Here is a 56412-nt window from a genome sequence, read left to right on the forward strand (position 1 = left end):
TACGAGCAGCAATTCAACCCGTGGTGGCAGGGCTTGATAAGTTTCCACCTCTCGAACTGGTAGCTGGCAAAGAGTACCTATTGCCCGAACTTTCGTTGAAGCTTGTCGAGCAGGCCTACCAAAGAGTCGACATGGTCTCCAAGCGTGGAGAGTTTGCTGTGCGAGGTGGAATTCTTGACATCTTTCCAACCACCGCGGAGCACGCAGCACGACTGGAGTTTTTCGGTGACGAACTCGAGGAGATCCGGGAATTTTCAGTTTCGGACCAGAGATCCTCTGCGGTGAAACTCGATGCGGTTACTTTGTTTCCAGCTCGTGAGTTGGTGATCACACCAAATGTGGCTTCCAAGGCACGAGAGATGATGCACGAGTTTCCAAACCTGTCAGCGATGCTGGAGAAAATCTCGTTGGGTATTCCTGTTGAGGGAATGGAATCGCTAGCCCCAGCGCTAGCTGATGGCATGGTTTCAATCTTTGACTACCTTCCAAAGCTCTTGTCGGTTGTTGTGTTATCTCCCGAGAAGGCGGCAGCAAGAGCTGCCAGCCTGGTAGAGACCAACGAGGAGTTCTTGCACGCTGCCTGGGACGCGGCGATGGATGGCGCATCGGCACCAATAGATCTGTCAGGCGGTGGCTTCATTGACTTTGTTAGCTTCACTCAAAAGTTTTCCGAGTTTCAGGTAGTTACTATCTCGCCGTTCGGCCTTGATTCGGAAGAAGTTGTGAATCTTGGAATTCTAGAAGTTCCAAACTTTAAAGGGCTCGAAGCCTCAGCCCTTGAGTGGGTATTGGATCAACTTGGTCAGAAGCACCTTGTAGTGATCTCATCAGAAGGCTTGGGCACAAACGAAAGACTCAAAGAGTTACTGGTTCAAGCAGGCGCAAACGCCGTGCTTACAGACACTATTCCTGACGAACCAAAACCAAACACTGTTTACTTGATTCAGTCTCAAATCAGAAAGGGCCTGGTTTCAGAAGCCGCAAAGCTCACCGTTCTTACTCAACTGGAGTTTTACTCTAAGAGTTCATACTCTGCTCCCCAGGCCAGGAAACTTGCTGTCAAGAGAGGTCAAGCAGTTGATCCACTAACCCTCAAATCTGGCGACTACGTGGTTCACGAGATTCATGGCATCGGGAGATTCAAGGAGCTAATTCAGCGAACCAGCGGTGTTGGGGCCAGGGTTCACCAGCGAGAATACTTGCTGATCGAATATGCATCCTCAAAAAGGGGTTACCCAGAAGACACCCTGTTTGTTCCAACCGATCAGCTGGATATGCTCACCAGGTATGTCGGGGCGGAAGCGCCAGTTATTTCAAAGCTCGGCGGCTCTGATTGGGCGCGTGCCAAAGGTAACGCCAGAAAGGCAGTGCGAAAGATTGCAATAGATCTAGTGAAGCTTTATTCGGCCAGGATGAACTCTGTCGGATACGCTTTTGCGTCGGATACTCCTTGGCAGCATGAGCTCGAAGAAGCTTTCGCTTTTCAGGAGACTCCGGATCAGCTCACCACAATAGAAGAAGTCAAAGCGGATATGGAAAAACCAATTCCCATGGACCGCTTGCTAGCAGGTGATGTGGGGTACGGGAAAACAGAAGTTGCCATCAGAGCAGCCTTCAAGGCCATCCAAGATGGCAAGCAGGTTGCCATGCTGGTGCCAACAACCTTGCTGGCAAGACAACACACCGACACAGTCATGGATAGATTCTCTGGATTTCCGGTGAACGTGAAATCACTTTCTCGTTTTCAAACCGCCAAAGAAGTCCGCGAAACAATTGCTGGTCTAGCTACCGGTGAAGTAGACATGGTGATTGGAACCCATCGGTTGCTTTCTGACAGTGTGAAGTTTAGAAATCTTGGATTGATAATCATCGACGAAGAACAGCGCTTCGGAGTTGAACATAAAGAAAAACTCAAAGCTCTAAAAACAAATGTTGACATTCTCGCCATGAGTGCAACTCCTATTCCAAGAACTTTGGAAATGGCAATTACCGGAATAAGGGAAATGTCCACACTTGCAACCCCACCAGAAGATCGCCACCCTATTCTTACCTTCATTGGTGGCTATAGCGAGAAGCAGGTAGCGGCAGCGATTAGACGAGAGTTGATTCGCGAGGGTCAAGTGTTCTTTGTTCACAACAGGGTTGCGACAATCGAGAAAACCGCTAACGATCTTGCCAAGTTGGTTCCAGAAGCGAGAATTGCGGTGGCTCACGGACAGATGCCCGAGGCGGCTCTAGAACAAGTTGTCGTTGATTTCTGGGAGAAGAAGTTTGACATCCTGGTGTCAACCACCATCATCGAAACCGGAATCGATATTCCAAATGCCAACACTTTGATCATTGACCGCGCTGAGCACTTTGGGCTTTCGCAGCTCCATCAAATCAGAGGTCGCGTTGGGCGCTCCAGGGAGCGTGCCTACGCCTACTTCTTCTATGACCCGAGCAAGCCTCTTAGTGAAACCTCTCATGACCGACTAGCCACCATCGCTCAAAACAATGAGCTGGGCGCTGGAATCCAGGTGGCCTTAAAGGACCTTGAGATTCGTGGCGCTGGAAACCTACTGGGCGGGGAACAGTCCGGGCACATCGCTGGAGTGGGCTTTGATCTTTACCTTCGAATGATTGGTGAGGCGGTAGCTGACTTCAAGGGAATCAAGATTGATTCGCCTGCTGAGCTAAAGCTTGAAATCCCTATTGATGCGCACATCCCTCACACTTATCTAGACAGTGAGCGGCTAAGGCTAGAGGCCTATCACAAGCTCTCGGCAGCGTCCGGGGAAACAGGTACTAAGGAAACTCTTCAAGCAATTCTGGCCGAATTGGAAGACCGCTATGGTCCCGCCCCAGAGCAGGTGAAGAATCTACTCCTTGTCACCGAGCTAAGGCAAATTGCCAACCGGTTAGGCCTAAAAGATGTTAACTTGCTTTCAAACATGATGCGCATACAGCCTGTTGAAATGACCGAATCTATTCAGGTGAAGCTGTCGCGAAGCTATCAGGGGCTAAAGTATTTGCAATCGGCAAGAATTCTTCAGATTCCAATTCCTGCTGCGATAGAGGCTGGCACTTCAACCACCCAAGCCTTAATTGATTTCACACACAGGGTTTTCCAAGACATAACCGAAATTCAAAAGGAAGTAGAAGTAAATGACTAACCTCGATGAGCTAATAACAACAGCCAGCAAATTGCGAGCTCCAGGCGGCTGCCCTTGGGATGCAGAGCAAACTCATCAATCACTTACCAAGTACTTGATTGAAGAAAGCTATGAGCTGGTCGAGGCAATTGAATCAGGAAACCGCGAGCAAATTCTGGAAGAGCTAGGCGATGTTTTATACCAAGTGATTTTCCATTCCGACCTTGCCCAGTCTGGATCCTTAGGGGAGAGCTTTAGCATTCAAGACGTTGCAGAGTTATCTACAAAGAAAATGAAGGGACGTCACCCGCACGTCTTTGGAACCCCAGAAGAACTCGAACGCTACAAAGCCGACACTGGTGAAGAGGTTATGCAAAATTGGGACGCCCACAAACAGCGTGAGAAGCCTGAGCGAGAAAGCGTGCTAGATGGGATTCCTAAAGCTTTGCCTTCCTTGATTCTCGCCGACAAGGTAATCGGCAAAGCCCAATCGCTTGGTGTGCTGGGAACTGAGGAACCAGGCGCAATTGAGATAAGCGATGAAGATCAGCTTGGAGCCTTGCTTCTTGCCTTAGTCTTGGCCGCAAAATCTAAGGGTCTTGACGCTGAGCGAGCACTTCGCGAAAGCGTCAGGGAGTTAGAAGTTGAGATCAGACAGTTTGAACTAAGCGATGATTTTGACGCTGGAGTAATAGGTAAGTAGCCAAAGCACTAGCTTGCTAACGCAAGTTTTTTGCTCTGGTCTGCCAGACTGGAAATATGGCTCAGCAAATCAACCCACCTCGTGGCATGCGTGATTTTCTGCCGGTTGAAAAAGCCACCCGAGATCAGCTACTTGGAAAGATCTTGGCTAGCTATCGCTCGTTTGGTTTTCAGGAAATCGAAACTCCTGCCCTTGAAAACATTGAACGCCTCACAAGTAGTGATGGCGGGGATAACGAAAGCTTGGCATTTCGGGTCCTCAAAAGAGGCGAAGAGCTAGAGGGGGCACTGGGTAAAGGTGCTGACCAGCTTTCTGATCTTGGATTGAGGTATGACCTCACTGTTCCTTTGACCAGGTTCTACGCAACCAACCAGTCAAAGCTCCCTAAAATTTTGAAGGCAATTCAAACCGGCCCAGTATGGCGAGCGGAGCGTCCGCAAAAAGGTCGTTACCGACAGTTTGTTCAGTGCGATATCGACATCATTGGCGACGAGAGTTCTTTAGCTGAAATAGAAATCCTAAATGCGAGCTTGCACTCGCTAGAAAGCATTGGGATCTCAACTGCAACTATTCGAGTCAATCACCGTGAACTTCTCTCTCGCTCTATTCAAGAACTTGGCATTGCAGCCAAAGATCACTCTCGAGCGATGATCACTATCGACAAGCTAGACAAGATCGGCATCGATGGGGTTTGCCTTGAGCTCAAGGAAAGATTCAACGACGAAGTTGCAGCTAAAGCCAAAACTTGGCTTGAATCACTTGCTGGCAAGCAAGTGGTACCTGAGCAATTGGCAGCGGTTTTTGCAGGGCTTGAGCAGTTTCATCCAGGCAAGCTCCGATTTGACCCGACACTAGTTCGAGGCATGGGTTACTACACCGGAATCATCTTTGAAATTGAACACCCAGAATCTGGGAGCTCAATCGGTGGCGGCGGTCGCTACGACGGAATGGTTGGCAAGTGGCTAGGTGAAGATGTCGCGGCTGTTGGAATCTCGCTGGGCTTTGAAAGAGTTGCGGACCTTGTGGATGCAAAGTTGTCAGAAAACAAGAACCTAGTTTTGGTTTTCGAACAGTCGGATCTGCAGAAAGCCTTAGCTACTCAAGCTCAGGCGATTGAAGCTGGTTACCAGGTGAGGCTAGAGCCGAAACCAAAGAAGCTGAACAACTTGCTAGATAGCTTGAAGCTACAGGGTTTTTCTTCCTTTGCGAGCCTTGAGAAGCCCCATGAAGGCTTCAAGGGCTTATCAATCAAACCCATAGCCTAGGGCCAGTCAAACTAAACTAGTAGTGTGCCAACGGCGGCAACTGATAATCACATTGGAATTTGATTTCCACCAACTAAGGAGAAACCCCTTGTCACTTATCGAAGCCATCGGTGCTCGCGAAATCCTCGACTCGAGAGGTAACCCAACTATTGAAGTCGAGGTTTTACTAGATGACGACTCCTTTGGTCGTGCGGCTGTTCCGTCTGGCGCCTCTACCGGAGCTTTCGAAGCTCACGAATCAAGAGATGGCGACAAGTCCAGATTTCTAGGCAAGGGTGTCCAAAAAGCCGTTCTTCGAGTCATCGGAGAAATCGACGAGGCGCTGGTTGATTTTGATGCTACCGATCAGAGATTGGTTGATAACGCCCTAATCTCCCTTGATGGAACCGACAACAAATCAAACTTGGGTGCCAACGCAATTTTGGGTGTTTCTCTAGCGGTTGCTAAAGCTGCAGCTGACAGCAGCGGCTTGCCTCTTTATCGGTACCTCGGTGGACCAAACGCTCACACGCTTCCTGTTCCACTTATGAACATCTTGAACGGTGGCGCTCACGCTGACAACGGCGTGGATGTTCAAGAGTTCATGATTGTTCCAATTGGTGCCCCGACCTTCTCAGAAGCGCTTAGGTGGGGAACCGAGGTTTACCACTCTCTAAAGTCCTTGCTGCAGTCCAAGAACCTTTCAACCGGTCTAGGTGACGAGGGTGGATTCGCTCCAGATCTTCCAACTAACCGCGCAGCCCTGGAATTGATTTCAGAAGCCATTGAAAAAGCCGGTTACAAAGTCGGAACCGACATTGCCATGGCACTTGATGTTGCCGCCACCGAGTTCTACAAAGACGGTAAGTACCACTTCGAAGGCAAAGCTCACTCGGCCGAAGAAATGATCACTTACTACGAAGGCCTAGTAGCTGCCTTCCCATTAGTTTCCATCGAGGACCCACTAGACGAAAATGACTGGGATGGCTGGGCAGCAATGACCAAGCGCCTCGGAGACAAAGTCCAGCTAGTTGGCGATGACCTGTTTGTCACCAACCCAGCAAGACTCCAAACCGGAATCGATAAAGGAACTGCAAACAGCATTCTGGTAAAAGTAAACCAAATCGGCACCTTGACCGAGACGCTGGACGCAGTCGCTCTTGCTCAGCGCAACGGAATGACAGCAATCATTTCGCACCGGTCCGGTGAAACCGAAGACACTTTTATTGCAGATCTAGCAGTAGCTACCAATGCCGGTCAGATTAAAACAGGTGCTCCGGCTAGAAGCGAGCGAGTGGCTAAGTACAACCAACTGCTGCGCATTGAAGAAGAACTTGCCGACGCGGCTTACTACCCAGGAGCCAAGGCTTTCAAAAACTTTCGCTAGGAAACTAAATGAGAATCACCGGTCGGCTAAATAGCTACACGCTAGCGCTACTGGCGGTAATCCTTATTGGAATGTTTACGCTAGCTCCAGGCATACAGATCTGGTACGAACAACGAAGAGAGATTGCTGACTATCAAACGCTAGTTGAGCAGGCTAAGCAAAATCTAGAGGGTATGCAGCAGGAGCGTCTTCGTTGGGATGACGAGGTATACATCCGCGCACAAGCAAGAGATCGACTCTACTTTGTCATGCCAGGTGAAGTCAGCTTCCTAGTAATGGATGCTGAAGGAATTGACCTCTCTGATACTTCTGGAACAGTAGGTGCGATGCTAGCGGAGCAAAGAAAGAGCAGCGGATTTAGCCTTGAGGTTTTAGCCAGCGAAACGAACTGGGTGGAAGCACTTTTGGAATCAACTTTGCGAGCGGGCCTGGAAGAGCCTAATCAGGAACCAACCAGTGCCACTGAGTAGTGCAACAGATAAAGACCTCGAAGCTGTCACCAAGCAACTTGGAAGGCCCGTAAGGGACATTGTGGCTATTGCTGCAAGGTGTTGCTGTGGCAATCCGGTTGTGGTTCAAACCAAACCGAGGCTCGAAGATGGCACACCTTTTCCAACCGTTTATTACCTAACTTTGCCGGCTGCTACATCAGCGGTCTCAACTCTTGAAGCAGAGGGGCTCATGACAAAGCTTCAAGATCAACTTGGTGAAGATGAAGATCTTTCCAAGAATTACCAAAGCGCGCACCAAAGCTATCTTTCGGATCGAGCAGAGCTCGGTGTCGTCGAAGAAATCGAAGGTATTTCCGCTGGTGGAATGCCAACTCGCGTGAAGTGTCTGCACTCCCTTGTCGCTCATTCTTTAGCCAAGGGCCCTGGCGTAAACATCATCGGCGACCTCGCTCTAGAGGCCTGTAGTTGGTCACCAAGTAGGTGCGTATGCGAAAGCTAGTTGTTTTGGCAGCATCGGTGCTGTTAACTGTAGGCCCATCGAGCGCGGCAATGGCAGATTCGGTTCGCGACCAACAGTACTGGCTCGATGACTATGGTTTTACCAGCGCGTGGGATTCAAGTCAGGGTGAGGGCGTCAAAATAGCGATCATTGATACTGGCATTGACTCCACCCACCCGAGCTTGCAGGGCGCCGTGGTTGGCGGCACAGACATGTCGGGGCTTGGATCAAGTGATGGTCAAACACCAGTGGGAAGCAACAGTTATCACGGAACAATGGTGGCGTCCATTGCGGCTGGTCGCGGTGAGTCCGAAATAATCGGTGTTGCACCAAAGGCCGAATTGCTTTCGGTCTCTATCGCATTTGGAGTTGAAGGACTAGATACTGATTCCCAAATTGCTGATGGCATAATTTGGGCGGTAGATAACGGTGCGCAAGTCATAAATCTTTCACTTACTAGAAACTCTGTTTCCTGGCCCGAAAGTTGGGACCAGGCATTCCTATACGCATTTGAAAATGATGTTGTTGTTGTGGCGGCGGCAGGAAACAGGATAGATGGAACCGAGCAGGTATCGGCGCCCGCAAGCATACCTGGTGTTATTTCGGTTGCTGGACTAGATAGAAATGGCCTGCCCTCGGAAAAATTTTCAACAAATGGATTAACTATTGGTGTTACCGCACCAGCTGAAGAATTGATTGGCGCGTTTCCTGGTGGCGAGTACCGAATGTGGTCAGGTACCAGCGGGGCCACGCCAATTGTTTCTGGAATGGTAGCTCTAATCCGATCAATGTATCCGGACATGGATGCGGCCAATGTTGTCAATCGAGTTATCAGCTCGGCGAGTAAGAATGGTTTTGAGGGCTACTCAACAAGCTACGGTTACGGGGTAATTGACGCTAATCAGGCGCTACTAGCCGAGATTCCCCCAGTAACGGAAAATCCCCTCGGCTCTTTGGAGCAGTGGATCGAACTCTATAGAGCCAGTACCGACAAAGAAGCTGCCCCAGGAGATATTGTCAGCCCAATTCAGGCCCCGACTCCAATCACGTCTTTTGAAGAACCAATAACTGCTGCTCCCTGGTACTCGGATATCAGCAATTGGCTTCCACTTGCTGGCTATGCTGGTCTAGGGCTTCTTGCAACATTCTTGTATTTTGCCTTTCGGCCAGCTGGCCACAGCCCAAAAGAAGAAAAACGAAAGTAGTAAATTAGTTCAATGCCTAGAATCTTGATCGTTGGTGGCGGCTATGCCGGTTTCTACACCGCAAAGAAGCTTGAAAAGTACCTTGGTAAAAATGAAGCTGAGGTGACCCTTGTAGACCCCCTGCCTTATATGACCTACCAGCCCTTCTTGCCCGAAGTTGCCGCCGGATCCATTGAACCAAGGCACGTTTTGGTGTCCTATCGCAGGCACCTAAAGCGCACCCGCATTGTTGGCGGAAAAGTGAATTTCATCAATCACAAGGAAAAAAAGGTAACGGTTTCGAGCCCAAACCTAGATCCTTACGAGATTGAGTATGACCAGATTGTTGTGACCGCAGGAGCGGTATCCAGAACTTTCCCAATTCCTGGTGTTGCTGATTTGGCAATCGGCATGAAAACTATCGAAGAGGCAATGGAGGTCCGCAACCGCTTGCTAACCAACTTCGATCGAGCTGCCAGCTTGCCAGCTGGAGCGGAGCGTCAAAAACTGCTTACCTTCGTTGTAGTTGGTGGAGGTTTTGCGGGTATTGAGACTTTTGCTGAGATGCTGTCTTTGGCTACCTATCTATTGCGCTACTACAAGAACATCAAATTTGACGAGGTTCAGTTCCATCTCGTCGAAGCGATGAGCCGAGTCATGCCAGAGGTTTCTCTAAAGACCAGCCAGTGGGTTGTGAAGAACCTGCAAGATCGAAACGCCAAAGTTCACTTGGACACTCAGCTGCAGTCGGCTGAAGGTGGATTTATCGAGCTTTCCGATGGCCTCAAGATTGAAGCAGACATCATCGTTTGGACCGCTGGAGTTATGGCAAACCCTGCAGTTAAGAACACCGATTTGCCTCTCGACGAAAGAGGAAGAGTAACAGCAGACACTTCACTTCGAATTGTTGATGGCGAAAACATCATCGCTGATGCTTGGACCGCGGGAGACAACTCCGCCGTCCCAGATCTTTCTGGAGACGGGGTCGGGGGCTACTGCGTTCCAAACGCTCAGCACGCCGTTCGTCAAGGAAAGCTGCTCGCTAAAAACTTGGTGGCAAACTTGCGTGGCGAGGGAATCAAACCTTACTTCCACAGAAACATGGGAGCGGTTGCCGGCCTTGGAATTGGAGTCGGAGTGTTCCAGTACCGAAACCTTGCTATCACCGGGTTGCTTGCCTGGTTCATGCACCGCGGTTACCACGTGCTTGCAATGCCGATGTGGGAGCGCAAGTTTAGGGTTCTAGGCGGTTGGATTGCTAACTTCTTGCTAAGTCGCGATGTTGTGTCTATTGCAGCTAGCAAGGACCCTCGATTAGCCTTTGAAACCTGGGCCTCTAGACCAAAGAGCTAGAAGAACTTGGATTCCAAGGCCCCCGTAGCCCAATGGCAGAGGCAGACGACTTAAAATCGTCACAGTATGGGTTCGAGTCCCATCGGGGGCACACCTATTAGTTTTCTGTGAGATTAGCGCTAACAGCCAATTTTTGAGCTTTCTGACCTAACATTTTTGTAAGGAACACACTTCATAACCGATAGGAATTTTCGTGGATATTGCTCTTTTAGTACTGGTTGGTCTAGTTGTCCTAGTTGGAATCTGGCTCTGGTCTACCTATAACGCTCTAGTGGCACTCAATGTTCGAGTTGATGAGGCCTGGTCTGATATTACAGTCCAACTAAAGCGCAGAGCGGATCTTATTCCTAATCTGATCGAAACCGTAAAGGGTTACGCAGCTTACGAAGGCAAAGTCTTTGACGATGTCACCAAGGCCCGTGCGGCTACCGTTTCACCAGAAGCCCTTGCTCACCCGGAGCAGGCAGCCAAGGCAGAGAATATGCTGCAGGGCGCACTCAAGTCATTGTTTGCAGTTGCCGAGGCATACCCGCAGCTACAGGCAAGCCAGAACTTTTTGCAGCTTCAAGCAGAGCTAACCGACACCGAAGACAAGATCATGGCATCGAGGCGTTTCTATAACGGTGGAGTGAGAGAGCTCAACACCAAGGTGTTGCAGTTCCCACAAAACTTCTTTGCAAAGGGTCTTGGTTTCCCAGCTCGCGAGTTCTTTGAGGTGGCCGATGCTGCAAGCATCGCAGAGCCGCCAAAGGCTAGCTTCTAAACTCAAGAGAAAAGCAATATGTATTCAGCAATCGCTGCTAATAAGCGCAACACGATAATTATCATTGGCTTGTTCGTTGCGCTTTTGAGTGCGATTTCAATTTGGTGGGGCACAGCTTCCGGTAACGGATCATCTGCACTGTTCATCGTAGGCTTTGTTTTGGTTTACACAATTTTTCAGTACTACATGGCAGGAAAGATCGCCATTGGTATGACTGGAGCAGTTGAAATACAGAAGTCTGATAACCCTCGTCTTTGGCGCACCGTGGAGAATCTATCGATTGCCGAAGGTATCCCGATGCCAAAGGTTTACATCATCAACGATCCTGCCCCTAATGCGTTCGCAGCAGGACGAGATCCTGAGCACGCAATCGTGGCGGCAACCACTGGACTACTAGTGATCATGGACGATAACGAGCTCGAGGGAGTTATGGCCCACGAGCTAGCTCACATCAGAAATTACGACATTCGAGTAACAACCATCGTCTTTGGCTTGGTTAGTGCTGTTGGAATCTTGGCAGATTTTGCCATTAGAGCCGCTTTCTTTGCGGGAGGCAACAGATCTAGAGACAATGCTGGAGCAGTATTTCTTATGGTGGGAGTTGTGGCAAGCGTTATTGCATGGTTCATTGGACCCATTGTCACGGCTGCTGTTTCCCGTCAACGCGAGTTCCTAGCTGATGCAACCGGCGTTGAGATCACCCGCTACCCAGAAGGATTAGCCAGCGCACTCCAGAAGCTGGGCGAATATGGCCGCCCAATGCAGAAAGTGAGCGCATCCATGGCTCACATGTTCATGAATGATCCAATCAAGCCTGGGTTCACCGAGAGGCTATTTTCTACTCACCCTCCGATCCCTAAGAGAATCGAACGTATTCAGGAAATGGGCACTAAGTTCTAGCCGCAAATCTAACTAAACTTGGGTCTTAGGCAATTTTTCCCGAAAGGCACCAATGACTACTCAATCCCCAGTGGTAGTTCCTACGCTGTCTGATTTTGAGACCGTGCTTGCGAATGTGAGAAAAGTTGCCATTGAAACCCCAACTCTTCACTCAAATTTTCTTTCTGACCTAGTTGGTCAACAGGTTTACCTAAAGTGTGAAAACCTTCAGCGCACCGGAGCATACAAAGTACGAGGCGCGTACAACAGAATGAGCCACCTCAGCGCAGCAGAGAAGAAACAGGGCGTTATCGCAGCGTCGGCTGGAAATCATTCGCAGGGTGTTGCCTTGGCTGCAAAAAAGCTCGGAATCAAAGCCACTGTTTACATGCCAATCGGTGCATCCTTGCCTAAGGTCGAGGCCACCAGAAACTACGGAGCAAGGGTTGTTCAGCATGGCGCTACTTTTGCCGAGTGCCTAAAGGCTGCTCAGGAAGAAGCCAAGAACACTGGTGCAATCTTTATACCGCCATTTGATCACATCGATGTTGTCATGGGCCAAGGAACAGTTGGTTTAGAAATTCTCCAGCAACACCCAGATGTTTCAACAATTGTCGTTGCGATCGGTGGAGGGGGGCTGGCCGCCGGCGTCGCCGTGGCGGCCAAGCTTGCAGCTGCGGCTCAGGGCAGAAAGATTAAAGTAATCGGTGTGCAGTCAGAGCACTCAGCCGCCTACCCGGCATCTCTTAGGGCTGGTAAGGTTACCGAAATACAGACCACACCAACCATTGCCGATGGAATTGCTGTTTCCAAGCCGGGTCGTGTGCCATTCGAGCTCATCAAAAAGTACGTTGACAAAGTGGTAACCGTTTCGGAGAACGATATCGCCAAGGCCATCTTGGTTCTTCTGGAAAGAGCCAAGCAAGTTGTAGAGCCAGCTGGAGCGGTTGCAGTAGCGGCTCTAATGAGCGGGAAAGCCAAGGCTAAAGGCAAGACCGTTGCTATTTTGTCCGGTGGAAATATGGACCCGCTTTTGCTTCAAAGAGTTATCCGCCACGGTCTATCTACATCCGACCGTTACACCAACTTCTCAGTCATGCTTCCAGACCGTCCGGGTCAACTTGCTTTGACAGCTGAAGTGATCGCTGGAGCACACGCCAACGTAATCGAAGTCCTGCATACCCGTCACGGCAATGGCCTTCAGATTAGTGAAGTTGAGTTGAATCTTTCGGTTGAAACAAGTGGGCACAACCATCGCATGGAAGTTGTAAAGGCTTTGGAAAAAGCAGGACTTAGGCCAAAGCTGCAGCCGTCTCGAGAAGACTAGCTGTTAGTCACATCCAGAATCTTGACCTGGATAGTTTTACCATTTGGCAAGTAAACATCTAGCTGCTCGCCGATTTTCTTGCCCATGATGGCGCTTCCAATTGGAGAATCTGGGCTGTAAACCTCAATGTCTTCATCGTTGATCTCGGCGCTTCCCAGTAAGAACTTCTTTTCAGAACCATTTAGCTCAACGGAGATTACTAGCCCCTGCTGCACAATTCCGTGAGCTTTAGGAGCTTCACCAACCTGAGCGGTTGCCAAGATCTCTTCCAGGCGATTGATTCGAGATTCGATCTTGCCTTGCTCTTCCTTGGCAGCGTGGTAACCACCATTTTCTTTGAGGTCACCTTCTTCTCTAGCTTCTTGAATTCTTTTAGCTATGTCGGCGCGAGCAACCGTTAGCAGCTGTTCTAGTTCATTGGCAAGACGGTCGTAGGCTTCCTGAGTTAGCCAGGTGGCATCGTTAGTTTCAGACATAATCTCTCTAGCCTAATTCAGCGACAGCCATCAACCAAGCCCGATACGCCCAGTTCTGTGGTGCGAATGGAGCTAGAAATCACTGTAGAGCGACTCTCCGAAGCCGCCACATCCACTGTCAAGAACCCAACAATTGCAAAGGACTGATTTAACACCGTGAGGTCACAACTGACTGCTTGTCCTGGGTTTCTGGAAACCTCAAAGGTCACATTGGTTGAGTACTCGTCAATTACCTCGTAGGCGATGTCTCTGTGAGTTACCTGATTGGAGTTATCGATGCTTACGAAAATTGCCCAAATCAGAAAAGAAGTGAGCGCCACCGCTGCAATTGAAATAGCCAGAATCCGATCACGGTTTCGAAACCGATCTCGACCGTAGCGTTGCTGGAGAATGTTTTTGCTCACTAATCAAGGTTAACTGAAGATTGTGGCTCATACTTAAGGGTATGAATCAATTAGTAGTTTGGTTAGCCACCGAGGCCCCCAGTGACGTTGTTATTGATGACACCTGGTATAGCCCCGGAGTAGTGGGCTTCTTAGCCACTTTTGGAGTGGCTGGAGCAGCTATCTTCATTATTTTTGACATGACTAGAAGAGTCCGCAGAGTTCGCTATCGCGCAGAGATAGTTCAGAAGCTAGATCTTGAGGAACAGGGCGGAAACCCGCCAAGCTCTAACTAGTTAGGCGAATGAGCCTGGAACTGGGTTCAGGCAGATTATCAACACCGCGCTCCAGTGGCACAAAAATGCCAAAACTGTAAAGCTGTGAAAGATTTCATGAAAGCCGAAGTGTCCCGGGACTGGATTAGGTCTTTTCATAGCGTAGAAAACGGCTCCCAGCGTGTACATCAAACCACCGGCAAGAATTAGAACCATCATCGCCAAGTTAACGTTTATAAAATCTGGCAGGTAAACAACCGCAGCCCAACCCATGACGATGTAGATGATTACATACAACCATCTTGGAGCGCCAAGCCAGAAAATCCTAAAGCCAATGCCCAGCAGAGCCGTTGCCCAAATAGCAATAATCAGTAATAACCCCTTTTCCTGGGGGAGTGCAAGCAAAGTTATTGGCGTATAACTTCCTGCTATTAGCAAGAAGATGTTTGCGTGATCAAATCTCTTGAGGGCTTTCTTGGCCTTCGGTTTCCAGTTGAAACGGTGGTAGATAGCGCTAGTTCCAAACAGCAATATTGAGCTGGCAAAGAAAACTGCCGCCGCAACTTTTGCTGTCAACCCATCAGCCAAAACAACAAGCACCACACCGCCAGCGACGGCAATTGGCAAAACTCCAGTGTGGATCCAGCCGCGCCAGGATGGCTTTAAATCTTCTTCGCTCTTAGTCATTTCAGACAGCGGCAAGTGCATCGGCTCCCCGGGTGTTTGCTTTTTTACCATGGTTCAACTCTAGATGGGTTTCGAGGCGGTAGCCTTGGAATGTGCGAAATCCTGTTTATAGCATTTATGAAGCTCGCCTCGAGCGCCAGCTCGATAAAGACAACATCCCGAAACACATAGCGGTAATGCTTGATGGCAATAGAAGATGGGCCGATAAGAACAATGGCTCAAAAGCCAAATCAGGACACATTGCCGGAGCACAGAAGATATTTGAATTCCTTTCTTGGTGCGATGAGCTGGCTGTCCCAGTTATCACCCTTTACCTTCTTTCAACCGAGAATCTGAAGCAGCGAAACCAACAAGAGCTAGAGGACCTTTTTGTAATTCTGGATAAGTTAGCCAAGGAAATGGTCAACAGAGGCAATTGGAAGATTCGGGTCATGGGAGATCGAAACGCACTGTCTAAAGAATTCTTAGACTCTCTTGAAAAGTCAGAGAAAGCTAGCGCTAATACCAAGGGTGCAACGGTGAACCTGGCCATTGGTTATGGTGGCCGCCAGGAGATTACCGACGCCATGAGATCCATCGTGCAATCCTCGATTGCTTCTGGCGGCGACCTATCAAAACTTTCAGACTCGCTTACGCCCGAATTGATAGCTTCTCACCTTTACACCTCAGACCAACCTGACCCGGATCTAATCATTAGAACCTCGGGTGAGCAGCGCCTAAGCGGTTTTCTGCTCTGGCAATCAAGTAATTCTGAGCTGTACTTCGAGGAAGCACTCTGGCCAGACTTTAGAAAAGTTGACTTTCTGAGAGCTATTCGCGCCTTCACCAGAAGACATCGCCGCTTCGGAGCCTAAACCAACAATTCTTGCTTGGGGATAAGTTTTAACCCCAGCCTCGGTTTCAAAATACCCTGCTTGGGTGTTCGAAAATCTTGCCTCGATATTTTCAGCAGTCGGTCTTGGCTACTTGGCTCTCACTGCTTGGCCGCTAGCCAAGACCGATATTTTGCAACGTCGCCTGCCAAATAAATACGTCCTACCGGCTTTCCCCATCACGTTGATTGGGCAAGTGGCCGCTGGAATTGCCAGTGGCATTTGGTGGAACATGCTTTGGGCAACTGTGGCTATGCTCGCAACTTTTTTGGTTTCTTTGGGTCTAAACCGCTTGGGGTTACTTGGAATGGGAGATGTAAAGCTGATGGCCGCGATGTCTCTGACCCTTGGTTGGTACTCGGTTACCCTTCCGGTTCTCGCGCTACTAATTAGTTTTTTGGTAGCGGGAATCGTTGCCCTAATTCTTCTAGTGCTAGGAAAGATAAAGCTTGGCGGATCAATGCCGCTAGGGCCCTATTTGATAGCTGGTTTTTTTGGAGCGATTACTGTGGGGGCTTGGTCATAGACAGCACGTTTAGTGCTTTGTCCAGATCAGCTTCGCTAATTTCGCCTCGCTCAACAAAACCTAGGTCAATAACGGCTTCGCGAACGGTGATGGACTTTTCCACTGAATACTTGGCAATCTTGGCTGCGGCTTCGTAACCAATCACCTTGTTTAGGGGCGTTACGATTGCTGGACTTGATTCAGCCAAAGCCAAAGCACGGTCCGTGTTTACCTTCAGGCCTTCAATTGTTTTGTCTGCAAGAACTCTAGAAGAGTTTGCAAGTAGCCTGATCGATTCAAGCAGCGAATTTCCCATAACAGGAATTCCAACATTGAGCTCGAAGTTTCCGCTGGCTCCAGCCCACGCAACAGTCTGGTCGTTTCCAATAACCCTTGCACAAACCATCAAAACTGCTTCTGGAATGACAGGGTTTACCTTGCCGGGCATGATCGAGGAACCTGGCTGAAGATCTGGAATAACTAACTCTCCCAAGCCAGCGTTTGGACCAGAGCCCATCCAGCGCAAGTCGTTATTGATCTTGGTTAGGCTAACTGCCAAAACTCTAAGAGCTCCAGAAGCTTCTACCAGGGCATCTCTTGCCCCTTGAGACTCAAAGTGATCTCTAGCTTCGGTGATCGGTAAAGATGTGGCCTTAGCTAAGAGCTTGATTACTTCTTGTGGGAAACCTTTAGGGGTGTTGATTCCGGTCCCAACAGCTGTTCCACCCAGAGGAACCTCTGCAACACGAGGGATGGTTGCTTGGATTCTTTCAATGCCATATCTAATCTGAGCTGCGTAACCACCAAATTCTTGACCCAGAGTCACTGGGGTTGCGTCCATCAGGTGAGTGCGACCTGCCTTGACGACCTGGGACCAGTTCTTGGCCTTTACTTCCAATTTTCCAGCTAGGTAGTCAAGTGCTGGCAACAGGTCTGAAACGATGGCGGAGGTAACGGCTAGGTGGACCGAGGTTGGAAAGACGTCGTTAGAAGACTGTGAAGCGTTCACGTGATCGTTTGGGTGCACTGCTTCGCCCAGGTGTTTAGAAGCTAGAGAGGCAAGCACTTCGTTCATGTTCATGTTTGAACTGGTACCGGAGCCGGTTTGGTAAATATCTACTGGAAACTCACCATCGTGTTTTCCGGTAATTACCTCATCAGCACTTTTTGCAATGGCGTCAGCAATTTTCTGGTCCAGAACCCCCAGCTTGGCATTAGCAAGGGCTGCTGCTTTTTTGATTTGTGCAAGGGCCGCGATGTGGGCTTTCTCCAGTGTTGAGCCCGAGATTGGAAAGTTCTCAACAGCTCGTTGGGTCTGCGCGGAATAAAGAGCATCCTTAGGGACCTTGACTTCACCCATGGTGTCGTGTTCAATTCGAAATTCCATTGCCGTCCCGCCTAAAACTAGTACCTGAAAATAAGTGTGATATTTACTAAGTAATTTCTTACTTTCACAACCCCTAATTTACTCTCTTTAGCTGATAACTGGGCCCTAGTTTGTTTCAATCATCAAAGAAAGCTGAGTTGCGAAATCTTCCAACTGCTGCCTAGGCGCCACACCGTAAACCAAGACCGCATGATTCTGGTATTCCAGGAGCATCAAAAAGTCCTTTGACTTGGCTGGGGTGTTGGTCTTGGTGGATTCATAGATAGACCAGGTCTGTTCACCAAGAGTTATCTCACCGGTTGGCTTATTTGCCTCAAGCTGAATCTGAATCCAGGTTTGGTTTACATCAAAACCTTGTGTCAGAGCAATGAATTCATTATTTGGCCCGACAAATCCTGCATACCAGCTCGCAACTCCGTCTTGAGCCGCAGATCGATACCGGGCCGCGTTGGAATACCAGTCGACTGGAAGAGTTGGCACCAGCAATTTACCTGGTGCTTCACTTTCCGCCTGAGAAGCAATTTCTTGAAAATCAACCGCCTGAACTCTATTGGAGTCATCGCGCGGAACAGCAAGTATCAATACAAGCATCAGGCCAATGGTTGCCCCTAGAGACAAGAGCAGATTTATTAGCGTCTGCCGTGCACGACGCTTGGCCGCGGCATCGCTCACTCGGACCCAGTTTTCTTAGTCTTGGAAACCTTCTCTAGTTGGTCTCTTGCTCCAGAAAGCCACTTGTCGCAGCGATTAGCCAGCGCCTCGCCTCGTTCCCAAAGTTGCATTGACTTTTCTAGGGTGACTGAACCCGTCTCGAGCTCAGCAACTACTTTGATTAATTCGTCGCGAGCTTGCTCGTAGCTCATGGCCTCGATGTCTTTATTGGATTCACTCATTATGTCTCTAGCCTACTTTCAATCTGCCGTGACCCCGAGGTCGCCTCCGGAGAGCGTGACTCGCAGCTTTTCACCCTTGGAAACTTTCTTCGGGTCAGTGATTACTCCATCCTTGAGGTTTCTAACTACCGCATATCCTCTATCAAGAGTTAGCTTTGGGGACAGCGCTCGAACCTGACCGCGAAGGCCTGCAATTTGCAGCTGTTCTTTGTCCAGGAAGTTCTTTGTCTGGGACTGCAAAGTTGACAGTAACTGGCTGATGTTCAAGAATCTCTCATCGACTATTGTGAACGGGTTCGCAAAAACTGGCCTTGATCTAATGCCAGCTAGCAGCTCGAGTTGGTTTTGAACAAAACCCGAGACCCGTAGAGAAATTCTTTCTAACGCCATAGAAATTTTCTTACGCTCTTCAACTACATCTGGGACTACAGTTTTTGCAGCATCCGTCGGAGTTGATGCTCGGAAGTCGGCAACGTCATCGGTTAGTGGGCGATCATTTTCATGACCGATTGCACTAACAACAGGTGTCTTACAATTCGCCACCGCTCTAACAACTTGCTCGTCAGAGAAAACCAAAAGATCTTGAAATGAGCCTCCTCCGCGAGCGATGATGATTACGTCAACTTCACTATCGGCATCGAGAGCTTGGATAGCTTTAATTATTTCTGCAGCCGCTTTATCTCCTTGAACGGGAGTGTGTTGAATCTTGAATCGAACTTCTGGCCAACGCTGCTTGGCATTTTCCAGGACATCCTTTTCAGCATCGCTGTTAGCTCCGGTAATGAGTCCGATGAGGTTTGGAAGAAATGGCAGCGGTTGCTTTCTTTCGGCAAGAGTAAGACCTTCTTTGATTAGCTGTTGACGCAATCGCTCGATTCTCTCGAGTAGTTCGCCAAGCCCAACTTTTCTAATTGCCAAAACATCCATGCTGGTTTTTCCGGATCTCTCCCAGAAATCCGGATGGACCAAACACACGACACGGTCTCCAGCGGCTAGCTCAGAGATGGTGTTTAGAACATCGGGTCTTCTGGAGTGAATAGAGAAGCCCTTGTCAGCCACCAGGTCACGCAGTTCTCCGAAAAAGACGTCCTTTTTGGGGCTGATTTGAGAGATTTGGCCCTCAACCCAGACATTGCCAAGCTTTGTAATCCAGTCCTTTAAGGAGCTGGTGAAATTGGCCACACTCCAGGGAGTTAGCTCACTAGACACTCTAGATTCAGAGGATTGCTGCAGTTGATCCTCTGACATGAGCGTTCCTTTAGGTGGTTGAGTTATCTCTCGTAAGATTGAGCTGTGAACCAAATAAATATTACCCCTTCAAAGCGCGTGCTTTTGGCCGCCCCTAGGGGTTACTGCGCCGGTGTGGACCGTGCCGTTATAGCGGTTGAAAAAGCCTTGGATCACTATGGAGCCCCTGTTTATGTTCGCAAGGAAATCGTTCACAACAAGCACGTTGTTACCGGCCTGGAAAAGCGTGGAGCAATTTTTGTTGACGAGGTTGATGAAGTTCCAGAAGGTTCGACGCTAGTTTTCTCCGCTCACGGGGTATCCCCTGCTGTTGTAAAAGCTTCTGAGGCTCGCGGGCTAAACACAATTGATGCCACCTGTCCGTTGGTTACAAAGGTGCACCGCGAGGTCCAAAGATTTGCTGCTGAAGAGTATGACATTTTGTTGATTGGTCACGAAGGTCACGAAGAAGTAGAAGGTACCGCTGGCGAGGCACCAGATCATGTTCAGCTTGTCGACGGCAAAGCGGGAATTGAAAACGCCAAGGTAAAAGACCCTAAGAAAGTTATTTGGCTTTCACAAACCACCCTTTCAGTCGACGAGACAATGGAAACTGTGCTGAAACTTCGCGAGAAGTTTCCTACTCTTCAGAATCCACCAAGTGATGACATTTGCTACGCAACCCAGAATCGCCAAGTCGCAATCAAGAAGGTTGGATCCGAATCTGACCTAGTTTTGGTTATTGGTTCTGCAAATTCTTCCAACACCGTGCGCCTAGTAGAGGTTGCCTTGGAAGCCGGCGCAAAGGCCGCTTACCGAATCGATTACGCCAGTGAGATCAAAGAAGAATGGTTTGAGGGTGTCGAAACTGTCGGAGTGTCCTCAGGAGCCTCTGCACCCGAAGAACTTGTCGATGAGGTGCTTGAGTACCTGGAGAAGCGTCAATTTGGTAAGCCAACTGAGATCACTACCGCTGAAGAAGATGTTCAGTTCTCACTGCCAAAGGAATTACGTAAGGATTTAAAAGAAGCCGGTCAAGACACTAGTAACAAGGCAAAGCGCTCTTAGGAGCCAAAATCCGTTTCTTTGTGAGGATGACCAGACTGGTCGTAGTTAGCCCAAATTCCAATTTGTTTACCCGAATCAAAGCTCCCAGAACGCATCAGAGTTCCGTCTTTTCTAAAAAACTCCCAATAGCCGTGCATTTCTGACTGTTTGAACTTTCCTTTGTACCTAGGATTTCCGTTTTGGTAAAAAGGGGAGCGCTCGATCATTATGCAGTTGGGGATTTACCAGCTGAACCCAACTGGTTAGCGGCCTGGGCAACTCTGGCAGCCATTGAAGCTTCAGCTAGCTTGCCCCAAGCCCTAGGGTCGTAGGCCTTCTTATTTCCAACTTCGCCGTCCAACTTCAGAACACCGTCGTAGTTTGCAAACATGTGTCCAGCAACCGCGCGAGTGAAAGCGTATTGAGTATCAGTATCGATGTTCATCTTGATAACACCGAAGCTAACTGCGTCTGCGATTTCCTTATCGGTTGATCCGGAACCGCCGTGGAAAACAAGATCAAAAGGTAGGTCCTTGGAGTACTTGGCTCCCACTGCTTTTTGAATTTCATCTAGTAGCTCTGGCTTTAGCTTTACACTCCCAGGCTTATAGCTTCCATGTACATTTCCAAAGGTTAGAGCAGTTAGGTATCTTCCGTTCTCTCCAAGACCTAGTGCTTCGACGGTAGCCATACCGTCTTCTACTGTTGTGAAAAGATCTTTTCCAGATCCACCTTCAACACCGTCTTCTTCGCCACCGACAACTCCAACTTCAATCTCCAGAATTGATCCAACCGCAGTGGTCTTTGCCAGTAGCTCTTTTGCAATTTCTAAGTTCTCAGTAAGCGGAACTGCAGAGCCATCCCACATGTGGGAATTGAAAAGTGGATCAAGGCCGCTCTTCACACGCTCTGCAGAAACTTCCAACAACGGTCGAACGAAGCCGTCCAGATGTCCCTTGGGGCAGTGATCAGTGTGTAACGCAACGGTGATTCCATATCCCTTAGCTGCCTCTCGAATAAAAGCAGCCATTGCCTGAGCACCAATTGCCATGGACTTCACGGTTGAACCAGAGAAGTACTCTGCTCCACCTGTAGAGACCTGCAGGATTCCATCGGACCCGCATTCTTGAAGACCTTGCAAGGCAGCAATCGCGGTAGCGGAAGAGGAAATGTTGATAGCCGGGTAAGCAAACTTCTGGGACTTGGCCCGATCCAACATCGCTAGATAGGCATCAGGGGTTGCTACTGGCATGGCTACTTCTCCTTGTGAATTGCTGGCTCTTTGAGCGGTGCTGCCAGGTCTACATCCTCAGTCAAGAACACCTCAGGCAGATTGTCAATGTGATCCAGGCCACTGGTTGGCTGAGATACCTTCACTGCACCCCACTGAACCGCAGTCATGGCGCCAACCGGGACATTGAACTCCACTCCGAAATCTTTGTCATTTTCGGAAAGTGGGTTGTTTGTTATTGCTGCCAGAAATCCTGCGAGGGTGGCATCGCCTGCACCAACAGTGTTGATTACCTTTACCGGTGCTGTTCTAGTTGCCCAAGCGCGAGATTTAGTAACTGCCAACATGCCATCGGCACCCAATGATGCCAACACGCACTCAACACCGTGCGAGCAAAGTTCCCTTGCTGCATCAATTACGTCGCCGTTTGTCAGCAGGTCTCTGCCAACAGCAGAGGCAAGTTCTTCCGCATTTGGTTTTAGAATTGCAGCTTCACCTTGGCGGACCCAATAGGCAAGTGGGTCACCGCTGGTATCTAATACAACTCGAACACCCAATTTCTCCATTCGTTCAAAAATTGGATGCAGGTCAACAAAGGTTCCAGTTGATTCATCAATTGGCAGTGCGCCAGCAACAACCAACCACTTAGCTTCGTTTTCGATTACGGTTTTCTCGGTTAGCTCAATAACTTGCTGCCACTCTTTAGAACTCAGGGGCTTTGGAGCTTCGTTAACTTTGGTTGTAGTGCCACCGCGCTCAAGAATGGTTGTTGAAACCCGAATGGTGCCATCAATCCAAAGTGGGACAAGAAAATTCTTAGATCCGGTTCGCTCCAAAATTCCCTTTTCAGCGTTTCCAATTGGAACAACCGCAGGGGCCTGAATTCCGGCTAGGCGCAGAGCCCTTGCAACGTTGATACCTTTACCCGCAAGCTCTTCTCCAACAGAGTCAGCTCGGTTCACGGCACCGCTGACAAGGTCGGTAACTGTGTAAGTTCTGTCCAAAGTAGGAGCGGGCGTCAGGGTGACAATTGGTGATTTAGTTGCCATTCCAGACATGCAGTTTCTCCTTGCGGATTCAAATAGTCGAACTAGCTAAGAAGCTGTCGAGCAGGGATTTTGGAGCTGCAAACGTCTTTGTGAGCTTGATTTCGAGTATAGCCAAACCAAACAAAGGGGCCCTTAAGTCACAAATCCCCTTGAAAATCAGTCCTTCTGGAGCTCGCTAGCTGTAATTGAGGTGGGGCCAGCCTCGATGGGGGTCGGGGTAGAAATCTCCTCGGTTCCTAGCTGATTCTCGTCCAGATCGTTGAGTTTTCTTGCTGTCACGAGAACCCTGGTCTCGAGCGAAGACACAAACACGTTGTAGTCCTTCACCGTATTGGTAATCGAGCGACCCAACTTATCGGCGTGCTCGGCAATTTTCCCCACCCGCTCATAGAGCTCTTTTCCGAGCCGAATCATGTTTCTAACCGAACTCTCATCGGCATTTTGACGCCAGATGTAGTTGATGGTTTTTAGAACCGAGAACAAGCTAACCGGCGAGGCTAGCGCAACATTTTTCTTGAAGGCGTATTCCAATAGCGCGGGATCCGCATCCAATGCAGCAGAAAGCAGTGACTCGGAAGGCACAAAAGCAATAACGAAATCAGGGCTGGCGTCTAGTCCAGTCCAATATTCTTTACTTGAAAGTGCATCGATGTGAAGCTTCATGGCTTTTACGTGAGCGGTAATTAAATCCTGTCGCTTTTTGGCATCCTCACCTTCAGCGTGCTCTGAAATAGCAGATGCTTCTTGATAAGAATTAAATGGCACCTTGGAATCAATCGCTAACGATTTTCCACCGGGAAGATTAATTATTAGGTCAGCTCTTCCTGAACCGCTATCGGTCGAAAAAGTTGCTTGCTCGCTAAAGTCGGCGTGCTTGATAAGCCCTGCCAGCTCAACGAGTTTTCGAAGTTGAGTTTCTCCCCAAACGCCTCGAATCGAATTAGAAGAAAGGGCCTGTGATAGCGCCATTGTGGTCTTGCGAAGTTGCTCGTCGGAATTCACAGCGTTTTTTAGCTGTTCTTGAATTGTTCCAAACTGCTCGGTTCGCTCTTTTTCTAGCGAGGCAACCGATAGTTGCATTTGTTCCAGGCGATCTTTTACCGGAGCTAACTCCTTGATGAGTCGGTTTTCTTCGCGGTCTCGCTCATCTCTGGCTACTCGTTCGCGGTTGGCTGTTTCTAACTGGGCGGTGAGGCCGGAAACCGTGGCCTCAGCCGAGGCAAGCTTGATAGCTAGCGAACCGTCACTGCCTGACCCTTTCGAGCGAAGCATGGCAATAAGCACACCAATAACTAGCCCCACGGCCAAACCAATACCCAAGTAAATAAGTTCCATGCTTAGAACTATGCCATTAGCCAGGGACAATCCGGGCCACTAGAGCGCTCCAAGCCGAACCTTGGTTATCTCAAGTAGTGCTGGGAGATCTTCAACTCCGTGCCTCCCGGCAGCGTGAATGACAATTCGGGCACAAGCGTCACTATCGGCCAGCGCGTTATGGTGCTCAAACTCTTCGTGGCCTATGGCGTAAGCAACAGCATTTAGCCGGTAGCTTTCGAGGTTGTAGGTCTTTCTGGCAATCTTTAGTGAGCAGCCATAGCGAAGCTTCGGAAGCTCCTGATTGATTGCTTTTGCGCTAGCTACCAAAACCCCCATGTCAAATGAGGCGTTATGGGCAACTAGTAGATCCTCATCGATGAATTGCAGCATTTGCTCAATAACTTCTGAGTAGTTTGGAGCATCTTGGACCATCTCGGGGGTAATGCCGTGAACCCCAATGTTTCCTTCACTAAACCAGTCGTGGGGAACTGGGGGTCGAAACAGGAGCTCTAAAGTTTCTACCGGCTTAGAGTCACGAACTCGAATAAGCCCTACGGCACATGGACTCGCAGGCGAGCCGTTAGCGGTCTCAAAATCGATTGCTGTGAAATCTAGTGGCATAGAAGTAGTCTGTCACTTACTAACCACGGGTAGAGTGGTATCCCGTGGCTCTAACAATCGGAATCGTGGGACTACCCAATGTGGGCAAGTCGACTCTTTTCAACGCACTCACCAAAAACAACGTGCTGGCAGCCAACTACCCTTTTGCCACCATTGAACCTAACGTGGGAGTTGTAAACCTCCCAGACGAAAGACTTGCCAAACTAGCAGAGCTTTTTAGCAGTGAGAAGATTCTCTCGGCTCCAGTATCTTTTGTTGACATCGCAGGAATCGTAAAGGGAGCCTCCGTAGGTGAAGGTCTTGGAAACCAGTTCCTTGCCAACATTCGAGAAGCTGACGCCATTGCCCAGGTCGTTCGGGGATTTTCTGACTCAGATGTAATCCACGTCGATGGCAAGGTCGAGCCTTCAAGTGATATCGAAACCATCAACACCGAATTGATGCTCGCGGACCTGCAGACTCTAGAAAAGGCAAGACCGCGCATTGAAAAGGAAATCAAGGGAAAAAAAGCTGAGCCGGAAGCCTTGGTAGCAATCGATCAGGCGCTCGCCGAACTAAATGCCGGCAACCCGCTTTCCAAGACAAAAGTTGATCTCTCACCAATCAAGGAGCTGGGCTTACTAACCGCCAAGCCAACCATTTACGTCTTCAATGTTGATGAGGCTGTTCTTACCGATGCCGCGAAAAAAAAGGCAATGGCAGATCTTGTTGCACCAGCGGAGGCCGTTTTCCTAGATGCCAAAGTCGAGTCCGAGCTAATTGATTTGGAGAAATCTGAAGCAGCCGAGCTGCTTGCTTCTTTGGGTCAAGACGAGTCGGGTCTTGATCAGCTGGCTCGAATTGGATTTAGAACCCTTGGGCTTCAGACTTATCTGACGGCAGGACCAAAAGAAGCTAGAGCCTGGACTATCAAGCAGGGCTGGAGTGCCCCGCAGGCTGCGGGAGTAATCCACACCGACTTCCAAAAAGGATTTATCAAGGCAGAAATCGTTTCATTCGATGACCTGGTTGCTAACGGATCCATGGCTGAGGCCAAAGCCAAAGGCAAGGTCCGCATGGAGGGTAAGGAATACATCATGCAAGACGGTGATGTGGTGGAGTTTAGATTCAACGTCTAATGAAAACTCCGCTCTATTTCGTCGAACGTGAATATCCAGTAGATCTGGCAAGGCTTTGGAAAGCCTGGGTAGAAGCTGATCAGTTGCAGCAGTGGTACAGCCCACAAGTTCTAGAAGTCGTGCCTGAGTCTGCAACAAGCGAAGCTGTAGTCGGCGGAACATGGGCTATCGCAATAGATGTATCTGTGAATGGATTCAATGCTTACTTTTGGGGCAAGTACACAGAAGTGAAGTTTCAAGAAAAACTTGTCCACACCATGTTTTACTCCCAAGACGAGCTTGAGTTTAACTTGCGCGGTGACGACCAGCCCCACCACGTAGTCGAAATTGATTTTGAAGCTAGAGGCAATAAGTCTTGGGTTAGATTTTCTCAGTTTGGCCAAATGGGTGCCGAAGAAGCAGAAGCTGCCAAAGATGGAATGGAAAGCTACCTAGATAACCTAAAAGATCACTTAACTTCTTTTAGATAACGTATTCGTCGGACACCCAGTGTCCTGAGATGGCTTCTTTCTTACTTAGAACCCTGCCAGTTTCCCCAACAACAGTTGAAACAGCTGGGACATTTTTAGTCACGACCGTATTGGCTCCGATGTAGGAGTTGTCACCAACTGTGATGCGTCCAATAACTTTGGCTCCCGCACCGATAACAACATGTGAGCCAATAATTGGGTGGCGATCAACGGCTGAGTTTTCCTTACCGCCAAGGGTTACCCCGTGGTAAATCAGGACATCGTCGCCAATAATCGAGGTTTCCCCAATTACGACACCCATACCGTGATCAATCACGAATCTGCGGCCAATTGTGGCGCCTGGGTGGATCTCAATCCCGGTAAGGAACTTGGCCCAGTTGGAGAACATCCTGGCTGGGATTCGAAGCTTTAGTTTCCAGATCTTGTTGGCGACGCGGTGCATCCAAATGGCGTGCAAACCAGGAGAGGTTAGAAAAAGCTCTAACTTACTCGAGGTTGCCGGATCGCGATCGATACCTGCTTGCAGATCTTCTTTAATGGACAAGTTTTACTTTTCTTCCTTTAGATCGGCATACAAGACAGTAGATAGGTAGCGCTCACCGAAGGAAGGAATGATAACTACAACTTTCTTACCCTTGAACTCCGCGCGCTTAGCGACCTGAGCTGCTGCCCAAAGTGCTGCTCCAGAGGAGATTCCAGCAAGAATTCCTTCCTCTGTTCCAGCACGCCTTGCATACTTGATGGCTTCTTCACTTGGCACATCAATCACTTCGTCGTATACATTGCGGTCAAGAATCGGTGGAATGAAGTTTGCTCCGATTCCCTGCAGGGGATGCGATCCAGCAACACCGCCGGTTAGAAGTGGGGATGCGGCAGGCTCAACCGCGAAAACTTTGATGTTTGGGTTTAGTTCTTTTAGCCTTTGACCGGTTCCAGTAATTGTTCCACCGGTTCCAACTCCAGAAACCAGGGCGGCAACTTCACCGTCGGTGTCATTCCAGATTTCCATCGCGGTAGTCTTGCGGTGAATTTCTGGATTTGCTTCGTTTTCAAACTGCCGAACTAGAACAGCTCCGGTTTCTTTACCGATCTCTTCTGATTTACTAACCGCACCAGTCATACCTTCGGTTGCAGGGGTAAGTATCAAGGTTGCACCAAAAGCGCGAAGAAGAGTTCTTCGCTCTAGGCTCACAGATTCTGGCATGGTCAAAATGGCTTTGTAACCTCGGGCTGCGGCAACCATCGCAATCGCAATTCCAGTGTTACCACTCGTTGCCTCAACAATGGTGTCACCTGGCTTTAGTTGACCTGAGCGCTCAGCGGCATCAATGATCGCGATACCTAGGCGGTCCTTCACGGTGGAGGTTGGGTTGTAAAACTCAAGCTTCGCTAGGACTTCGGCTCCTGCGCCATCCATGATTTTGTTGAGGCGAACCAAGGGAGTGTTTCCAAATACCTGGGTTATGTCGTCATAGATCTTCAAGAGCCTTACCTTTCGTTTGTCTTATTGGCAACAGACAGGGTCAACCAGCAAAGCCGGCAACTTATGCCCAGTAATGGCAGAAATTTTCCCGCCAGATCATGGGAATTTTAGCCTTGCAAAGCCTAGCTGCTTCGCTCTAGCTCTTGATCAATAGTGTTTTGCCTTGCTATGACCCGCCCGGCCAAAATGGCTGGAATGGCGGTCAGGAATAGAAACCAAAGCGAGCTGGTCCAATTGCCAGTTAGCTCGTGCAGCACACCAAGAACCAGAGGCCCAAGGGCTGCAGCTAGGTAGCCAAAACCTTGGGCAAACCCCGAGATTCTAAGAAGCGTCTCTTGGGATCTGGATCGAATGTTGAAAAGGGCCAAGTTCAAAGGAAACAGAATCGGCCCAAGACCAATTAGCACTACCCAAATCCAAGACAGGTTTCCCGGTAAGAAAATCAGCCCTGCGTAACCGGTAAAAAACAAGACTCCACTCAGGTAAATAAGCGGTGCTTGATTTGGAAATCTAACCGCAAGCCGTGGCATCAAGAGTGCAGCGGGCATTCCCATACCGGCATAGACCGACAAAAGTATTCCAGCCTCTAGTGGAGTGGAGCCAGACTCGTCAATAAGAACCTGCGGAAGCCAAGCAAAGGCGGCGTAGCCATTTAGGGAAGACACCGCGAAGATTATGACCATTGAAACAGCCGTTGGAGATTTCCAAATCTTTATGTGTCGAACGCTAACCGGAATAGAAAGTGTCTGGGTAACTACCGGCTCTTCAATTTTGTTGGAGCGCAAAGCAAAGATCCAAGGGACCATGGCTATCGCTCCAACGATTGCCCACTGACCCAAAGACAACCTCCAACCAAACTCCTGCGCTACCGGAACAGCAATGAGTGGTGGGGTAAGAGCGCTAATGGAAACAATAGTTAGATAAAGAGCGGTCATCGAACCGATTCGATCAGGGAAGTACTTTCTCACCACAACCGGCAATAAAACATTTCCCATGCCCATTCCAACAATGGCAACAAATGTTCCAACGCTAAGAAGCGACCAGTCCCCAGAAATAGCCCGAACCAGGTTTCCAAGAACAATTACTAGAAGAAGCACGACCAAAGCAGCTTCCAAGCCAATTCGCCTAGTAAGCATTGGTGCCAATAGGCCACTTAGCGCAAAGCCAAGTGGCGGGAGCATTCCCAAAAACGACACCGCCAAGGTCGAAAGCTCAAGGTCCTCGCGAATGAAGGGGATTATCGGAGACAGCGAGGAAACCACGGTGCGAAGGTTTAGCGCGACAAGTAGAAGGCCCACAAGGGCAAGGACCCTGCCGTGCAGAGGCTTAATTTTGGGCAAGAGGCTTACTTCTCCAGATAGGGGTGAATTACTAACTTAGCGAAGTCATTAGCCTTCGAAGAGAATCCACTCGGCTGGCGCCTTGCGGGCCAAGTGCTTCTTCGGCAACTGCTTCATCAAGGGCGCAATCAGGGGAGTCAATCAGGTGAGTACACCCTCTTGGACAGGAGGCAATAGTTTCCCAAAGATCCTCGAATGACCGAAGTAAGTTTTTGGGGTCGATATGCCCAAGTCCAAAAGATCGAATTCCCGGGGTGTCAATAATCCAGCCATCTTCAAGCGCCAATGCTCGAACCGAAGTCGAAGTTTGGCGACCGCGACCGGTAACAGCGTTGACAACTCCAACTGCGCGATTTGCATCAGGAGAAAGTACGTTTACCAAAGTTGATTTACCAACACCGGAGTGCCCCACCAGCACAGTTGTTTCGCTTGCTAATAGGTCAGCTATTTCGCTTAATTGAAAGCTGTCTGATCGGGTTCTAATAATTGGAATGCTTAGCCCTTGGAAGTTTTCTAGAAATTCAGTTGGATCAGCAAGGTCAGTTTTTGTGACACAAATTATTGGCTTCAGCCCAGCATCATATGCAGCCGCCAGATAACGATCTACCAATCTGGTTCTTGGCTCTGGATTGGCAGCAGCAATGACAATCATCAGCTGAGTCGCATTGGCGACAATTACCCTTTCAACCTGATCCGAATCATCGGCACTTCTTCTAAGCAAAGTTGTTCTGGGTTCTATTCGAACAATTCTAGAAAGAGCACCGTCGTCTGATGAAGTATCTCCCGCGAGGGAAACGATGTCTCCTACTGCCGGTCCGTTGTTTCTAAGTTCCTTGGCCAGGGTCGCGTTCACCTGGTAGTTACCTTCTTGGAGTAGCACCTGATAGCGATTTTTATCAATCCCAATTAGCATCCCCAGGGCTGCACCGGAGTGATCGGGTCTTATCTTGGTTCTTGGCTTGTTGCCTTTGGGGTTAGGTCGGGCCTTGAAATCAGACTCGTCTAAGTCGTGAGCCCCTGGCTCGGGTTCATAAAGCCAACTCAACTGGCCGCTCCCAGCATCTTTCCCCAAAGTGATTCAAAACCAGGCATGGTTTTGGAAGTTACCGAGATGTCCTCAATTTCAATCCCTGGAACTCGAAGCCCAATGATGGCGCCGGCGGTTGCCATCCGGTGATCGCCGTAAGTTCTCCAAAGTCCACCTCGAAGCCCCGAAGGCTCAATTGTTAGCCCGTCTTCAGTTTCTATTGCTTGGCCCCCAATGGAGTTAATCTCATCGACAAGTGCCTTGAGCCGATTGGATTCGTGACCTCGAAGGTGAGCTACACCAGTAATTACCGATTTAGATTTTGCGAGCGCTGCCAATGCTGCAATAACAGGAGTCAGCTCCCCTGCAGAAGATAAATCAATTTCAATGCCGCTAATTTGACCAGTTCCAGAAACGCTCATCCCGGTTCCTGTGCGAGAGACTTGTCCACCCATAAGAGTCAGCAATTGAATAAAGTCATTGCCAACCTGGGTTGTACTTTCTGGCCAGTTTTCTATTGCTACCGTTCCGCCGACTACTAGTGCAGCTGCCATAAAGGGACCAGCATTTGATAGGTCTGGTTCAATTTCAACAGTGCGGCCAGAGATTTCTCCTGGCTCAACGCGCCATGAAGAGTTGCTCAGTTTGGTAACTACAACTCCTCGCTTAGCAAGGGTGTCAATAGTCATTTCTATGTGCGGCATCGAAGGAAGTGTCTTTCCAACGTGATTCAAGGTAAGTCCATTTTTGAATCTGGTAGCTACCAGTAGCAGCCCTGAAACAAACTGCGAAGACTCTGAGGCGTCGAGAGACACTTCTCCACCCAATACTTCACCGGTGCCATGAATCGTAAATGGCAAACCAGATCCAGATACTTCAACACCTAGGGAACGTAGTGAGTCAACGGTAGTTCTCATTGGCCTTGATCTTGCGGCAAGATCTCCGTCAAAAGAAACCTCACCTTTTGCAAGGGCTGCAACCGGAGGAACAAAACGCATAACTGTTCCAGCCAACCCACAATCAATCTGCGCTGGGCCTGAAATTGGCTTTGGAGTGATTCGTAGCGAATTCGGGGTTGATTCAATTTCGGACCCCAGCTGCTTGAGAGCTTCGATCATGAGACTGGAGTCTCTTGATTCCAGGGGGTTCAGGATCTCGCTTGGGCCCGAGGCCAGGGCTGAAAGAACCAGCTCACGGTTATTTAGGGATTTAGAGCCTGGGATGCTGACCTTGGCCGAGATTGCTGATTTCGCCAATGGCGCGGCCCATGGGCGGGAATAGCTTTTGTCAGTCATTGGTTTTAAAAGTATCAGTTATGAACCGATAGGACCTAGGCCATGGTTACCACCAGCTTTTGCGAGGAGGCTCAATTGGTAGACTCTGAGGCTATGGCCAGCTCAAAAAACACAGACTCAGAGCTGAAAATCAAAGACTTTGAGCAGCAGGCCCTGCCTCTTATGGCCCAGCTATACGGTGCCGCCTTGCGCTGGACTAGAAACCCCTCCGACGCTGAAGATCTAGTTCAAGAGGCCATGGCCAAAGCTTTCGTTGCTTGGGGTCAGTATCAGCAAGGCACTAACTTAAAAGCTTGGCTTTATCGAATCATGACCAACACCCACATCAATCGATACAACAAGCAGCAAAAGGACCCCTCTCGCGGTGGCTTAGATGACTTGGAAGATTGGCAACTTGGAGACGCGGAATCAATAACCGCTACCACCACACGCTCGGCTGAACTGGAAGCACTAGATCACCTTCCAGCTGACATCATTCGAAACAGCCTGATGGCAATTCCAGAAGAGTTTCGCATGGTGGTTTACTACGCGGTTGTGGATGGCCTACCCTATTCCGAGATCGCGGAAATCATGGGCACTCCCGTCGGCACGGTAATGAGTCGACTGCACCGCGGCAAAAAACTTCTTCGTATACTTCTTGCCGAATACGCTATCGAGCAAGGATACTTATCACCAGACAAGCAAGCGCAAAAAACGGAGCAGAGCTAATGGCGGAATTTGACTGTGAAGAGACCAAAGCACTGGTCCATGAGTATCTGCACAACGAATTGCTGCCCGATCAGCAAAAAGACATAACAACTCACTTAGCGCTCTGCGATTCCTGCGAGGAAGAGTATGACCTTGAGGTTTACCTAAACCAAGTTATTCAGCGCTCATGCGATGAAGAGCCGCCAAAGAAACTTGCTGAAAAAGTCCTAGCGAGAATTAAGGATATTCAATCCCATTAGCTTTGGCTAAAGTGCGATATCTAACTGCTTAGCAATTTTCTTGCAGCGATTCTGGATAGATTTCGCACCAGTCTTATTCGCTTTTCTCAGACGCGGGATAAAGTCCTGCAGCAGAGTCTCGTCCAGTTCTGCAAAGTCGGCAGCTGTTTGAAGACAGTAATAGCCAACAATTTTGCTTTTATCGGTTTCCGCCCAGTCCATAAACACCTCATAGGTCTTTCTTCTTTGACCCTTAGTTAGCTGAATGTGTGTGAACAGTTGCGGGATGTGCCAACGAACTTCCTGCTGGGTGTAACGGCCCAAGTTACTAATCAGATCTTTGGCAAAGGGGGTAACTGACTCAGGGGATTGCTCTGCAACCCGCATTGCCACATAGCTTGCTCGCATGGCAACGACCGGATCGTCATCGAGAAAGAGGTCGTAAACCTCAGTCAGTCCCGATGGGGATTTCAAGATTGTTTTGATTACTTGGTCCGCTGAACCAATAGAGGTTCTTGTTCCACCAGTTAGCTTCTGTCGAATTACAGACATAAAAACCCTTTCAGTTTCCTAGAAACTAAATTAGTTTTATTCTTCACCCTCTTCAAGACCTAACCACTGGTACCAGCCGCGGTTCAAAACTAGCCAAGCCATTAATCCATAGCCTGTTTGCCCAGGCATGTTTCTAGCTGATGCTTCCAGTTCTAGGTTGTAGCCCTCGTGATCTACCAGTGGGTGAAAAAAGTCAACGAATGTGACACCTCTTCTGCTGCAGACGTCTTCATAGCCGGTGGCCAGATGCTCAATCTCATAATTCAGCGCTTTGTTGAAACTTGGGGGAGGGCCAACTACAAAAACCGAAATCTCGCTTCTGCGAGCTTCATCAACCACTGTCGCAAGATTCAGTCTCGATCTAGAAACCGAAATCCCTTCGCTGGCGTCGGAATTACCAAGAGCTATCACCAAGCGGTTGTCGGTTTCTGGTCTGAAGCGACGTTGAACCTCTTGACTCCAGCGCTCCACCAATGATGCGCTGGTTTCACCAGGTGAAGGCACGTTATAGATGTCAATAATTGGGTCTTCTACCGGCGTCCTGGCAATAACCCTGCCAACCCAACCCATGGCTTTGACGTCTCCGATTGCGGTTGTCGTCTCATCGCCAAGAATGACGATGCGAGTGTCTAACCGCTCGGTGTTTTCCATTTTCTAGAAAGCTAGAGCCCTGGTTATTAGATCTGCTTGCTCAACGGCATGACGCTTGGCTGAACCGGTGGCAGGAGAAGCGCTGGCTGGACGAGACACAAGGGTTGCGACCTGCCCGTTCATATACTTCGGTAAGAACAGACCCACGTAGGTCCAAGGTCCCTGGTTAGCTGGCTCGTCCTGGACCCAGAACAATTCAGCATTTGGATACTGAGCGTAAGTTGCTTTAATCTCGTCTACCGGAGTTGGGTAGAGCTGCTCGATACGGACAACGGCAATTTTCTTCTCGCCTCGCTTTTCGATCTCAGCCATGAGGTCCCAGTACACCTTGCCGGAACAAAGAATAACTCTGCGAACTGCAGCGTTATCTAGACCCTGCTGGTCTGGAATAACTGGCTGGAAAGTTCCTTGAGTAAATTCCTGCACCGAAGACGATGCCGACTTCAATCGCAACATGGACTTAGGTGTGAAAACAACCAGAGGTCTTCTAGGCCTGGTGTAAGCCTGACGGCGAAGCAGGTGGAAGTGCGACGCTGGAGTGCTCGGTTGAGCAACAGTCATATTGTTCTCCGCACAAAGCTGCAAGAATCTTTCAATGCGAGCAGAGGAGTGATCTGGCCCCTGCCCTTCGTAGCCATGCGGCAACAAGAGAACCAAGCTTGACTGTTGGTTCCATTTTTGCTCAGCAGAAGAAATGAATTCATCCACGATAGTTTGAGCTCCGTTTACAAAGTCACCAAACTGGGCCTCCCAAAGAACAAGGGCATCCTTGTTTTCAATCGAGTAACCATATTCAAAGCCCATCGCAGCGTATTCGCTCAACAAGGAGTCGTAAATCCAAAACTTAGCTTGACCTTGACGTAGGTTGCGAAGTGGAATCCATTCCTGTCCATTTACGCGGTCGTGGAACACCGCGTGACGCTGAACGAAAGTTCCTCGCCTGGTGTCTTGACCCGCCATTCGTACCGGCACGCCATCCATAACCAGGGAACCCAGGGCAAGCAATTCTCCAAAGCCCCAGTCGATACCACCTTCGCGGCTCATTTCTACTCGCTTGGTCAAAAGCTGCTGAAGCTTGGGGTGAACGGTAAAGCCCGGAGGAGTGTTGTTATGAGCGTCTCCGATGACTTGGATGACATCCTGGGACACGGCGGTTGGCCGCAGTAACTCCGGAGCATCGCTGGCGGTAGTTCCGATACCAACTCTTCGTGGGATCAGTTCAATTGGAGCAGCCATAGCTTCGTGAACATCAACGAAAGCCTTTTCTAGGCGCTGCTGGAAGTCAGAGTTGGCAGCCTCAAATTCGCCTTGAGTTAGGTCCCCCCGACCAACAAGAGATTCTAGATATAGCGTTCTAACAGATCGCTTGGCCTCAATCAGGTTGTACATCAGAGGCTGGGTCATCGAAGGATCGTCTCCCTCGTTGTGTCCCCTGCGGCGGTAGCAGATGAGGTCAATAACGACATCGTTTTTGAACTCCATGCGGAACTCGAATGCTAGTTTCGCTACGCGAACCACTGCCTCTGGATCGTCACCGTTTACGTGGAAAATCGGAGCTTGGATAGCTTTGGCAGAGTCGGTGGAGTAAACAGTTGAGCGAGACTCCGAAGGAGGAGTGGTGAAACCAACTTGGTTATTAATCACCAAGTGAATGGTTCCACCGGTTTTGTATCCGCGAAGCTGTGCCATGTTCAAAGTTTCTGGAACCACACCTTGGCCCGCAAATGCCGCGTCACCATGAATCAAAACTGGAATGACAGGAAACTCTCCCTTTTGAATAGTGTTTAGTCGATCCAGCTTCGCTCGAACCACACCTTCAAGAACTGGGTTGACGGCTTCAAGGTGAGATGGGTTTGCAGCAAGGGATACTTTTACCTTGTTGCCTTCGAGGCTTTCGAAAACACCCTCAGTGCCTAAGTGGTACTTCACATCTCCCGAACCCTGAACGGTTTTGGTGTCGGTGTTTCCTTCAAACTCTTTGAAAACTTGACCGTAAGTTTTTCCAGCGATGTTGGTTAGCACGTTCAGACGACCACGGTGCGCCATTCCAATGCAGACCTCATCGATGGCAGCATTTGCAGCTGACTGGAGAATTTCATCTAACGCAGCGATGGTGCTTTCGCCACCTTCAAGGCTGAAGCGCTTTTGTCCCACGAACTTGGTTTGCAAGAATGTCTCAAAAGCTTCTGCTTCGTTTAGCTTGCTAAGAATTCGAAGCTGCTCTTCACGGGTTGGCTTGGCGTAGGAAGTTTCCAATTTCTCTTGGAACCATTTGCGCTGAGCTGGGTCTTGGATGTGCATGTATTCCACACCAACTGTTCGACAGTAGGAATCGCGAAGGATCTTGAGAATGTCCCTAAATGGAGCCTTCTGATTGCCACTGAATCCACCGGTTCGGAAAGTGCGGTCTAGATCCCAGAGGCTTAGCCCGTGGTTTAGAACATCTAGGTCAGGGTGGGTGCGCTGGCGGTATTCCAGTGGGTCGGTGTCAGCCATCAGGTGACCGCGAACTCGGTAAGCGTTGATTAGCTCCTGGATTCTGGTGGACTTCTCACGATCATCTAGCCCATCACGATCAAAATCTGGAACCCAACGCACTGGCTCATATGGAATACGAAGGTCAGCAAAAATCTGATCGTAGAAACCTTCCTCGCCCAACAACAAGCCGTGAACAATCTTGAGGAACTCTCCGCTACCAGCGCCTTGAATTACGCGGTGATCATAAGTGGAAGTAAGAGTGATGGTTTTGCTGATTCCAATTTTTGCAAGCTGAGCATCACTCATTCCTTGGAATTCAGCTGGGTAATCGAGTGCACCAGCACCAACAATGCAACCTTGATTCTTGGTGAGCCTTGGGACCGAATGTACAGTTCCAATACCACCTGGATTGGTAAGCGAAATAGTGGTTCCCTGGAAATCTCCCGCAGTCAAGGTGTTCAATCTCGCGCGGGTAACTAGGTCTTCATATGCTGTGAGGAACTCAGCAAAGTTCAATCTCTGAGCACGTTTGATATTTGGAACTAGCAGCGCTCTGGTGCCATCAGGTTTTGGGATGTCGATTGCCAGACCAAAGTTTACGTTCGCTGGTTGAACGACAACAGGTTTCTCGTCAACGATGTCGTAGTAGACATTCTGGGAAGGGAATTTCTTTAGAGCCTGAATGATTGCAAAACCGATTATGTGGGTGAAGGAAATCTTTCCGCCCCTGGTGCGAGAAAGATGCGAATTGATAACAAGTCGATTGTCAATCATTAGCTTTGCAGGCAAAGTTCGAACGCTTGTTGCGGTTGGAACCTGAAGGGACAGATCCATATTGGTTGCAATGGTTTTTGCCATTCCCTTGAGTGGAGAAACCACATCTTGCTCTTGCTCGGCAGAATCTTGAGCGACGATGTTTATGGATTCGGTTACTGGCGCCTGGGCTGGGATTGGCTGTGGCTTCGCTTCGACAGCAGTTGTCTTTGCAACTACGGGAATTGAAGAGGTGGCGTTAGAGACTTGCGGGGGAGTTGCTGGCGCATAAGCCAATGGGGCTGCTGGTGATGCTTCGGAGGGCTTGTAGCTTTCAAGAATGGGCCACCATTCTTTGTCTACAGAGTCAGGATTTTGACGATATTTTTGATACATTTCGTCGACTAACCACGAGTTGGCTCCGTAGTCGTCTTGCAATCCTTCACCGGACACAGAAAGAACTCCCTAGTTTGTTGGGTTGAATGACACCTATATCTTACGCGCTCAAGAGCTCGAGAAACGAGGCGGGACAAGCGTTAGCTAGAGCCTAAGCGGGCCACTTACCTCTGGAGTACTGCTCAGGCCACTGGACTTCGGCTCCCAATTCGGCTGCTGCTCGAAGCGGCCAATAGGGATCTCTAAGAGAAGCCCTGGCAATCAAAACCACATCTACTTTTCCTGATTGCAAAATCTGTTCTGCTTGGTGAGCATCTGTAATCTGGCCAACTGCGCTTACAGGTTCAGAAATTCGATCCGCAACATACTCAGCAAGTGGCACCTGGTAACCAGGTCCAGAAGGAATCTTTACACCCGTAATGATTCCACCACTTGAAACATCTATTAGGTCTACCCCTGCTTGAGTTGCCCAACTTGAAACTGTTGCCGTTTGTTCTTCATCCCAGCCACCTTCGGCGTAGTCAGTTGCAGAAAGTCTTAGAAAAACTGGCATAGTTTCAGGAACTGATTTTCTGATTGAGGCGATAACTTCCATAAGCATGCGTGCCCGATTTTCAAGAGATCCTCCATACTCATCGTCACGATCGTTACTTAGTGGAGATAGGAACTGATGCAAAAGGTAGCCGTGCGCACCGTGAATCTCCACAGCATCAAAACCTGCCTGAACTGAACGCTTCGCCGCTTTGCCAAACGCGTCAACTAACTTAACAATTTCTGACACGCTAATTTTTCTCGGAGCGGCATAATCTCCAAACGCTTGATTGGTCGATGAGATAGTCTCCCAGCCGCCTTCGGCAACTGAGATTGATCCCACTCCAGAGGACTCGCGGTGAGTAGAAGCTTTGCGACCAGCGTGGGCTAGTTGCATGGCCATCTTGGCTCCATGGCTATGAGATAGCTCAACAATTTTCTTCCAGGCCTTAGTTTGCTCGTCGTTCCAGATTCCGGTGCACCAAGGGGTAATTCTTCCCTCCGGAGCAACTGCCGATGCCTCGACGATGATTAGGCCAGCACCGCCGATAGCTCTAGAAGTGAGGTGCACCTCCTGCCAACTTCCAGGGATACCATCTTTGTTCTCACAGGAGTACTGACACATCGGGGAGATCCAGATTCGGTTTTTGACATCGAGGTCACGAATTCGGATTGATTCAAAGAGCTTTGGCATTTAGGTTCCTTCTTTCAATCAACAGCGTACCCAGTGCGGTGAACAACCCCAGCGCTACACCGAGCCCAAGGGCGATGTTGAGCGGAACAATTATGGTTAGGAAGCCGATAATTGCCGGTCCCGCTAAAACACCTGCATACGTGATTCCAACCACCTTGGACATGTTTCTGCCGGTGTGTGATTTCTCGCCAACCTCGGCGGAGTAAGCAAACAGCTGCGGCACCACTCCTGCGATACCAATACCTGCAATCAACCAACCAAGCAGTGCAACCGGGGAAGAGGTGGAAACAACAACAAGGCTCGTTCCAACTGCAGACACCAGTGAGCCGTATCTAATTACAAAAATGCGACCTCGAATCGCAACCAGCTTGTCAATCACTAATCTGGTAATTCCCATTGCTCCAGCAAACACCGCAAGAGCAAGCGAGGCATAAGCATCGGTTGTTTCTAGAATTCTTGCGTGGTGCAAGGCAGACCAGTCAATACCGGTACCTTCAGCAATGGCTGCAGCTCCGGCCATCGCTCCAAGAAATAACACGTACCCAAGAACTTTTCTGTTTTCCGTATTACCAGCTTTGAGTTTCTGTTTCTCTGCGATCTTTTCTTCGCGGGTTGCTTCAGAAACAAGCTTCTGGCTTGGATTATCAGGAAGCAACCAACCTCTCATAGAAACCGCAACAATTAAAGTTCCTATTGCAGCCAGAGTGAGTGTGGTCTGCATTTCAAAATTGTTTGCTAAAGCAAGTCCACCCAGAGTTGCACCCAGCAGACCACCCAGTGACCACATCGCGTGAAAAGCGGAAAAGATCGGGCGTTTGTAAGCCTTCTCAACTTCAACAGCGTGAGCGTTCATAGCTACATCGGTAGCTCCAATACCCAATCCCAAAACAAACAACGCCAAACCCAGAGTCAACGTGTCGCTTGCAAGTCCTGGAAGCAGCATCATTAGCCCCATAACAAGCGCTGCTAGGAATGTTGCTGTTTTAGAACCGACCCGATCAATGAAGTGCCCAACAAGTTGACTGGCCGTCAGAGCTCCAGCGCCAAGAACAAGAAGTAAGGCACCAATAGTGGAGTGCGAGATCTCCAGCTTGTTTTCCACGTAGGGAATGTGCACAGCCCAGAAAGTCATCGCGGATCCCGCAATGGTGAAGTAAGCAAAAACTGCAAACCGTGCTTTTTGCAGACTCGTCATGATGCTCCTTGATAGGCCAACACCACCTATCTTAGATAGCCTGTCAGGCATGGGTATCAGAGTGAATCAAGTTGCAATTTTGAGAATCAGCTCACTGGTCGCCTCATCTTTCTTGGTTCACCTTTGGGCTCTGACCGCAAGCAAGCTCTTTCCAGACGCCATCTCATTTGGCGACCTGAGCCTTTATGACTACTGGGCCTACCAAGTTGATAACGGAACAGGGATCTATGGCTTAGCAACCGAATGGTTTTATCCAGCTCTAGCCTTTGTACCGATCTGGATTGCAGGAGCAATCAACATAGTCAGCTATGAAATTTCCTGGCTAGTAGTAGTTTTTGCCCTAAATACAGCGGCTGTCTTGCTTATGGTTCGCCCAGCAACCAACAGCAAACTTTTTTCTGGTACCTACGCAAGTTGGACTTTTATTGCTGCGCTATTTTTGCTGGGTCCAGTTGCAGTTTCGCGAATAGATTCGGTGAGTGCTGCTCTGGCAATTCTTGGTTTGGCAGCAATCAGCAGGAAATCTACAGGGATCGGTGCAGCACTATTCACAATTGCCGGCTGGATCAAGATCTGGCCAATTGCTTTGTTTGCGGCAATGGTTGCAGCATTTAAAAAGAGAGTCGAAGCATTTGTTGTTGCAGCATTGATTAGTGCGAGTGTTATTGCTGTTGGGGTAATCGCTGGTGGAACAAAGGTGTTCAGCTTCGTTACACAACAGCAAGAACGAGGAATTCAAATCGAGTCAGTTATGGCCACACCTTGGATGTGGCTAGCCAAATTTGGATATGCGGATTTGTTTTTTGACGATGACATTCTAACCAATCAGGTCTCTGGAGCGTTAGTTCAGGAACTTTCTTCGCTTTCGAATTACATTTTGTTTGGTGCGCTAGGCATCACATTCTTCTTAGCCATTCGGGCCGTTCGTGCTGGACGTGATCGTACTCAAGTTTTTGTCTTGGCAGCACTAACAGGTGTATTGGATTTGATTGTCTTCAACAAAGTTGGTTCGCCGCAGTTCATGATTTGGTTGGCGGTTGTTCTGGTAGCTCTGGTTTACTTTGGTATCAATAAATCCAAGCTGGCCTTAGCTTTCGGTGCAGCCATACTGCTACTAACCCAGCTTGTTTATCCGATCTTTTATGTTGAACTGCTGGCTTTAAAGACCTTGCCGCTAGGGCTACTAACTCTTAGAAACTTGTTATTGGTTGCACTTCTTGTATGGGCAAATCTTCAGCTTTCAAAGAAAGCTGAAAATGCAACTAGCTAAGTGCGTCGATAGCTAGTTCTGCGAGCAAAGCCGCACCGTCAGCTAATACTCCGTCGTCAAAGACGGCTTTATTGGAGTGGTTGGTGGCAGCAGTAGTCACGTCCACTCCCATAGGCGCTGCACCCATGAATACGAAAGCTCCTGGTATCTCGTGGACTATTGAGGCGAAGTCTTCGCCACCGGCTATTGGAGTAGGCAGGTTGACATACCTTCCTGGCCCGAACATTCTTGCTGTTACTTCTTCAACCGACTTGATTGCTTCCGGGTTATTCATCAAGACCTTGGTAGCCCTGGTGAACTCGACGGTTGCGGTAAGGCCAAACCCTTTGGCAATAGATTCGGCTAACTCTTTGGTGAAAGATTTTAGCTTGGCTGCGTTTTCTTCCGAGAACACACGAACCGTTGCACCAAACGATGCAGATTCTGGAATAACGTTTGTTGTTGCCTGATCGCCAGCGCTGACCCAACCGATGTTTACAATCACTGGATCAAACGCATTGAAGCGTTTGGTAACCATTGTTTGAAGAGCTGACATGATTTCGTTCAGCACACTTATTGGATCTTTTGACAACCAGGGCATTGATCCATGTCCACCACTGCCACTCACGGTTACAAACAAATCTCCAGCTGATGCCATCAGCGGACCTGATTTTGACCCCATCATGCCAAGTGGGTAGGAACTAAAAACATGAAGACCGTAGGCGCGAATTGGCTTATTGCCAGTGACCATGTGATCGCCTTGCTCGAGCATCACATCTGCTCCGTGGTGACCTTCTTCCCCCGGTTGGAAAAAGATAATGACATCGCCTTTGAGCTGGTCTTTTCTTGAAGCAAGAATCTTGGCAGCACCAACGCCCATTGCCATGTGTAGATCGTGACCACAGGCGTGCATGTAGCCATTTGTTGAGGCGTAGTCCAAGCCAGAGTCTTCAACCACCGCTAAGGCATCCATGTCTGCACGAAGCAAAACAGTTTCCCCAGGCTGGGATCCTTTGATGTGTAGAACAGCAGAGCTGATTTGCTTGCTTGTTGTAATTGTTCCCAAACCTTCGATTTGCTCGAGGATAACTTTTAGCGTGTTGGGTAGCTCAAGACCGAATTCTGGAATGGCGTGCAGTTTTCTTCTGAGTGTCTGCAGCTCTGGAAGCATGGCTTGGGCTTGGGCTAATACGTCTTGAGTCATGGTTTTATTGTGCCACTAGAGCCCTAGCATTTATACATGTTCTTTGAATCAATGGATCAATCTTGGCAGCGCCTCCTAGCGCCAACTAGAGACCTACTTGATGGAATTGAGAAGGAACTAAGTGCAACCCAGAACCTAACCCCTAGTCGCAATCAAGTCATGCGTGCTTTTGAATTACCGGTTGAAAACATTCGAGTACTACTTCTTGGGCAAGATCCTTACCCAACCGACGGGATGGCTTGTGGACTAGCTTTTGCGAATGCACCTCGGACCAAGACCCCTCAGAGTCTCAAGAATCTCATGAAGGAACTTCAAAGTGATCTACCTGGAATTTCAGCCTTGGCTGACATATCCAGTTGGAGCAATCAAGGAGTTATGCTTTTGAACTCTGCTTTGACAACAGAAGTTGGCACTTCTGGTTTACACCAAGGTCTTTGGCGGAAGTTTATTGAGGACACAGTATCTGCGCTTGACCATGCAAGAGCAGGCAAGCTGGTTTGTTTGAGCTTAGGGTTAGAGGCTAAAAAACTCGCAAGCTTTGTTGAACTCGGTGAGGTTGTTTACGCCTCGCACCCCAGTCCGCTCTCTGCTCACCGTGGTTTCTTTGGGTCAAAAATTTACTCACGAGTGAACCAGGCACTAAGCGACCAGGGCCAAGAACCAATAGATTGGTCTTGTTAGGGGAGTAAATGGCAAATAAATTTTTGGGCATCTTTAGCTCTAGGCACAAAGCCTTTTCGTCCTCTAATCAATCTGCCAAGATTCGTGAAGCAACATCTTCGGATTGCGCTGCGATTTGTGAGATCTATAACTTCTATATCAGCGGTTCAGTTATCACTTTTGATGAGCAACTCATGGAACCCAGCGCTTGGGTGGAAAAGCTAAAACACGTAAAAGAACTTGATTTGCCTTTCTTAGTTGCAACTTCAGATTCAGGAGGGGTGCTGGGTTTCGCATATCTAGCCCCCTGGCGTCAAAAGTCGGCATATCGCAAAACAGTTGAGAACACTATTTATCTAAAGCATTCTGCTGTTGGGCAAGGCATTGGCCCAAAACTTCTTTCTGAGCTTTTGCGATTAGGTAAGGAAGCTGGCATTAAAGAGGTGGTGGCGGTTATCTCAGACAGTGAAGCCGATACATCTATACAGATGCATAAGCAGTTCGGATTCAAGAAAGTTGGCCAGCTACCCGGAGTGGGCAATAAGTTCAACCGCTGGCTTGGTGTGATCTTGATGCAAAAGAGCCTGTAAGCCTGACCTAAATAGAAAAAGACTCGCTAATTTGCGAGTCTTTTTGCTTTTGGTGCGGAAGGTGGGACTTGAACCCACACGTCCTTTCGAACGCTGGAACCTAAATCCAGTGCGTCTGCCAATTTCGCCACTCCCGCGTTCCTCCAATAGTCTAGCCAAAGATTTTGAGTTGGGAATGGGGTATTTGGCTAACGCTTGGACAGGTGCAGATTAGTTCCGGAGCGTAAACTGGAATCTCTCACTTACAAGGGGTTTTGCATGTCGCAATCATCGGTTTACCAGCTTCTTGCAGATGGCGTCAGTCTGGTTATTGATACCTCCAGTGGCACACCAGTTATCGCCCATTGGGGAAAAGACGTTGGCCTTGAAAAACTAGAGGACCAGGTCCAGGCAATTCTTAGTGATTCAATTCCCTACGCCTCTATAGACCAACCCCAAAACCCTGGTGTTTGGAGAGAAAACTCAAGAGGTTTCCTAGGTAGGCCAGCGTTGTCTGGTCACCGCTTGGGTCAAGACTGGTCACCATTTTTCCAATTAAAAGATTCGAAGGGGAGTAAAACTAACCTAACGTTTGTCTCGGAGGATTCTTTAGCTGGCCTCGAAGTCAAAGTAAGTTACGAAATGCTTCCAAGCGGAGTGATTCTGATTTCGCAATCAGTTTCAAACACAGGAAACTCTGACTTCATCTTAGAAGAACTACTTACTTGGCTTCCGCTACCCGATCAGGCAACGCAGACCATGGACTTCACGGGTCGCTGGGTTCTTGAGCGTCAACCGCAGCGAAGACAGATTCAGTCTGGGACTTGGTCACGAGAGGTTCGCGAGGGTCGAACCGGACACGACTACACAATTGTTCAATTGGCACTGACCGAAGGTGCTAGCTATCAGCAGGGCGAAGTTTGGTCCACCGGTTTGATGTGGTCAGGAAATAGTCGACACCTGGTTGAGAAACTTCCTTCAGGCCGTTCAACTATCGCAGCAGGGGAGCTACTACTTCCCGGAGAAATGATTTTGAAGCCAGGGCAAAGCTATGAAGCGCCAAGTGTGGTAGCAGCATATTCTGACTCGGGTATTGATCAAATCAGCGACAGAATCTATCGCTGGCTCCGAGCTCGTCCGAACCACCCGACAAACATTAGACCTCGTCCAATCACGCTGAATGTTTGGGAGGCCGTCTACTTCAATCACAATCTTGAAAAGTTAATTCAACTAGCCGACGTAGCCAAAGAGGTTGGCGTAGAGCGAATGGTGCTCGATGACGGTTGGTTTGGCTCCAGAAGAGATGACTCCAAGGGTCTGGGCGATTGGGTGGTATCCAAGGAGGTCTGGCCAGAGGGACTCAAGCCTCTGATTGATCGGGTCAAGTCAAATGGAATGGAGTTTGGTCTTTGGTTCGAGGGTGAAATGGTCAACGCTGATTCGGATCTTTATCGCGCCCATCCGGAATGGATCCTAAAATCCGGTGATCGAATTCCTCCGGAAGCTAGACACCAGCAAGTTTTGGATCTCACTCATCCAGGAGCATTTGACCACGTCTTCAATCAAATAGACGCGATCTTGTCAAACAACGACATTTCATACATTAAATGGGATCACAACAGAGTTCTTACCGAACCTAGCCACCTAGGTCAGGCGGCGGTTCACAATCAGACTTTAGCTATTTATCGAATGTTTGATGAGTTGAAGAAAAAACATCCAGGTTTGGAAATCGAATCTTGCTCCTCAGGCGGCGGACGTATCGATTTAGGTATGGCTCAGCACGTTGATCGATTCTGGACGTCAGATTCAAATGACGCTTTAGAGCGGCAATACATACAGCGGTACACGCAAATTGCTATTCCGCCCGAGATGCTGGGCTCACACATCGGACCAACCCTAGGTCACATCACCGGCAGAACGCACAAGCTATCTTTCAGAGCCATCACTGCTTTATTCGGTCACGCTGGAATTGAATGGGATCTAACCGAAACAAGCGAGCTGGAAAGAACTCAGCTAAAGTCCTGGACCGATTACTACAAGAAAAATCGTGCTCTCATTCATTCCGGAAAGATAGTGCGAGTAGATCAACCGGACGACTCGACATTTGTTCACGGTGTAGTGGCTCAGGATAAATCCAAAGCCTTGTTTGCTTATGTGCAGCTTCGACCAGCCGGTGGGACTCTCCCGGGTGCTCTAAGATTTGAGGGCCTAGACCCACTCGCAAGTTACAAAGTGATTGCTGAACAACCCTGTGGTCCGGGGATGTTTATGTCTCAAAAGTCACCTAGCTGGCTTGAAGGGGCGACACTTACCGGAGCCGCGCTATCCACAATTGGCTTACGGCCACCAATCTTGGCACCAGAAAATGCCATTTTGATTTCTCTCGAGAAGGTTTAATCCGAAATTCGTCGGAGTTTACATATTCTCCGATGTAGGCATGATCTGCTCCGAAGGTTTGGCTCGACGGGGCAAGTAGCGGTACGCCATTAAGGCACCCACGATTCCCAAACCAGAAACGGTGAACATGGCAAAAGATAGACCGACTAGGGCCGTTACCCCCGAGATCACTAGCGGCGCTGCCGCGACACCTGAGTCAACCAATAATCGGTATGAGGCTAGGAATTCATTTCGCTCACCCTTTGGGGCTAGGTCTGCGCCAATGACCAAGATAATTCCACTGCCAACACCGTTAGCCATTGACATCAATAGAGCAACTGCAAGGAAAGTAGTTTCGTCGGTTGCCAAGGTAAGAAGAGAAAAGGTCAAAGATAGCCCTAGCAATGTTGGAAGAGCAGACCATCTCCTACCAAAGCGATCCATAATCTGACCAGAAGTATATGCGAGCGCAAGATCAAGGGCACCTGCGATTCCCATATACAAAGCAATGGTTGCAGGCGGCAAACCAATGCTCAATGCCCAAAGTGGTAAGCCAATAAGCCTTGCGGTTCTTAGGCCTCCGATAATGGCGGAGGTAACTCCGAGGGTTGCTAGCTTTTTAGATTCCCGCTTAGCCACCTTCCAGGTTCCACCCGGAACTGTTGCTGGGGTATCTGGCATTCGATCGGGCTTTATAAATAACAGAATCAATGCAGCTAGCGCACAAAACACAACAGCGTTCCAGTAGACAGCTTGCAGATCGATCAAAACAATTAGCGCTGCGCCAATTAGGGGGCCAATGAAGTGCCCTGCTCTGAAGACGCCGCCAAGAATTGATAGCGCTCTTGCCCGATGTGAGTAGGGGACAATCTCGGTTAGGTAGCTGTGCCTGGCAAGACCGAATACAGCAACACTCGCGCCAAGGATAAAAACACCCAAACCTAAAACCCAAAGCGAGGTGGCAAAAGCCGCTATAAAAGTTCCAACGCTTCCTACCGCTGCTGCGCTCATCATTGCCTTGCGTTCACCCAGAATGTTAATAAGGCGCGCAGCTGGGAGGTCTGCAAAAAGGGTTCCAATCATCACAAGACCCAGGATTATTCCTGCAGTGGGTAGCGATGCCCCCATAGCTCGCGCGCTTGCGGGAATGATAGGAAGTAAACCACCCTCAGCGATACCAAAAAGCAGAGAAGGAGTAAACACCGGCAAACCCAGGCTGGATAACTTGTATGAGGATGCGGGCACCTAACAATTATGCCCCTCACCTAGAATTGTGGAATCATGTCCGAACTTGACTTAGCCGCAGAAATCAAATCACTTAGGTCACTTTTTGGCACCATAAAAGAAGTCATAAACCCAGGCGCCCTGCAACTAGAGGTTGATGCGCTTAGAGAAAGAGCCTCGGCCCAAGATCTTTGGGATGATCCAGACAATGCTTCCAAGGTGACTTCAGCCCTTTCGCGTTCGCAAGACAAGCTAGATCTGCTGAAATCAGTTGAATCTCGAATCAACGATCTAGAGGTCTTGATCGATATGGCCAATGATGCCTCTGATACCGAAACCAAGACTGAGGCCAAAAAAGAGCTTTCGGATTTAGAAAAGCTAGTTTACCAGTTAGAGATTCAAACCTTACTTAGTGGAGAGTACGACTCTCGCGCCGCCGTGATCACAATTAGAAGCGGAGCCGGTGGCGATGACGCAACTGATTTTGCAGAGATGCTCATGCGAATGTATGTAAGGTATTGCGAGCAGAAGAACTATCCGGTGCACGTGTTAGACATTTCGCATGCCGAGGGAGCTGGTATCAAATCAGCAACATTTGAAATTGATGCGCCATACGCTTTCGGAACACTCTCTGTTGAGGCTGGAACTCACCGCCTTGTTCGAATGAGCCCATTCAACGCAGCGGGTAAAAGGCAAACCTCATTCGCTGCGGTAGAAATCGTCCCGCTAGTTGAGCAAACTGAGGCAATTGAGATCCCGGATGCTGACATTAGAGTCGATGTTTTTCGCTCTAGCGGTCCAGGCGGCCAATCGGTGAACACAACCGACTCAGCTGTCCGCATCACTCACATCCCAACCGGAACAGTTGTAAGTTGCCAGAACGAAAAGAGTCAGATTCAAAACAAACAAGCTGCGATGAGAGTGCTTCAGTCCAGGTTGCTCGAGGTTCGTCGTCGGGAAGAAGAGGCAACCAAGAAACACCTTGCTGGCGATGTCAAGGCCTCATGGGGCGAGCAGATGAGAAGTTACGTGTTGGCTCCATACCAAATGGTCAAAGACCTTCGAACTGAGTACGAAGAAAACAACCCTCAGTCCGTATTTGATGGTGGACTCGATGGATTTATAGCCGCGGGAATCCGATGGAGAATGCAGACTCAGGCTTAGGCTTGAATCAACATGATCAGCATTCAAAATGTCACCAAGAAATACAAGGGGACTCCCAGGCCAGCGCTTGACCAGGTAAACCTGGAAATCGAAAAGGGAGACTTTGTCTTTCTTGTTGGTGCATCCGGTTCGGGAAAATCATCCCTAATGCGACTTATGCTCCGCGAAGATGTCCCTAACTCCGGTTCTGTTCATGTTCTAGGAGAAAACCTTGTCGGTCTTCCAGCCAGGAAAGTTCCTTTTTTTAGGAGACGTCTTGGAGTTGTATTCCAAGACTTTAGATTGCTTCCGAACAAGACAGTTAGCCAAAACGTTGCATTCAGCTTGCAAGTGATTGGTAAGTCTGAAGGTTTTATTCAAGAGGCTGTACCCGATGTGCTTCGACTAGTTGGTCTAGGAGAAAAAGCCGACCGGTTGCCAAGTGAACTTTCCGGAGGAGAGCAACAGCGAGTTGCTTTAGCCAGAGCCATTGTAAATAAGCCAGCTATCTTGCTGGCCGATGAGCCTACTGGAAACTTAGACCCGACCACCAGCGAAGGAATCATGTCGCTGTTGAATTCAATTAACCTCAGCGGAACAACTGTTGTGATGGCTACTCACGAACGCGGCATCGTGGACCAAATGAAAAAGCGCGTTGTTGAGCTAAGTCACGGGCAAATAGTTCGCGATCAAGTTTCTGGCGGCTACGGAGTGAGGGACTAAGCATGAGATTTGGCTTCATGCTTTCCGAGGTTGCTCAGGGCCTTAGAAGAAACCTTGCAATGGTTGTGAGCATCATTCTGGTGACTTTCATTTCTCTAACTTTTGTTGGAACAGCCTCGCTGCTTCAGTTGCAAATCGGTCAAATGAAAAACTATTGGTACGACCGAGCACAGGTGGCAATTTATCTATGTACAGATATATCTCCCGAAGCTACCTGCCCAAGGGGAGAGGCTGCCGAGGACGTTAAGTTGCAGGTGCAAGAGCGTCTAGATTCACCGACACTTACGCCCTTCATTGAAAAGTATTACTTCGAAGATCACGAACAAGCATTCGCAAACTTTCAGGAGCAATTCGCCGGAAATGCTGTTGCGCAATACGTGAAGCCGGAGCAGCTCAATGAGACATTTTGGGTAAACCTTTACGACCCCAATCAGTCACCCATTCTTACTGAAAGTTTTGCGGGACTTGCAGGAGTCGAGGAGGTGCGGGACCAAAGAAGTTATCTGGACCAGATCTTCTTGATCCTAAACATCGCATCTCTTGCCGCAGTTTCAATTGCGGCTCTGATGCTTGTTTCTAGTGCTCTTCTGATTTCCACCACAATAAGACTCTCCGCCTTCTCCAGAAGAAGAGAGTTGGGAATCATGAGATTGGTGGGTGCTAGTAACTTCTCCATTCAGCTTCCTTTTATCCTCGAGGGAGTGGTCGCCGCTCTTATCGGTAGCGTTTTGGCGGGTGCAACGGTTTTGGCATTGATTCAGTTCTTCGTGCAAGGTTTTCTAGCGCAAAGTCTTCCATTCACTAGCTTTGTTGGGCTTAGCGATGGCATGCTTGTAGTTCCTCTATTAATTGCTGTGGGTATAGTGCTTGCGGCAGCAGCTTCGGGTCTTGCGATCCGTCGCTACCTCAAAATCTAGGAGTCGATCGTGCCGAGAGAGCGTGGCCAGCAAGTGGTGGCCACCAATCGTAAAGCCCGTCACGACTATCACCTCGAAGATGTCTTTGAAGCTGGCATTGTCCTAACTGGAACTGAAGTGAAGTCGTTGCGGGCTGGTCGCGCATCCCTGGTGGATGGATATGCCACCATCGAATCCGGTGAGGCTTGGCTAGAAAATGTTCACATCCCTGAATACACTCAGGGAACTTGGAATAACCACTCCACTAGAAGACGTCGCAAACTTTTGATGAATCGGGTTGAGATTGACAAGCTAGTTGGCAAGATCAAGGAGTCTGGCTTTACTTTGGTTCCGATCTCGCTGTATTTCAAAGATGGTCGGGCCAAAGTTGAGATTGCACTTGCAAAGGGCAAGAAAGACTACGACAAGCGTCAGGCTCTAAAGGAGCAACAAGATAAGCGTGAAGCAGCCAGAGCTATGTCCACCAAGGGCAAAGATTGGTAGCCGTATCTTTTGTCTGACTTGACGGTTAGACTGTTGTCCTGACGTAAAGTCAGTTGATAACTAAACATGGGGATGACCGGTTTCGACGGTATTTGCAGAAACTGAATGAAGCGGGTCGAGAATGCAAAGTCAACTCGTTAATGTCCTTTGCAAACTATAGGTGCCAAATCTAAGAGCACCGACTTTGCCCTAGCTGCATAAGCTAGCCACAAAGTCCGTCAGCCTAAATTTGATTTCGTTTTAGGTCCTGGCGTCATTTAGAAATCTTGCTGAGCAGTTACGCCTTAGGGTTGCTCGGGACTTGCACTCAGGCTGGGCTCGTCGGTTAGATCGCTTCAAGTTATGACCGGGGCCGAGTAAAACAATATTGAAGCTACACCCGTAGAAGAGTCAGAATCCAAGTATCGGACGGGGGTTCAATTCCCCCCATCTCCACCATGTCAACAAAACCCAAGGGAAACCTTGGGTTTTGTTGTTTGTCTGCCCTATCTAGCTAGTGATAAGTAGCCTAAAATTGGTCTAGTTGCCTTTCGATGAGAGACAAAAGGATCCACAGCGGGGATTCTTGAAAAAAGATTGGGTATTGATGACTAAGCCGATTGTTGCGGTTGTAATTCCTTGCTACAAGGTAACCGCTCACATTGTTCAAACTATTGGGGAAATCGGCCCAGAAGTTTCTTACATTTATATTGTTGACGATGCCTGCCCAGATGGTTCTGGACAACTTGTTGAGCGCGAAGTTAAAGACCCTAGGGTAAAAGTGATCTTCCACACTGAAAATCAGGGTGTTGGAGGTGCCACGGTTTCCGGTTATCGAGCTGCGCTGGAATCGGACGCCCAGATTGTTGTGAAGCTTGATGGCGATGGCCAGATGGATCCGACTCTGATTAAAGACCTAATTGCACCTATTGTTACCGGACTTGCCGATTACACCAAGGGTGATCGCTTTGACAGCCTTACCGGACTATCAAAGATGCCTGGTATCAGATTATTTGGAAACGCTGGCCTTACCTTGCTAACCAAGATCTCAACGGGCTACTGGAATATCACTGATCCAACTAATGGATACACCGCAATTCATCGAGATGCCCTAAAAGCTTTGCCGCTAGCAATGCTGAGCAGAAGGTTCTTTTTTGAGTCCGACATTCTCTTCAGGCTAAGTATTTACCGCGCTGTGGTTTGGGATGTTCCGATGGTTGCCAGGTATGGAAATGAAAAGAGCAACCTAAGTATCGCGAAAACTTTGTGGGAATTTCCGTGGAAACACTTTAAGAATTTCCACAAGAGACTCTTCTATAACTACTACCTAAGAGACATATCTGCGGCGTCAATTGAGTTGCCACTAGGAATGCTGCTTTGGTGGTTTGGAGTCTTCTCCGGACTCGGAGCATTGAATAGCTCGCTGACCAACGGCATTGCTGCCAGCACCGGAACTGTGATGATCGCTGTGGTTCCATTGATTCTGGGCTTTCAATTACTTTTGGCCTTTGTTAGTCACGATGTTTCAGCTGTCCCCACTAGGCCAAAGCACAGACAAGACTTTGCGTGGTAAGGACCGGTTCTGAGCTTTGCTAGATTTCACCGGCTGGTTAGTTGTAAATGGAACTCTTCTTTTTGAAGTAATTGGTATCTTCGCGTTTGCGCTTTCTGGACTTATTGAAGCTGCTCGAAAAAGGCTAGACCTTGTTGGAATGATCACTGTTTCAGCTTTGACCGCATTCGGCGGCGGAACCTTGCGCGATATCTTGCTGGACCGTAGGCCATTTTTCTGGATCGAGAACTCTGCCTGGGTTTGGGTGCTTATTGGAATTTGTCTAGTTGCCCTTGTATTCATGCGAACCAGACACCTCGAGCCCACACAGCAAGCTATGCAGTGGCCAGACGCAGTTGGCCTTGGAGCCTTTGCAGCTGGTGGGACCCAGCTGGCCTTGGATGGCCAAGTACCGGCAATCATCGCAGTGATCATGGGTGTGCTTAGTGCAATTTTTGGAGGAGTTCTAAGGGACATTGTTGTAAACGAGATACCAAAGGCTTTCAGCGATCACATTCCATATTCGGTAATCGCGTTTACCGGAGGCTGGGTTGTTGTTGGTTTGAACTACTTGGCTGTAGACCCTTTCATCGCCGTTGCGATCGGGGCCCTCTTCATAATTACCCTGAGAGTTCTTGCGCTTTTGCTCGGGTGGCGTCTTCCCGCTTGGAAGGCCTAACGAAGCCCGCTTTACTCGCCGCTCGCTGCAAACTTCCTATAAGTAGCGGTCCGGTGATTGCAATGAGTGCAACCGTTGTAACTGCTCTTCCCAGGTCCCAAATCAAACCGCCGGTAAAAATCTGAAACTGAATGAAGCGAATTAGATTCTCAGTTGCGCCGGCTCCCGCAAGGTAAGAAATAGATGATTCACTGCCTGCAAGAAAAGGCCAGTTCCACAAAGTCATCAAGAAGCCATAGGCAAAACTCGCAGGAATTGCGTAAACAATTAGCGAAGAGATTTTCGCAAATCGGGAGGCGAATTTTGGAAGCAAGCCCGCTCCGATTCCAATTAGTCCGGCTGCCATCATTTGAAAAGGTAGCCAGGGCCCAACCCCACCGGTGATTAGAGCTGAAACCAGTAGCGAACCAGTTCCAAGCAGGAATCCAAAACCCGAACCAAAAACGTAGCCAGCAATGATTATGAGGAAAAAAGCAGTCTCGATTCCTGATGTTCCAGCGCCAAGTAGACGAATAACAGCATTGAGGGCTATCAAGACCCCCAGTAAAGCAATCTGCTTTGACCCAATCTCTCCGGTTGCCACTTCAACCAAAATCAAGACCAGCATTACCGGCATCAAAGCAATAAACACCACTTGCGCGACATCTGCCTCAACAGCTGATTCGCCCGAAATGAAAAATGGCCAAGAGAACATAAGTACGGATCCAATACCAGCAAGCACAATGCTCAGATTAGAAATCCACTTTCCTGAAAAGGTTTTCACTTTTGGTCCACCTCTACTTGACTCAAAGTCAACAATCCGGGCTGTTCAGTTATTTGACTCATTTGGGTGGGGTGTGACGATCCAATTCCCAAAGCAACCGTTGTCAATTGGTCAGAAACCAGTTTTCCGCTTTTTAGTTCCAAAACCCTGTCCGCAACTAGGGCTATAAATTCAACATCGTGGGAAGCCACCAGCACAGACTTGCCTTCTTTACGCAAGGCTCTAATCTGCTTGGCAAGTGATCTTTTGGCGGCGTAATCTAACCCGCGAGTTGGTTCATCGAGTAGCAAAATCCCCGCCCCCTTCACCAACTGAAGAGCTAGTACCAAAGCCAGTTGCTGGCCAGCCGAAAGATCTCGCGGATGAATCTTTGGGTCGAGCCTTCCAGTAAGAGATTCAAAAATCTTGGAAGTACCCGAGTCTGTTAATTGCGCAAACTTGTCAGATTCGGAAAGCTCATCAGCTAGTGAGTTTAGGAAAAGTAAATCAGCTGCCTTCTGAGGAACAAGAGTCAATACGCAAAGTCTTTCGGCAGCGGAGAGTGACTTTGGATCGCCAAACTGTGTTTTGACAATACCCGCTGTCCGTTTTCCGCCACCTTGGATAGCCCAGAGAACTGAAGACTTTCCTGAGCCATTTTTTCCCATTAGCGCGAGCACTTCTCCGGCGTGAACTTGAAATGAAACTTGTGACACCGCGTCTAGTTCGTCGTAGCTAACCGATAGATCCGTTACCTCCATGGCAACGGTTGTACTCAGATGCTCATTCACAAGCGGCTTCCACGACTTCGGAGTGTTAGCCCAATTGGCTCTCGCGGCAGAGACACTGACCGTAACGGGATTCCACGAGAGCTCAGTTGAAAGCCCAATGACAGGAGGAACCAAGTGGTAGTTATTGAACTGCTCGTAACCGCCCTTGGTAACAAGACCGTCGTTTGCAACGATGACAACTGAATCCACAAGTTCAATTACCCGTTCGATTCTGTGCTCAACAAGAATCACTGTGATCCCATGCTCGTGAGCTAATGACTTCAGCACACCAACAATCTCAGCTGCCGCTTCAGGGTCAAGGGCTGAAGTTGGCTCATCGAGCAAAAGAATTTTTTGCCCGGCTGCTAGTGCAGAGGCAATAGCAACCCTTTGCTGTTGCCCTCCCGAAAGCCAGCTAAGTGGTCTATCAAGTAAATCCTCAATTTCAAGAAGCTTCGCCACATGCTTGAGTGAATCTGCCATTTTTTCGCGCCTAAACCCGAGCTGCTCCATGCCATAGACCAACTCTTGTTTGACAGTGTCGGAAACAAATGAAGACTCAGGTTGCTGATTGACAAAACCCACCTGTGAAGCCAGCTCGTGAGGTTTCGACCCTGTCACATCTGCACCGTCAATAACCAGTGAGCCAGAGAGTGAACCGCCAGTGAAATGCGGCGCTAGACCATTCAAGATTCTAAGCAATGTTGATTTGCCGCTTCCAGTTGCGCCGCAAACCAGCGAGAACTCACCCGGTAGGAATTCCAAGTTCACTCTCGAAAGAGCGGGTCTTTCTGTTCCCGCATATCCAAAGCTCACATCGCGTAGGGCAATCATGCAAACCAACCTAGGATTGCCGCGATCAGTAAAAGTGCAGACAAAGTCAGAATCAGCGCATCAAAGAACTGAAGCTTCACAGGCTCAAATCTGGTCCTAATCTGAGACTTAGAGTTAATCCGAATAGACGCGAAGCTTGAAATGATTCCAATGGCAATTAACATCCAACCCAGCGCTTGAGTTTGCCCAACTAGTAACGCAAAGCTTCCAACGGATAAAACCCCTACCGCAATCAGAGAGCTCAATCTGGCTCCCAGGACAAGGGACTTGGACAAGCTACCCCTGCGCCCAAATCCTCTGGAGTCCATACTTGCCGCAAGAGACAGAGACGAATCGATAGCATCCTCCAGAACCGGGATTACTGTTCCGGCCATCGATCCCAGCCCTTTGCTTCTGCCTCTTAGCGACCTTGCTTTTCGGACTCTTTGCAAGCTGGAGATCATTTGCGGTGCGAGGTTGATCGCAACAGAAATTGCGCTGGCGATTTCATAGAGAGCGCTGGGTGTGGACTTTAGAAGAGTTCGCGGATTAGCCAGGGAGCTGGCCATCCCAATGGAGAGAATGATGGCAGCTAGGCGCAAACCATCGGTTGCCCCGCCCGTTAGAGCCTGGATACCTACTGCTCCAAAGAGTTCAACTGGTGGACCAAATCCGAGATTTACTGTGAAGCCTGGTAAATCTAGGGCAGTTGCGTCCTCAGGGTTTTGAATGTTGAAGACAATTCGAAATAGCACCCTGGCGGTAACGACGAACCCTGCAAGATAAAGATAGAACTTAACGGATCTTGACCAGGGCGCTTGCTCTCGAAACATCAGAATCGCAATCAAAGCGGCTGCACAAATAAGAATTTGGGTCAGCGCACTCTGACTTACACCCGCGACAATTGCCATGGTCACTGCAAGTAGCCACCAGGTCAAAGGGCTAGCTGTGCTGGCAGTAAAGCGCTTAGCCATCGCAAGCTACAGTTTCCGGAATCGGTTTTGGTAACAATCCGGCATCTTGCTGCCCTGGACCAATAAAGAGCCAACCCTCCGCAGATCCACACTGCGCATCCCTGGCCGCCGATCCAACCTGGCTAACTTGCCAACCTGATTCTTCTGTGAAAACAAAGTAGCCCCAACTTCCTTCGGAATATTTGGGTGTGTCCATACAGTTCTGCTCAGAACTGGGCGGAAAGTTTTCAATGCGACAGGCGAATCCAACCGGGTACTGGCTTGTACCGGCAACTTCAATTGCCGTCGCTTGAAAAACTTCCCAACCGGTGCCAACAAAGTCAGTTGCACAACGAAGAATTGGATCACGATCAGCTGAATCTCCAAAATCAACAACTATTGAGATACCAGTTTGTTGGCAAGCACCTTCGCTGAAACTAACTTCAACCTGTTTATTTGAAGTTGTCTCGATCACATTGTTCTCTAGAGCCCAGGACAAGGCGCTCCCGGCGATCACTAACAGAATTAGTGCGCTGAGAACAATAAGCCTTGCCCTGGACTGCATGACTACT

At 49.0% G+C, this 56412-nt stretch carries 58 protein-coding genes, 2 tRNA genes and 1 other RNA gene (1 of these 61 only partly in view); 31 read left to right on the top strand and 30 right to left on the bottom strand.

Annotation, left to right across the window (positions count from 1 at the left end):
• From mfd to ilvA, 12 genes are all read left to right on the top strand, one after another.
• Positions 1–3155 (top strand): transcription-repair coupling factor (gene mfd / locus AC9UFE_RS03390; protein WP_509545632.1); only part of this gene is annotated, 3155 nt, incomplete at its 5' end.
• The gene (locus tag AC9UFE_RS03395; protein ID WP_509545634.1) at positions 3148–3837 is read left to right on the top strand and encodes a nucleoside triphosphate pyrophosphohydrolase; all 690 of its coding nucleotides are present in this window, start codon (positions 3148–3150) and stop codon (positions 3835–3837) included. The genes mfd and AC9UFE_RS03395, both read left to right, overlap by 8 nt.
• A 56-nt stretch (positions 3838–3893) precedes the next feature.
• Positions 3894–5102 (top strand): histidine--tRNA ligase, encoded by a 1209-nt coding sequence (gene hisS / locus AC9UFE_RS03400; RefSeq protein WP_509545636.1) that lies wholly within the window; start codon positions 3894–3896, stop codon positions 5100–5102.
• Positions 5103–5190: 88 nt separating this feature from the next.
• Positions 5191–6468 carry a phosphopyruvate hydratase gene (gene eno, locus AC9UFE_RS03405; RefSeq protein ID WP_509545638.1) on the top strand — a complete coding sequence of 426 codons (1278 nt, stop codon included), beginning with the start codon at positions 5191–5193 and terminating at the stop codon, positions 6466–6468.
• A gap of 8 nt (positions 6469–6476) precedes the next feature.
• Positions 6477–6938, top strand: coding sequence for an FtsB family cell division protein (locus AC9UFE_RS03410; RefSeq protein ID WP_509545640.1), 462 nt, complete (start codon positions 6477–6479; stop codon positions 6936–6938).
• A complete protein-coding gene (locus AC9UFE_RS03415) occupies positions 6925–7419 on the top strand; it encodes a DUF501 domain-containing protein (RefSeq protein WP_509545642.1) in 495 nt (164 codons plus the stop codon). The genes AC9UFE_RS03410 and AC9UFE_RS03415 overlap by 14 nt, the downstream gene beginning before the upstream one ends.
• Positions 7407–8624, top strand: a complete 1218-nt coding sequence (locus AC9UFE_RS03420) for a S8 family peptidase (RefSeq protein ID WP_509545644.1) — start codon at positions 7407–7409, stop codon at positions 8622–8624. Before AC9UFE_RS03415 ends, AC9UFE_RS03420 begins: the two co-directional genes overlap by 13 nt.
• Positions 8625–8636: 12 nt before the next feature.
• Complete coding sequence (locus tag AC9UFE_RS03425; RefSeq protein ID WP_509545646.1) at positions 8637–9956, top strand: NAD(P)/FAD-dependent oxidoreductase; 1320 nt, start codon at positions 8637–8639, stop codon at positions 9954–9956.
• 18 nt (positions 9957–9974) lie between these two features.
• A tRNA-Leu gene (locus tag AC9UFE_RS03430) sits at positions 9975–10047 on the top strand.
• A 108-nt stretch (positions 10048–10155) separates the two neighbouring features.
• Positions 10156–10719 (top strand): LemA family protein, encoded by a 564-nt coding sequence (locus tag AC9UFE_RS03435; RefSeq protein WP_509545744.1) that lies wholly within the window; start codon positions 10156–10158, stop codon positions 10717–10719.
• 18 nt (positions 10720–10737) lie between these two features.
• Positions 10738–11619 (top strand): M48 family metalloprotease, encoded by an 882-nt coding sequence (locus AC9UFE_RS03440; RefSeq protein ID WP_509545648.1) that lies wholly within the window; start codon positions 10738–10740, stop codon positions 11617–11619.
• Between the two features lie 52 nt (positions 11620–11671).
• Positions 11672–12925 carry a threonine ammonia-lyase gene (ilvA, locus tag AC9UFE_RS03445; protein ID WP_509545650.1) on the top strand — a complete coding sequence of 418 codons (1254 nt, stop codon included), beginning with the start codon at positions 11672–11674 and terminating at the stop codon, positions 12923–12925.
• On the opposite strand, the gene greA is transcribed toward ilvA, so the two are convergent.
• Both greA and AC9UFE_RS03455 read right to left on the bottom strand, forming a co-directional pair.
• Positions 12922–13401, bottom strand: a complete 480-nt coding sequence (greA, locus tag AC9UFE_RS03450; RefSeq protein WP_509545652.1) for a transcription elongation factor GreA — start codon at positions 13399–13401, stop codon at positions 12922–12924. The genes ilvA and greA overlap by 4 nt on opposite strands.
• Positions 13402–13418: 17 nt before the next feature.
• Entirely contained in the window at positions 13419–13805 is a 387-nt protein-coding gene (locus AC9UFE_RS03455; protein ID WP_509545654.1) for a DUF4307 domain-containing protein, read from the bottom strand.
• A 41-nt stretch (positions 13806–13846) separates the two neighbouring features.
• Here AC9UFE_RS03455 and AC9UFE_RS03460 point away from each other — a divergent pair, with 41 nt between their 5' ends.
• Positions 13847–14080 (top strand): hypothetical protein, encoded by a 234-nt coding sequence (locus AC9UFE_RS03460; RefSeq protein WP_509545656.1) that lies wholly within the window; start codon positions 13847–13849, stop codon positions 14078–14080.
• On the opposite strand, the gene trhA is transcribed toward AC9UFE_RS03460, so the two are convergent.
• Positions 14081–14767 (bottom strand): PAQR family membrane homeostasis protein TrhA, encoded by a 687-nt coding sequence (gene trhA, locus AC9UFE_RS03465; RefSeq protein ID WP_509545746.1) that lies wholly within the window; start codon positions 14765–14767, stop codon positions 14081–14083. It abuts the gene before it with no gap.
• 71 nt (positions 14768–14838) lie between these two features.
• Between trhA and uppS the strand changes: the two genes are divergently transcribed.
• Together uppS and AC9UFE_RS03475 are read left to right on the top strand one after the other, a co-directional pair.
• Positions 14839–15600: a polyprenyl diphosphate synthase gene (uppS, locus tag AC9UFE_RS03470; RefSeq protein ID WP_509545658.1), complete on the top strand. Its 762-nt coding sequence runs from the start codon at positions 14839–14841 to the stop codon at positions 15598–15600.
• 64 nt (positions 15601–15664) lie between these two features.
• Positions 15665–16144, top strand: coding sequence for a prepilin peptidase (locus AC9UFE_RS03475; protein ID WP_509545660.1), 480 nt, complete (start codon positions 15665–15667; stop codon positions 16142–16144).
• Here AC9UFE_RS03475 and AC9UFE_RS03480 read toward each other — a convergent pair.
• From AC9UFE_RS03480 to xseA, 4 genes are all read right to left on the bottom strand, one after another.
• A complete protein-coding gene (locus AC9UFE_RS03480; protein ID WP_509545662.1) occupies positions 16122–17510 on the bottom strand; it encodes a class II fumarate hydratase in 1389 nt (462 codons plus the stop codon). The two genes, AC9UFE_RS03475 and AC9UFE_RS03480, sit on opposite strands and share 23 nt — an antisense overlap.
• Positions 17511–17615: 105 nt before the next feature.
• Positions 17616–18182: a DUF4245 domain-containing protein gene (locus tag AC9UFE_RS03485; protein ID WP_509545664.1), complete on the bottom strand. Its 567-nt coding sequence runs from the start codon at positions 18180–18182 to the stop codon at positions 17616–17618.
• On the bottom strand, positions 18179–18403 hold the full coding sequence (locus AC9UFE_RS03490) for an exodeoxyribonuclease VII small subunit (protein ID WP_509545666.1): 225 nt from the start codon (positions 18401–18403) through the stop codon (positions 18179–18181). The genes AC9UFE_RS03485 and AC9UFE_RS03490 overlap by 4 nt, the downstream gene beginning before the upstream one ends.
• Before the next feature lie 18 nt (positions 18404–18421).
• On the bottom strand, positions 18422–19651 hold the full coding sequence (gene xseA, locus AC9UFE_RS03495; protein ID WP_509545668.1) for an exodeoxyribonuclease VII large subunit: 1230 nt from the start codon (positions 19649–19651) through the stop codon (positions 18422–18424).
• A gap of 45 nt (positions 19652–19696) precedes the next feature.
• Between xseA and AC9UFE_RS03500 the strand changes: the two genes are divergently transcribed.
• Positions 19697–20698 carry a 4-hydroxy-3-methylbut-2-enyl diphosphate reductase gene (locus AC9UFE_RS03500; RefSeq protein WP_509545670.1) on the top strand — a complete coding sequence of 334 codons (1002 nt, stop codon included), beginning with the start codon at positions 19697–19699 and terminating at the stop codon, positions 20696–20698.
• Here the strand turns inward: AC9UFE_RS03500 and AC9UFE_RS03505 are convergent.
• The 5 genes from AC9UFE_RS03505 to AC9UFE_RS03525 form a co-directional block, all read right to left on the bottom strand.
• Positions 20695–20904: a toxin-antitoxin system YwqK family antitoxin gene (locus AC9UFE_RS03505; RefSeq protein WP_509545672.1), complete on the bottom strand. Its 210-nt coding sequence runs from the start codon at positions 20902–20904 to the stop codon at positions 20695–20697. The two genes, AC9UFE_RS03500 and AC9UFE_RS03505, sit on opposite strands and share 4 nt — an antisense overlap.
• Positions 20904–21929 (bottom strand): class II fructose-bisphosphate aldolase, encoded by a 1026-nt coding sequence (gene fbaA / locus AC9UFE_RS03510; protein WP_509545674.1) that lies wholly within the window; start codon positions 21927–21929, stop codon positions 20904–20906. Before fbaA ends, AC9UFE_RS03505 begins: the two co-directional genes overlap by 1 nt.
• Before the next feature lie 2 nt (positions 21930–21931).
• Positions 21932–22966 (bottom strand): 1-phosphofructokinase family hexose kinase, encoded by a 1035-nt coding sequence (locus tag AC9UFE_RS03515; RefSeq protein WP_509545676.1) that lies wholly within the window; start codon positions 22964–22966, stop codon positions 21932–21934.
• 147 nt (positions 22967–23113) lie between these two features.
• Positions 23114–24322, bottom strand: a complete 1209-nt coding sequence (locus AC9UFE_RS03520) for a DNA recombination protein RmuC (RefSeq protein ID WP_509545678.1) — start codon at positions 24320–24322, stop codon at positions 23114–23116.
• Between the two features lie 9 nt (positions 24323–24331).
• Positions 24332–24895, bottom strand: a complete 564-nt coding sequence (locus AC9UFE_RS03525; RefSeq protein ID WP_509545680.1) for a 3'-5' exonuclease — start codon at positions 24893–24895, stop codon at positions 24332–24334.
• A gap of 44 nt (positions 24896–24939) precedes the next feature.
• Between AC9UFE_RS03525 and ychF the strand changes: the two genes are divergently transcribed.
• Together ychF and AC9UFE_RS03535 are read left to right on the top strand one after the other, a co-directional pair.
• The gene (gene ychF / locus AC9UFE_RS03530) at positions 24940–26013 is read left to right on the top strand and encodes a redox-regulated ATPase YchF (protein ID WP_509545682.1); all 1074 of its coding nucleotides are present in this window, start codon (positions 24940–24942) and stop codon (positions 26011–26013) included.
• Positions 26013–26483: an SRPBCC family protein gene (locus AC9UFE_RS03535; RefSeq protein WP_509545684.1), complete on the top strand. Its 471-nt coding sequence runs from the start codon at positions 26013–26015 to the stop codon at positions 26481–26483. Before ychF ends, AC9UFE_RS03535 begins: the two co-directional genes overlap by 1 nt.
• Here the strand turns inward: AC9UFE_RS03535 and cysE are convergent.
• From cysE to aroA, 5 genes are all read right to left on the bottom strand, one after another.
• Positions 26476–27027, bottom strand: coding sequence for a serine O-acetyltransferase (gene cysE, locus AC9UFE_RS03540; protein WP_509545686.1), 552 nt, complete (start codon positions 27025–27027; stop codon positions 26476–26478). The two genes, AC9UFE_RS03535 and cysE, sit on opposite strands and share 8 nt — an antisense overlap.
• A gap of 3 nt (positions 27028–27030) precedes the next feature.
• On the bottom strand, positions 27031–27966 hold the full coding sequence (gene cysK / locus AC9UFE_RS03545; protein ID WP_509545688.1) for a cysteine synthase A: 936 nt from the start codon (positions 27964–27966) through the stop codon (positions 27031–27033).
• A gap of 122 nt (positions 27967–28088) precedes the next feature.
• Positions 28089–29306, bottom strand: a complete 1218-nt coding sequence (locus tag AC9UFE_RS03550) for an MFS transporter (protein WP_509545690.1) — start codon at positions 29304–29306, stop codon at positions 28089–28091.
• A 31-nt stretch (positions 29307–29337) separates the two neighbouring features.
• Positions 29338–30351 carry a ribosome small subunit-dependent GTPase A gene (gene rsgA / locus AC9UFE_RS03555; protein WP_509545692.1) on the bottom strand — a complete coding sequence of 338 codons (1014 nt, stop codon included), beginning with the start codon at positions 30349–30351 and terminating at the stop codon, positions 29338–29340.
• Positions 30348–31589 carry a 3-phosphoshikimate 1-carboxyvinyltransferase gene (gene aroA, locus AC9UFE_RS03560; protein ID WP_509545694.1) on the bottom strand — a complete coding sequence of 414 codons (1242 nt, stop codon included), beginning with the start codon at positions 31587–31589 and terminating at the stop codon, positions 30348–30350. The genes rsgA and aroA overlap by 4 nt, the downstream gene beginning before the upstream one ends.
• 132 nt (positions 31590–31721) lie before the next feature.
• Here aroA and AC9UFE_RS03565 point away from each other — a divergent pair, with 132 nt between their 5' ends.
• Both AC9UFE_RS03565 and AC9UFE_RS03570 read left to right on the top strand, forming a co-directional pair.
• On the top strand, positions 31722–32336 hold the full coding sequence (locus tag AC9UFE_RS03565) for a sigma-70 family RNA polymerase sigma factor (protein WP_509545696.1): 615 nt from the start codon (positions 31722–31724) through the stop codon (positions 32334–32336).
• Positions 32336–32575, top strand: coding sequence for a zf-HC2 domain-containing protein (locus AC9UFE_RS03570; RefSeq protein ID WP_509524661.1), 240 nt, complete (start codon positions 32336–32338; stop codon positions 32573–32575). Before AC9UFE_RS03565 ends, AC9UFE_RS03570 begins: the two co-directional genes overlap by 1 nt.
• A gap of 6 nt (positions 32576–32581) precedes the next feature.
• Here AC9UFE_RS03570 and AC9UFE_RS03575 read toward each other — a convergent pair whose 3' ends face one another.
• The 5 genes from AC9UFE_RS03575 to AC9UFE_RS03595 all read right to left on the bottom strand — a co-directional run bounded on the left by AC9UFE_RS03575 (position 32582) and on the right by AC9UFE_RS03595 (position 39804).
• A complete protein-coding gene (locus AC9UFE_RS03575) occupies positions 32582–33106 on the bottom strand; it encodes a HEAT-like fold family protein (protein WP_509545698.1) in 525 nt (174 codons plus the stop codon).
• Between the two features lie 36 nt (positions 33107–33142).
• Positions 33143–33757 (bottom strand): GDSL-type esterase/lipase family protein, encoded by a 615-nt coding sequence (locus tag AC9UFE_RS03580; protein WP_509545700.1) that lies wholly within the window; start codon positions 33755–33757, stop codon positions 33143–33145.
• A gap of 3 nt (positions 33758–33760) precedes the next feature.
• Positions 33761–37441 carry a multifunctional oxoglutarate decarboxylase/oxoglutarate dehydrogenase thiamine pyrophosphate-binding subunit/dihydrolipoyllysine-residue succinyltransferase subunit gene (locus AC9UFE_RS03585; RefSeq protein ID WP_509545702.1) on the bottom strand — a complete coding sequence of 1227 codons (3681 nt, stop codon included), beginning with the start codon at positions 37439–37441 and terminating at the stop codon, positions 33761–33763.
• A 94-nt stretch (positions 37442–37535) separates the two neighbouring features.
• The gene (locus AC9UFE_RS03590) at positions 37536–38609 is read right to left on the bottom strand and encodes an NADH:flavin oxidoreductase/NADH oxidase (protein ID WP_509545704.1); all 1074 of its coding nucleotides are present in this window, start codon (positions 38607–38609) and stop codon (positions 37536–37538) included.
• On the bottom strand, positions 38593–39804 hold the full coding sequence (locus AC9UFE_RS03595; RefSeq protein ID WP_509545706.1) for an MFS transporter: 1212 nt from the start codon (positions 39802–39804) through the stop codon (positions 38593–38595). Before AC9UFE_RS03595 ends, AC9UFE_RS03590 begins: the two co-directional genes overlap by 17 nt.
• 61 nt (positions 39805–39865) lie before the next feature.
• Between AC9UFE_RS03595 and AC9UFE_RS03600 the strand changes: the two genes are divergently transcribed.
• The gene (locus AC9UFE_RS03600) at positions 39866–41074 is read left to right on the top strand and encodes a glycosyltransferase family protein (protein WP_509545708.1); all 1209 of its coding nucleotides are present in this window, start codon (positions 39866–39868) and stop codon (positions 41072–41074) included.
• On the opposite strand, the gene AC9UFE_RS03605 is transcribed toward AC9UFE_RS03600, so the two are convergent.
• The gene (locus AC9UFE_RS03605; protein WP_509545710.1) at positions 41067–42257 is read right to left on the bottom strand and encodes a M20 metallopeptidase family protein; all 1191 of its coding nucleotides are present in this window, start codon (positions 42255–42257) and stop codon (positions 41067–41069) included. The two genes, AC9UFE_RS03600 and AC9UFE_RS03605, sit on opposite strands and share 8 nt — an antisense overlap.
• A gap of 36 nt (positions 42258–42293) precedes the next feature.
• On the opposite strand from AC9UFE_RS03605, the gene AC9UFE_RS03610 reads away from it, so the two are divergent.
• Together AC9UFE_RS03610 and AC9UFE_RS03615 are read left to right on the top strand one after the other, a co-directional pair.
• Positions 42294–42938, top strand: a complete 645-nt coding sequence (locus AC9UFE_RS03610; RefSeq protein WP_509545712.1) for a uracil-DNA glycosylase — start codon at positions 42294–42296, stop codon at positions 42936–42938.
• Between the two features lie 8 nt (positions 42939–42946).
• Positions 42947–43507 (top strand): GNAT family N-acetyltransferase, encoded by a 561-nt coding sequence (locus AC9UFE_RS03615; protein ID WP_509545714.1) that lies wholly within the window; start codon positions 42947–42949, stop codon positions 43505–43507.
• Between the two features lie 50 nt (positions 43508–43557).
• Here the strand turns inward: AC9UFE_RS03615 and AC9UFE_RS03620 are convergent.
• Positions 43558–43644 (bottom strand) — tRNA-Leu (locus AC9UFE_RS03620).
• Between the two features lie 121 nt (positions 43645–43765).
• Here AC9UFE_RS03620 and AC9UFE_RS03625 point away from each other — a divergent pair.
• Complete coding sequence (locus AC9UFE_RS03625; RefSeq protein WP_509545716.1) at positions 43766–45883, top strand: alpha-galactosidase; 2118 nt, start codon at positions 43766–43768, stop codon at positions 45881–45883.
• An 18-nt stretch (positions 45884–45901) separates the two neighbouring features.
• Here AC9UFE_RS03625 and AC9UFE_RS03630 read toward each other — a convergent pair whose 3' ends face one another.
• Entirely contained in the window at positions 45902–47107 is a 1206-nt protein-coding gene (locus AC9UFE_RS03630) for an MFS transporter (RefSeq protein ID WP_509545718.1), read from the bottom strand.
• 36 nt (positions 47108–47143) lie between these two features.
• On the opposite strand from AC9UFE_RS03630, the gene prfB reads away from it, so the two are divergent.
• The 7 genes from prfB (at position 47144) to AC9UFE_RS03665 (ending at position 52562) form a co-directional block, all read left to right on the top strand.
• Positions 47144–48250, top strand: coding sequence for a peptide chain release factor 2 (prfB, locus tag AC9UFE_RS03635; RefSeq protein WP_509545720.1), 1107 nt, complete (start codon positions 47144–47146; stop codon positions 48248–48250).
• Positions 48251–48262: 12 nt separating this feature from the next.
• On the top strand, positions 48263–48952 hold the full coding sequence (gene ftsE / locus AC9UFE_RS03640) for a cell division ATP-binding protein FtsE (RefSeq protein ID WP_509545722.1): 690 nt from the start codon (positions 48263–48265) through the stop codon (positions 48950–48952).
• Between the two features lie 2 nt (positions 48953–48954).
• Entirely contained in the window at positions 48955–49869 is a 915-nt protein-coding gene (ftsX, locus tag AC9UFE_RS03645) for a permease-like cell division protein FtsX (RefSeq protein ID WP_509545724.1), read from the top strand.
• A gap of 9 nt (positions 49870–49878) precedes the next feature.
• Positions 49879–50352, top strand: a complete 474-nt coding sequence (gene smpB, locus AC9UFE_RS03650) for an SsrA-binding protein SmpB (RefSeq protein ID WP_509524625.1) — start codon at positions 49879–49881, stop codon at positions 50350–50352.
• Between the two features lie 68 nt (positions 50353–50420).
• Positions 50421–50790, top strand: a transfer-messenger RNA (tmRNA) gene (gene ssrA, locus AC9UFE_RS03655).
• Positions 50791–50938: 148 nt separating this feature from the next.
• Positions 50939–51904 carry a glycosyltransferase family 2 protein gene (locus AC9UFE_RS03660; RefSeq protein WP_509545726.1) on the top strand — a complete coding sequence of 322 codons (966 nt, stop codon included), beginning with the start codon at positions 50939–50941 and terminating at the stop codon, positions 51902–51904.
• 16 nt (positions 51905–51920) lie between these two features.
• Positions 51921–52562 carry a trimeric intracellular cation channel family protein gene (locus tag AC9UFE_RS03665; RefSeq protein WP_509545728.1) on the top strand — a complete coding sequence of 214 codons (642 nt, stop codon included), beginning with the start codon at positions 51921–51923 and terminating at the stop codon, positions 52560–52562.
• Here the strand turns inward: AC9UFE_RS03665 and AC9UFE_RS03670 are convergent.
• The 5 genes from AC9UFE_RS03670 to AC9UFE_RS03690 form a co-directional block, all read right to left on the bottom strand.
• Positions 52504–53325, bottom strand: a complete 822-nt coding sequence (locus AC9UFE_RS03670; RefSeq protein ID WP_509545730.1) for an ECF transporter S component — start codon at positions 53323–53325, stop codon at positions 52504–52506. The genes AC9UFE_RS03665 and AC9UFE_RS03670 overlap by 59 nt on opposite strands.
• Complete coding sequence (locus tag AC9UFE_RS03675; protein WP_509545732.1) at positions 53322–54908, bottom strand: ABC transporter ATP-binding protein; 1587 nt, start codon at positions 54906–54908, stop codon at positions 53322–53324. The genes AC9UFE_RS03670 and AC9UFE_RS03675 overlap by 4 nt, the downstream gene beginning before the upstream one ends.
• Positions 54905–55861, bottom strand: a complete 957-nt coding sequence (locus AC9UFE_RS03680; protein WP_509545734.1) for an energy-coupling factor transporter transmembrane component T — start codon at positions 55859–55861, stop codon at positions 54905–54907. Before AC9UFE_RS03680 ends, AC9UFE_RS03675 begins: the two co-directional genes overlap by 4 nt.
• Complete coding sequence (locus AC9UFE_RS03685; RefSeq protein WP_509545736.1) at positions 55854–56315, bottom strand: hypothetical protein; 462 nt, start codon at positions 56313–56315, stop codon at positions 55854–55856. The genes AC9UFE_RS03680 and AC9UFE_RS03685 overlap by 8 nt, the downstream gene beginning before the upstream one ends.
• A 92-nt stretch (positions 56316–56407) precedes the next feature.
• Positions 56408–56412: the 3' portion of a prenyltransferase/squalene oxidase repeat-containing protein gene (locus AC9UFE_RS03690; RefSeq protein ID WP_509545738.1), read on the bottom strand. 970 nt of this gene lie beyond the right edge of the window; only the last 5 of its 975 coding nucleotides appear in the window; its start codon lies off the right edge, out of view; its stop codon occupies positions 56408–56410.

Origin of the sequence: Rhodoluna sp., from assembly GCF_044239955.1 — a bacterium.
Taxonomy (GTDB): domain Bacteria; phylum Actinomycetota; class Actinomycetes; order Actinomycetales; family Microbacteriaceae; genus Rhodoluna.

Excerpts from the sequence above, each read along its gene's own strand:
- AC9UFE_RS03395 (WP_509545634.1), top strand. The coding sequence starts at position 3,148 with ATGACTAACCTCGATGAGCTAATAACAACAGCCAGCAAATTGCGAGCT.
- AC9UFE_RS03515 (WP_509545676.1), bottom strand. The coding sequence starts at position 22,966 with ATGTCTGGAATGGCAACTAAATCACCAATTGTCACCCTGACGCCCGCT.
- greA (WP_509545652.1), bottom strand. The coding sequence starts at position 13,401 with ATGTCTGAAACTAACGATGCCACCTGGCTAACTCAGGAAGCCTACGAC.
- AC9UFE_RS03460 (WP_509545656.1), top strand. The coding sequence starts at position 13,847 with ATGAATCAATTAGTAGTTTGGTTAGCCACCGAGGCCCCCAGTGACGTT.
- AC9UFE_RS03525 (WP_509545680.1), bottom strand. The coding sequence starts at position 24,895 with ATGCCACTAGATTTCACAGCAATCGATTTTGAGACCGCTAACGGCTCG.
- AC9UFE_RS03595 (WP_509545706.1), bottom strand. The coding sequence starts at position 39,804 with ATGACGAGTCTGCAAAAAGCACGGTTTGCAGTTTTTGCTTACTTCACC.
- AC9UFE_RS03610 (WP_509545712.1), top strand. The coding sequence starts at position 42,294 with ATGTTCTTTGAATCAATGGATCAATCTTGGCAGCGCCTCCTAGCGCCA.
- AC9UFE_RS03535 (WP_509545684.1), top strand. The coding sequence starts at position 26,013 with ATGAAAACTCCGCTCTATTTCGTCGAACGTGAATATCCAGTAGATCTG.
- AC9UFE_RS03570 (WP_509524661.1), top strand. The coding sequence starts at position 32,336 with ATGGCGGAATTTGACTGTGAAGAGACCAAAGCACTGGTCCATGAGTAT.
- AC9UFE_RS03580 (WP_509545700.1), bottom strand. The coding sequence starts at position 33,757 with ATGGAAAACACCGAGCGGTTAGACACTCGCATCGTCATTCTTGGCGAT.
- hisS (WP_509545636.1), top strand. The coding sequence starts at position 3,894 with ATGGCTCAGCAAATCAACCCACCTCGTGGCATGCGTGATTTTCTGCCG.
- AC9UFE_RS03575 (WP_509545698.1), bottom strand. The coding sequence starts at position 33,106 with ATGTCTGTAATTCGACAGAAGCTAACTGGTGGAACAAGAACCTCTATT.
- xseA (WP_509545668.1), bottom strand. The coding sequence starts at position 19,651 with ATGTCAGAGGATCAACTGCAGCAATCCTCTGAATCTAGAGTGTCTAGT.
- AC9UFE_RS03675 (WP_509545732.1), bottom strand. The coding sequence starts at position 54,908 with ATGATTGCCCTACGCGATGTGAGCTTTGGATATGCGGGAACAGAAAGA.
- AC9UFE_RS03440 (WP_509545648.1), top strand. The coding sequence starts at position 10,738 with ATGTATTCAGCAATCGCTGCTAATAAGCGCAACACGATAATTATCATT.
- AC9UFE_RS03490 (WP_509545666.1), bottom strand. The coding sequence starts at position 18,403 with ATGAGTGAATCCAATAAAGACATCGAGGCCATGAGCTACGAGCAAGCT.
- ftsE (WP_509545722.1), top strand. The coding sequence starts at position 48,263 with ATGATCAGCATTCAAAATGTCACCAAGAAATACAAGGGGACTCCCAGG.
- AC9UFE_RS03625 (WP_509545716.1), top strand. The coding sequence starts at position 43,766 with ATGTCGCAATCATCGGTTTACCAGCTTCTTGCAGATGGCGTCAGTCTG.
- AC9UFE_RS03420 (WP_509545644.1), top strand. The coding sequence starts at position 7,407 with ATGCGAAAGCTAGTTGTTTTGGCAGCATCGGTGCTGTTAACTGTAGGC.
- AC9UFE_RS03660 (WP_509545726.1), top strand. The coding sequence starts at position 50,939 with ATGACTAAGCCGATTGTTGCGGTTGTAATTCCTTGCTACAAGGTAACC.
- AC9UFE_RS03410 (WP_509545640.1), top strand. The coding sequence starts at position 6,477 with ATGAGAATCACCGGTCGGCTAAATAGCTACACGCTAGCGCTACTGGCG.
- ilvA (WP_509545650.1), top strand. The coding sequence starts at position 11,672 with ATGACTACTCAATCCCCAGTGGTAGTTCCTACGCTGTCTGATTTTGAG.
- ftsX (WP_509545724.1), top strand. The coding sequence starts at position 48,955 with ATGAGATTTGGCTTCATGCTTTCCGAGGTTGCTCAGGGCCTTAGAAGA.
- prfB (WP_509545720.1), top strand. The coding sequence starts at position 47,144 with ATGTCCGAACTTGACTTAGCCGCAGAAATCAAATCACTTAGGTCACTT.
- AC9UFE_RS03425 (WP_509545646.1), top strand. The coding sequence starts at position 8,637 with ATGCCTAGAATCTTGATCGTTGGTGGCGGCTATGCCGGTTTCTACACC.
- AC9UFE_RS03680 (WP_509545734.1), bottom strand. The coding sequence starts at position 55,861 with ATGGCTAAGCGCTTTACTGCCAGCACAGCTAGCCCTTTGACCTGGTGG.
- trhA (WP_509545746.1), bottom strand. The coding sequence starts at position 14,767 with ATGCACTTGCCGCTGTCTGAAATGACTAAGAGCGAAGAAGATTTAAAG.
- AC9UFE_RS03505 (WP_509545672.1), bottom strand. The coding sequence starts at position 20,904 with ATGATCGAGCGCTCCCCTTTTTACCAAAACGGAAATCCTAGGTACAAA.
- fbaA (WP_509545674.1), bottom strand. The coding sequence starts at position 21,929 with ATGCCAGTAGCAACCCCTGATGCCTATCTAGCGATGTTGGATCGGGCC.
- AC9UFE_RS03605 (WP_509545710.1), bottom strand. The coding sequence starts at position 42,257 with ATGACTCAAGACGTATTAGCCCAAGCCCAAGCCATGCTTCCAGAGCTG.
- AC9UFE_RS03480 (WP_509545662.1), bottom strand. The coding sequence starts at position 17,510 with ATGGAATTTCGAATTGAACACGACACCATGGGTGAAGTCAAGGTCCCT.
- AC9UFE_RS03590 (WP_509545704.1), bottom strand. The coding sequence starts at position 38,609 with ATGCCAAAGCTCTTTGAATCAATCCGAATTCGTGACCTCGATGTCAAA.
- AC9UFE_RS03565 (WP_509545696.1), top strand. The coding sequence starts at position 31,722 with ATGGCCAGCTCAAAAAACACAGACTCAGAGCTGAAAATCAAAGACTTT.
- AC9UFE_RS03615 (WP_509545714.1), top strand. The coding sequence starts at position 42,947 with ATGGCAAATAAATTTTTGGGCATCTTTAGCTCTAGGCACAAAGCCTTT.